This window comes from Azospirillum sp. B2RO_4, assembly GCF_051124815.1.
Classification (GTDB): Bacteria; Pseudomonadota; Alphaproteobacteria; order Azospirillales; family Azospirillaceae; genus Azospirillum.
In genome coordinates this window covers 1-57671 of record NZ_CP118487.1, presented here as the reverse complement: position 1 = coordinate 57671, position 57671 = coordinate 1, and the positions used below count along the sequence as shown (strand labels likewise).

The 57671-nt window shown below is 67.5% G+C and carries 47 protein-coding genes (1 of these 47 running past the window's edge); 13 read left to right on the top strand and 34 right to left on the bottom strand.

What is annotated here, in order from left to right; translation table 11 throughout:
- The 5 genes from malQ to treS all read right to left on the bottom strand — a co-directional run.
- Positions 1–178: the 5' portion of a 4-alpha-glucanotransferase gene (gene malQ, locus PWS46_RS18020; protein ID WP_434622709.1), read on the bottom strand. 2015 nt of this gene lie to the left of the window's left edge; the window shows 178 of its 2193 coding nt (coding positions 1–178); it begins with the start codon at positions 176–178; its stop codon lies off the left edge, out of view.
- Positions 179–285: 107 nt separating this feature from the next.
- Positions 286–1383 (bottom strand): response regulator, encoded by a 1098-nt coding sequence (locus tag PWS46_RS18015; RefSeq protein ID WP_434622706.1) that lies wholly within the window; start codon positions 1381–1383, stop codon positions 286–288.
- 154 nt (positions 1384–1537) lie between these two features.
- On the bottom strand, positions 1538–3676 hold the full coding sequence (gene glgX, locus PWS46_RS18010; RefSeq protein WP_434622704.1) for a glycogen debranching protein GlgX: 2139 nt from the start codon (positions 3674–3676) through the stop codon (positions 1538–1540).
- A 407-nt stretch (positions 3677–4083) separates the two neighbouring features.
- Complete coding sequence (glgB, locus tag PWS46_RS18005; protein ID WP_434622702.1) at positions 4084–6384, bottom strand: 1,4-alpha-glucan branching protein GlgB; 2301 nt, start codon at positions 6382–6384, stop codon at positions 4084–4086.
- 304 nt (positions 6385–6688) lie between these two features.
- Positions 6689–10024: a maltose alpha-D-glucosyltransferase gene (gene treS / locus PWS46_RS18000; RefSeq protein WP_434622700.1), complete on the bottom strand. Its 3336-nt coding sequence runs from the start codon at positions 10022–10024 to the stop codon at positions 6689–6691.
- Between the two features lie 293 nt (positions 10025–10317).
- Between treS and PWS46_RS17995 the strand changes: the two genes are divergently transcribed.
- Positions 10318–11247 carry a glycosyltransferase gene (locus tag PWS46_RS17995; RefSeq protein WP_434622698.1) on the top strand — a complete coding sequence of 310 codons (930 nt, stop codon included), beginning with the start codon at positions 10318–10320 and terminating at the stop codon, positions 11245–11247.
- Between the two features lie 111 nt (positions 11248–11358).
- Positions 11359–11697, top strand: a complete 339-nt coding sequence (locus PWS46_RS17990; RefSeq protein ID WP_434622697.1) for a hypothetical protein — start codon at positions 11359–11361, stop codon at positions 11695–11697.
- A 65-nt stretch (positions 11698–11762) separates the two neighbouring features.
- Here the strand turns inward: PWS46_RS17990 and PWS46_RS17985 are convergent, their stop codons facing one another.
- Positions 11763–13259, bottom strand: coding sequence for a PLP-dependent aminotransferase family protein (locus PWS46_RS17985; RefSeq protein WP_434622695.1), 1497 nt, complete (start codon positions 13257–13259; stop codon positions 11763–11765).
- A 121-nt stretch (positions 13260–13380) separates the two neighbouring features.
- Here PWS46_RS17985 and PWS46_RS17980 point away from each other — a divergent pair, with 121 nt between their 5' ends.
- Positions 13381–14040, top strand: coding sequence for a pyridoxamine 5'-phosphate oxidase family protein (locus tag PWS46_RS17980; protein ID WP_434622693.1), 660 nt, complete (start codon positions 13381–13383; stop codon positions 14038–14040).
- Positions 14041–14162: 122 nt separating this feature from the next.
- Here the strand turns inward: PWS46_RS17980 and PWS46_RS17975 are convergent, their stop codons facing one another.
- The 7 genes from PWS46_RS17975 to PWS46_RS17945 all read right to left on the bottom strand — a co-directional run bounded on the left by PWS46_RS17975 (position 14163) and on the right by PWS46_RS17945 (position 19344).
- On the bottom strand, positions 14163–14759 hold the full coding sequence (locus PWS46_RS17975; RefSeq protein ID WP_149200235.1) for an OmpA family protein: 597 nt from the start codon (positions 14757–14759) through the stop codon (positions 14163–14165).
- Between the two features lie 170 nt (positions 14760–14929).
- Positions 14930–15466, bottom strand: coding sequence for a gamma carbonic anhydrase family protein (locus PWS46_RS17970; RefSeq protein WP_085084238.1), 537 nt, complete (start codon positions 15464–15466; stop codon positions 14930–14932).
- 177 nt (positions 15467–15643) lie between these two features.
- Positions 15644–16708, bottom strand: a complete 1065-nt coding sequence (argC, locus tag PWS46_RS17965) for an N-acetyl-gamma-glutamyl-phosphate reductase (protein WP_434622690.1) — start codon at positions 16706–16708, stop codon at positions 15644–15646.
- Positions 16709–16841: 133 nt separating this feature from the next.
- Entirely contained in the window at positions 16842–17330 is a 489-nt protein-coding gene (gene rpsI / locus PWS46_RS17960; protein WP_109075171.1) for a 30S ribosomal protein S9, read from the bottom strand.
- 2 nt (positions 17331–17332) lie between these two features.
- Entirely contained in the window at positions 17333–17797 is a 465-nt protein-coding gene (rplM, locus tag PWS46_RS17955) for a 50S ribosomal protein L13 (protein ID WP_109075170.1), read from the bottom strand.
- 182 nt (positions 17798–17979) lie between these two features.
- Positions 17980–18486 (bottom strand): PaaI family thioesterase, encoded by a 507-nt coding sequence (locus tag PWS46_RS17950; protein WP_434622689.1) that lies wholly within the window; start codon positions 18484–18486, stop codon positions 17980–17982.
- A gap of 75 nt (positions 18487–18561) precedes the next feature.
- Positions 18562–19344 (bottom strand): glycine zipper 2TM domain-containing protein, encoded by a 783-nt coding sequence (locus PWS46_RS17945; RefSeq protein ID WP_434622687.1) that lies wholly within the window; start codon positions 19342–19344, stop codon positions 18562–18564.
- A gap of 321 nt (positions 19345–19665) precedes the next feature.
- Between PWS46_RS17945 and PWS46_RS17940 the strand changes: the two genes are divergently transcribed.
- Positions 19666–20616, top strand: coding sequence for a formylglycine-generating enzyme family protein (locus PWS46_RS17940; RefSeq protein ID WP_434622684.1), 951 nt, complete (start codon positions 19666–19668; stop codon positions 20614–20616).
- A gap of 18 nt (positions 20617–20634) precedes the next feature.
- On the opposite strand, the gene PWS46_RS17935 is transcribed toward PWS46_RS17940, so the two are convergent.
- Entirely contained in the window at positions 20635–21534 is a 900-nt protein-coding gene (locus PWS46_RS17935; protein WP_434622682.1) for a LysR family transcriptional regulator, read from the bottom strand.
- A gap of 125 nt (positions 21535–21659) precedes the next feature.
- Here PWS46_RS17935 and PWS46_RS17930 point away from each other — a divergent pair, with 125 nt between their 5' ends.
- The 3 genes from PWS46_RS17930 (at position 21660) to PWS46_RS17920 (ending at position 24174) form a co-directional block, all read left to right on the top strand.
- The gene (locus PWS46_RS17930) at positions 21660–22292 is read left to right on the top strand and encodes a glutathione S-transferase family protein (protein WP_434622680.1); all 633 of its coding nucleotides are present in this window, start codon (positions 21660–21662) and stop codon (positions 22290–22292) included.
- A gap of 32 nt (positions 22293–22324) precedes the next feature.
- Complete coding sequence (locus tag PWS46_RS17925; protein WP_434622678.1) at positions 22325–23224, top strand: pyridoxamine 5'-phosphate oxidase family protein; 900 nt, start codon at positions 22325–22327, stop codon at positions 23222–23224.
- Between the two features lie 83 nt (positions 23225–23307).
- Entirely contained in the window at positions 23308–24174 is an 867-nt protein-coding gene (locus PWS46_RS17920) for a 5'-nucleotidase, lipoprotein e(P4) family (protein WP_434622676.1), read from the top strand.
- A 24-nt stretch (positions 24175–24198) separates the two neighbouring features.
- Here the strand turns inward: PWS46_RS17920 and PWS46_RS17915 are convergent, their stop codons facing one another.
- From PWS46_RS17915 to urtA, 7 genes are all read right to left on the bottom strand, one after another.
- Positions 24199–24351 carry a hypothetical protein gene (locus tag PWS46_RS17915; protein ID WP_199230908.1) on the bottom strand — a complete coding sequence of 51 codons (153 nt, stop codon included), beginning with the start codon at positions 24349–24351 and terminating at the stop codon, positions 24199–24201.
- A gap of 189 nt (positions 24352–24540) precedes the next feature.
- Entirely contained in the window at positions 24541–24936 is a 396-nt protein-coding gene (locus PWS46_RS17910; RefSeq protein ID WP_434622674.1) for a COG4315 family predicted lipoprotein, read from the bottom strand.
- 102 nt (positions 24937–25038) lie between these two features.
- Positions 25039–25734, bottom strand: coding sequence for an urea ABC transporter ATP-binding subunit UrtE (gene urtE, locus PWS46_RS17905; RefSeq protein ID WP_109075161.1), 696 nt, complete (start codon positions 25732–25734; stop codon positions 25039–25041).
- Positions 25735–25748: 14 nt separating this feature from the next.
- Complete coding sequence (gene urtD / locus PWS46_RS17900; protein WP_085084212.1) at positions 25749–26495, bottom strand: urea ABC transporter ATP-binding protein UrtD; 747 nt, start codon at positions 26493–26495, stop codon at positions 25749–25751.
- Between the two features lie 3 nt (positions 26496–26498).
- Positions 26499–27650 carry an urea ABC transporter permease subunit UrtC gene (gene urtC / locus PWS46_RS17895; protein WP_434622671.1) on the bottom strand — a complete coding sequence of 384 codons (1152 nt, stop codon included), beginning with the start codon at positions 27648–27650 and terminating at the stop codon, positions 26499–26501.
- 4 nt (positions 27651–27654) lie between these two features.
- On the bottom strand, positions 27655–29277 hold the full coding sequence (gene urtB / locus PWS46_RS17890; RefSeq protein ID WP_434622669.1) for an urea ABC transporter permease subunit UrtB: 1623 nt from the start codon (positions 29275–29277) through the stop codon (positions 27655–27657).
- A gap of 196 nt (positions 29278–29473) precedes the next feature.
- The gene (gene urtA, locus PWS46_RS17885; protein ID WP_434622667.1) at positions 29474–30784 is read right to left on the bottom strand and encodes an urea ABC transporter substrate-binding protein; all 1311 of its coding nucleotides are present in this window, start codon (positions 30782–30784) and stop codon (positions 29474–29476) included.
- A gap of 356 nt (positions 30785–31140) precedes the next feature.
- Between urtA and PWS46_RS17880 the strand changes: the two genes are divergently transcribed.
- From PWS46_RS17880 to PWS46_RS17870, 3 genes are read left to right on the top strand one after another with little or no spacing between them, the layout of a single operon-like run.
- Complete coding sequence (locus tag PWS46_RS17880) at positions 31141–32634, top strand: L,D-transpeptidase family protein (protein WP_434622665.1); 1494 nt, start codon at positions 31141–31143, stop codon at positions 32632–32634.
- Between the two features lie 7 nt (positions 32635–32641).
- Entirely contained in the window at positions 32642–33022 is a 381-nt protein-coding gene (locus PWS46_RS17875) for a VOC family protein (protein WP_434622663.1), read from the top strand.
- A 39-nt stretch (positions 33023–33061) separates the two neighbouring features.
- Complete coding sequence (locus PWS46_RS17870) at positions 33062–33823, top strand: methyltransferase domain-containing protein (RefSeq protein ID WP_434622662.1); 762 nt, start codon at positions 33062–33064, stop codon at positions 33821–33823.
- Positions 33824–33851: 28 nt separating this feature from the next.
- Here PWS46_RS17870 and PWS46_RS17865 read toward each other — a convergent pair whose 3' ends face one another.
- The 8 genes from PWS46_RS17865 to PWS46_RS17830 form a co-directional block, all read right to left on the bottom strand.
- Positions 33852–34079, bottom strand: a complete 228-nt coding sequence (locus PWS46_RS17865; protein WP_434622660.1) for a formate dehydrogenase subunit delta — start codon at positions 34077–34079, stop codon at positions 33852–33854.
- 31 nt (positions 34080–34110) lie between these two features.
- Complete coding sequence (gene fdhD / locus PWS46_RS17860) at positions 34111–34938, bottom strand: formate dehydrogenase accessory sulfurtransferase FdhD (protein WP_434622658.1); 828 nt, start codon at positions 34936–34938, stop codon at positions 34111–34113.
- A 35-nt stretch (positions 34939–34973) separates the two neighbouring features.
- Positions 34974–37829 (bottom strand): formate dehydrogenase subunit alpha, encoded by a 2856-nt coding sequence (fdhF, locus tag PWS46_RS17855; protein ID WP_434622656.1) that lies wholly within the window; start codon positions 37827–37829, stop codon positions 34974–34976.
- A 24-nt stretch (positions 37830–37853) separates the two neighbouring features.
- Positions 37854–39434 carry a formate dehydrogenase beta subunit gene (locus PWS46_RS17850; protein WP_434622654.1) on the bottom strand — a complete coding sequence of 527 codons (1581 nt, stop codon included), beginning with the start codon at positions 39432–39434 and terminating at the stop codon, positions 37854–37856.
- Positions 39431–39937 (bottom strand): formate dehydrogenase subunit gamma, encoded by a 507-nt coding sequence (locus PWS46_RS17845; RefSeq protein ID WP_434622652.1) that lies wholly within the window; start codon positions 39935–39937, stop codon positions 39431–39433. Before PWS46_RS17845 ends, PWS46_RS17850 begins: the two co-directional genes overlap by 4 nt.
- A gap of 218 nt (positions 39938–40155) precedes the next feature.
- Positions 40156–41106 (bottom strand): LysR family transcriptional regulator, encoded by a 951-nt coding sequence (locus PWS46_RS17840; protein ID WP_434622650.1) that lies wholly within the window; start codon positions 41104–41106, stop codon positions 40156–40158.
- Positions 41107–41120: 14 nt separating this feature from the next.
- Positions 41121–42005 (bottom strand): SMP-30/gluconolactonase/LRE family protein, encoded by an 885-nt coding sequence (locus PWS46_RS17835; RefSeq protein ID WP_434622647.1) that lies wholly within the window; start codon positions 42003–42005, stop codon positions 41121–41123.
- A 151-nt stretch (positions 42006–42156) separates the two neighbouring features.
- A complete protein-coding gene (locus PWS46_RS17830) occupies positions 42157–42888 on the bottom strand; it encodes a hypothetical protein (protein ID WP_434622645.1) in 732 nt (243 codons plus the stop codon).
- Positions 42889–43173: 285 nt separating this feature from the next.
- Between PWS46_RS17830 and PWS46_RS17825 the strand changes: the two genes are divergently transcribed.
- Complete coding sequence (locus tag PWS46_RS17825; RefSeq protein ID WP_434622643.1) at positions 43174–46203, top strand: hypothetical protein; 3030 nt, start codon at positions 43174–43176, stop codon at positions 46201–46203.
- Positions 46204–46456: 253 nt separating this feature from the next.
- Here PWS46_RS17825 and PWS46_RS17820 read toward each other — a convergent pair whose 3' ends face one another.
- Positions 46457–49555, bottom strand: a complete 3099-nt coding sequence (locus tag PWS46_RS17820; protein ID WP_434622641.1) for a response regulator — start codon at positions 49553–49555, stop codon at positions 46457–46459.
- A 216-nt stretch (positions 49556–49771) separates the two neighbouring features.
- On the opposite strand from PWS46_RS17820, the gene PWS46_RS17815 reads away from it, so the two are divergent.
- Together PWS46_RS17815 and PWS46_RS17810 are read left to right on the top strand one after the other, a co-directional pair.
- The gene (locus PWS46_RS17815) at positions 49772–51676 is read left to right on the top strand and encodes an ATP-binding response regulator (RefSeq protein WP_434622639.1); all 1905 of its coding nucleotides are present in this window, start codon (positions 49772–49774) and stop codon (positions 51674–51676) included.
- 149 nt (positions 51677–51825) lie between these two features.
- Complete coding sequence (locus PWS46_RS17810; RefSeq protein ID WP_434622637.1) at positions 51826–52548, top strand: hypothetical protein; 723 nt, start codon at positions 51826–51828, stop codon at positions 52546–52548.
- Positions 52549–52685: 137 nt separating this feature from the next.
- Here the strand turns inward: PWS46_RS17810 and PWS46_RS17805 are convergent, their stop codons facing one another.
- The 4 genes from PWS46_RS17805 to PWS46_RS17790 form a co-directional block, all read right to left on the bottom strand.
- Positions 52686–54227, bottom strand: a complete 1542-nt coding sequence (locus tag PWS46_RS17805; protein ID WP_434622635.1) for an ABC transporter substrate-binding protein — start codon at positions 54225–54227, stop codon at positions 52686–52688.
- A gap of 364 nt (positions 54228–54591) precedes the next feature.
- A complete protein-coding gene (locus tag PWS46_RS17800; protein ID WP_434622633.1) occupies positions 54592–55446 on the bottom strand; it encodes a ParB/RepB/Spo0J family partition protein in 855 nt (284 codons plus the stop codon).
- Positions 55436–56458 carry an AAA family ATPase gene (locus PWS46_RS17795; protein WP_085084166.1) on the bottom strand — a complete coding sequence of 341 codons (1023 nt, stop codon included), beginning with the start codon at positions 56456–56458 and terminating at the stop codon, positions 55436–55438. The genes PWS46_RS17800 and PWS46_RS17795 overlap by 11 nt, the downstream gene beginning before the upstream one ends.
- Before the next feature lie 265 nt (positions 56459–56723).
- Complete coding sequence (locus tag PWS46_RS17790; RefSeq protein ID WP_109153386.1) at positions 56724–57671, bottom strand: replication initiator protein A; 948 nt, start codon at positions 57669–57671, stop codon at positions 56724–56726.

The following is a 57671-nucleotide window of genomic DNA, read 5'->3' as shown; positions in this document are numbered from 1 at the left end:
ACCGGCGTTCGACCGTGCGCAGGCTGTCGGCGACCTGTTCGTCCGTGGCGGCCGGCAACCCCATGGCGGCGATCAGCGCCCGCTTGGTGGCGGCCGAGGTTTCCCGCCGGTTGCCCCAGATGTCGTGATAGTGGGGTTCTAGTCCAAGCAGATCGGCCAGCCGGTCGAGATCACTCATGCAGGGTCCCCGCGGGTTGTACGGAATGAGGGTTGGGGCTTAGGGATTGGGGTCGCGGGCCGCGGCGTCAATGCCGCCCGGCGGCCTATGCCATCGGCGCTCCCCGATTATCCAGCCGACAGGGCGGCGCTCGCCGGCCCGGCCGCGGTCGGCGGCGGGGCGGCGGACGCGATGGATTCGTTCGCGGCACCGCCTGTCGCTTCGGCGGATGACGCCGCCAGCGCCGATGCCGCGGCGGCGGCCTTGGCCTGGGCGATCTGCTCCAGCCGGCTGCGATATCCGGCGACGGCGGTGGACACTTCTTGGGCCATCGCCTCGAGCGGGCGGTCGGGATCGACGGCCTGCATCAGGGCGCGGGACAGCGCCTGCAGCTGATCGCGGTCGTCGGCGGAGACGGGACCGGTTTCGGCGGCAGCGCGTACCTTGTCGGCCAGGGTCTTGATGGCGCGGGCGACCGCCTCAACCGGGGCATGGTCACCATCGTCGCCCAGCCGGCGCAGCAGATCGTCCAGAAAGCCGCCGATGCGGCCGACATGGTCGATGGACATGCGGTCGGGAACCGGCCGCGCCAGACCGGCCAGGGCGAATTCGACCAGGAAGGCGACCTGGATGCTGGCGCGCAGCCGCTTCTGGGTGGTGACGGTGGCGATCGCCTCGTTCAGCCGCATTCGGGCGCCGGACTGGGACCACTGGCCGGTCGCCTTCAGCCGCAGCGTGTTGGGGGCGTCCAGCACCGGCACCTGCGCGCCCTCGCGCGGGGATTTGCGGCGGTCGGGACCGGTGTAGTCGGCGGTGACGACGAAGCCCTTGCGTGCCTCGATCAGGCTGACGATACGCTCGCGCACCTGCTTGGGCGACACCGGCTTCATCAGCAGGTCGTCGCCGCCGGCATTGGTGACGCGGGTCAGCAGAGCCGGGGTCGGCGCCCAGGTGGTGACGATGACGCAGGCAAACGGGTTGGGCACCGCCGGTTCGTTGCGCAGGGCGCGGATGAAGCGGAATGCCTCCGAATCCTCGCCGTCGGCATCGACCAGCACCAGATCGGGCATGGCCGCGGCCAGCAGGCCGGCGGCGGCCTTCACCGAATCGAACAGCTCCACCCGGCGGAAGCCCAGCCGGATCAGCACGTCGCGGAACACGCGCGCGGTGTTGAGCTGGCTGTCGATGATCGCGGCGTCGACCTGCGAGAAATCGTAATCCGGCATCGTCCTACCCGAAGCTCCGCTGCCGCTGTGACGGGAACGCGCGGCGCAGCGTAACACGCTTTGTCTCCGCCCGTCGCGGTAGCATCTCCGACGGGGGGATGGACAGTGGGCAAAGGATCGCAGGGCGACGCGCCATCGGTTTCATGCCCGCCCCTCACATGCCCGGCTGCTCCACCAGGGTGAAGACCAGGACGGTCCGACTGTCGACCAGGGCCGAGCGTCCGGCCAGATGGATGCGTTCGTCCCCTGCCCCATCGGCGACGCGGGTGTCGAGCACGCAGCGCCAGCCCCGGCCGCCCGGCACGTCGGGCAGGGTCACGGTCAGCACGTCGGCATGGGCGTTCAGCACGATCAGCAGGACGCCGTCGGACAGCGGCTGGCCATCCGGGCCGACATGGGTGCCGGCGCGGCCGTTCAGCAGCAGGACGATGCAGCGCGCCTGGGTGTTGCGCCAATGCTCCGCCGTCTTTTCCACCCCCTGGGCGTTGTACCAGACGATGTCCTTCAGCCCGTTGGCCGCCACCTCCCGCCCATGCAGGAAGAGCGGACGGCGCAGCACCGGATGGACGCGGCGCAGCGCGATCAGCCGGCGGACGAAGGACACCAGCGTCCCGTCGCGCCTGGACCAGTCGAGCCAGGTGATGTCGTTGTCCTGGCAGTAGGCGTTGTTGTTGCCGTCCTGGCTGTGGTCCAGCTCGTCACCGGCCAGCATCATCGGCGTGCCCTGCGACAGCATCAGCGTCGCCAGCATGTTGCGCTTCTGCCGGGCCCGCAGTTCGGTCACCGCCGGATCGTCGCTCGGCCCCTCCACCCCATGGTTCCAGGAGCAGTTGGAGGAATGGCCGTCGCGGTTCTCCTCACCGTTCGCCCAATTGTGCTTGTCGTTGTAGGAGACAAGATCGTGCAGGGTGAAGCCGTCATGGGCGGTGATGAAGTTCACGCTGGCCCAGGGACGGCGCCCACGCTTCTCGAACAGGTCGGCGGAGCCGGCGATGCGCCCGGCCAGCTCCGGCAGCATGCCGTCGTCGCCGCGCCAGTAGCGGCGCACGGTGTCGCGGTAGCGGTCGTTCCATTCCGCCCAGCCCGGCGGGAAATTGCCGACCTGATAGCCGCCGGGACCGACGTCCCACGGCTCGGCGATCAGCTTGACGTCGGCCAGCACCGGGTCCTGCCGCACGGCGTCGAGGAAGCCGGAGCCGGGATCGTAGCCGTAGGGCTCCCGCGCCAGCACGGTGGCGAGGTCGAAGCGGAAGCCGTCGACATGCATCTCCGTCACCCAGTAGCGCAAGGAATCCATCACCATCTGGACCACGCGCGGGTGGCTGAAATCCAGCGTGTTGCCTGTGCCGGTGTCGTTGATGTAGTAGCGCGGGCTGTCCGGCATCAGCCGGTAGTAGCTGAGATTGTCGATGCCCTTGAAGGACAGGGTCGGCCCCAGATGGTTGCCCTCGGCGGTGTGGTTGTAGACGACGTCGAGGATGACCTCGATCCCCGCCTCGTGCAGGCGGGCGACCATCGTCTTGAACTCCGACAGGACGCCGGTGTTCATGTAGCGCGGCTCCGGCGCGAAGAAGCCGATGGTGTTGTAGCCCCAGTAGTTGGTCAGGCCGCGGGTGACGAGATGCTGCTCGTCGGCGATGGCCTGGACCGGCAGGAACTCCACCGAGGTGATGCCGAGCGCGCGCAGATACTCGATGACGGTCTGGGTCGACATCCCGGCGAAGGTGCCGCGCAGATGGGCCGGCACCTCCGGGTGGCGCATGGTGAAGCCGCGGACATGGGTCTCGTAGAGGACGGTGTCGGTCCAGGGGACGCGGCGGTGGCGGTCGTGGCCCCAGGTGAAGGCGCCGTCCACCACCCGGCATTTCGGCATGCCGCGGGCGTTGTCGCGCCGGTCGAAGGATAAGTCCTCCTTCGTCGAGCCGACGCGGTAGCCGTAATGGGCATCCGACCATTTGAAGCCGCCGAACAGCGCCCGGGCATAGGGGTCGATCAGCAGCTTGTTCGGGTTGAAGCGGTGGCCCTCCTCCGGCTCGTAGGGGCCATGAACACGGTAGCCGTAGAGCAGGCCGGGCCGGGCGTCGGGCAGGTAGCCGTGCCAGACCTCGTCGGTGTGCTCCGGCAGGGTGATCCGCTCGACCTCGCGCTGGCCGGTCTTGTCGAACAGGCAAAGCTCCACCCGTTCGGCATTGGCGGAGAAGAGCGCGAAATTGACGCCGAACCCGTCCCAGGTGGCGCCGAGCGGATGGGGCTTGCCGGGCCAGACCGGGGTGCGGGCGGGGATGGAGGGCATCAGCGGGCGGCCTGTGTGGTGATGTACTTCGACGTGATCGTCAGGGCCGCTGATCCGGCGGGTCGCCGGTTTGCAGGCCGGCGAATGGAACGTTTGGAACAGTATGAAACGGTTTTCGAAGCCTGTTCCATTGTTCCACGCCCCCGTTGCCCTGCCGTAGACGCGTACGGGCTCCGCCGGCGGCACGTCGCCTCGCGGTTTATCCGCCGGGACCGCATCGCATCGGTAATGGAGGGAAGACGGGTCCTATCGACCATCAGCCAGCGCACGCCTCACCGGTTCCCCAAAAAGACACAAGGGATCCAATAAGAAAGCCTCCCCCCGGCGTCGTCAAGGGAGGTTGGCAAAGTGGCGTGGCTGTTGCGGTGCGTGCTTCCCTCTCCCGGAACGGGAGAGGGAGTCTTTCCCTACTCTGCCTTCCGCTCCAGGATCAGCGTCGACAGCGGCGGGATGGTCAGGTCCAGCGAGTGGGTGCGGCCGTGCCAGGGCATCTCCTCGGCATAGACGCCGCCGCCGGGGTTGCCGAGGCCGCTGCCGCCGTATTTGCCGTCGTCGGTGTTGATCCGCTCCACATAGCGGCCGGGCAGCGGAACGCCGACACGGTAGCCCTGGCGCGGGACGGGCGTGAAGTTGCACACGGCGATGACGATGTGGCCGGACTCGTCGGCCTTGCGCAGGAAGGTGAAGACCGAGTTCTCGTTGTCGTTCGATTCGATCCACTCGAAGCCGGACGGGTCGCAGTCGGTCTTGTGCAGCGGCTCCAGCTCGCGGTAGACGCCGTTCAGGTCACGCACGAGGTCGCGCATGCCGCGGTGCATCGGCTGGTCCAGCAGGTGCCAGTCCAGGCTGCGCGCCTCGCTCCACTCGTTCCACTGGGCGAACTCGCCGCCCATGAACAGCAGCTTCTTGCCGGGATGAGCGAACATGAAGCCGTAATAGGCGCGCAGGTTGGCGAATTTCTGCCAGTCGTCGCCCGGCATCTTGTTGATCAGCGAGCCCTTGCCGTGGACCACCTCGTCATGGCTGAGCGGCAGCACGAAGTTCTCAGAGAACTGATAGATCAGCCCGAAGGTCATCTGGTGGTGATGGTAGCGGCGGTGGATCGGATCGTTCTGCATGTAATGCAGCGTGTCGTGCATCCACCCCATGTTCCATTTGTAGCCGAAGCCGAGACCGCCGAGATATGTGGGCTTCGACACCATCGGCCAGGAGGTCGATTCCTCCGCCACCGTCATGGCGCCCGGCTGCTGGCCATAGACCAGCTCGTTCATGCGCTTCAGGAAGGCGATGGATTCCAGGTTCTCGCGCCCGCCGAACTTGTTGGGGATCCACTCCCCTTCCTTGCGGCTGTAGTCGAGATAGAGCATGGAGGCGACGGCATCGACGCGCAGGCCGTCCAGCTTGTACTGGTCGAGCCAGAACAGAGCGTTGCCGAGCAGGAAGTTCTGCACCTCCGTCCGGCCGAAATTGTAGATCAGGGTGTTCCAGTCCTGGTGGAAGCCCTGGCGCGGGTCGGCATGCTCGTAGAGATGCGTGCCGTCGAAATCGCCCAGCCCATGCGGGTCGGTCGGGAAATGACCCGGCACCCAGTCGAGCAGAACGCCTAGGCCGGCGCGGTGACAGGCGTTGACGAAATCCTTGAAGTCCTCCGGCGAGCCGTGGCGGGCGGTCGGCGCATAGAGGCCGATGGGCTGGTAGCCCCAGGAGCCGTCGAACGGATGCTCGGTGATCGGCAGAAGCTCGATATGGGTGAAGCCCATGTCCTTGGCGTAGGGGATCAGCCGCTCCGCCAGCTCCTGATAGGTCAGGAAGCGGTTGTCCTCCTCCGGCACCCGCGCCCAGGATCCCAGATGGACCTCGTAGATCGAGATCGGCGCGGCGCGGTCGGAGGTGGCGACCTTGCGGCTCTGCCAGTCCTGGTCGCGCCATTCGTAGGGCGGCAGGCCGTGGACGACCGAGGCGGTGGCCGGACGCATCTCCGCCTGGAAGGCGTAAGGGTCGGCCTTGGCCGGCATCAGGTTGCCGTTGGGTCCGCGGATCTCGAACTTGTAGCGCTGGCCGGGACGGGCGCCGGGGACGAAGATCTCCCACACGCCGACCTCGACACGCCGGCGCATCGGCAGGCGGCGGCCGTCCCAGTTGTTGAAGTCGCCGACGACGCTGACGCTGCGGGCGCTGGGCGCCCAGACGGCGAAGGACACGCCGGCGACGCCGTCGACCTCGCGCGGGTGGGCGCCCAGCTTCTCGTAATTGCGCAGGTGGGTGCCCTCGCCCAACAGATGGACGTCCAACTCGCCCAGCATGTTGCCGAAGCGATAGGCGTCCTCGAACTCCTGGGTCGCCAGCGGGTATTGCGCGCGCAGACGGTAACCGAAGCGCTCCGTCCGGTCGGGCAGCACGGCCAGGAAGAAGCCATCCGGGTGGATGCGCTCCGCCTCGCCCGCCGGCTCGCCGGTAGCGCTGTCGATCACCCACAGCCGCTCGGCACCGGGCACGAAGGCGCGGACCTCCACCGGGCGGCCGGCGGCCTCCTGCTGCATGCCGAGCACGGCGAAGGGATCGCCATGGTCGGCCCGCGCGATGGCGTCCGCCGCCGCGCGCAGGGCCTCGGCCCGATGGTCGGTGGGGCGCTGATCGCCGTTACGGCTTTCGGGGACGCCGGTCTGCGCCTGATCCTTGCGGGTATCCGTCGTCATGTCGCTCGCCATTGGCCAAGTGCCCTTCTTCGTGGAGGCCCTGTCGTCTTCATGGACCGTTGATCGTTCACCGTCCAGCCGGATCACCGCGGCGGCCTTGCCCCCACCCTAACCCTCCCCCGCTGGGCGGGGGAGGGGACGTCCGCCGCTTCGCAAAAGGCACCCTCTCCCGCGAAGCGGGGGAGGGCTGGGGTGGGGGCAAGGTTGGCACAGTCCGCCTTCGCGGGAATGAGGGCCGACGCAGGGAACGCCTTCTCCGGAGGTGAACATACCCGCGGCGGTTTCGTCACACCATTCCCGCCGCGGATTTGCCCGCCTACCCCTTCGCGCCGGCCTCCTGCGCGTCGTCGAGCAGGCCGAGCACGCCCTTGACCGGGATGCCGATCCAGTTGGGCCGGTTCGCCGCCTCGTAACCGATCTCGTAGAAGGCCTTTTCCAGCAGGAACAGGGTCAGCAGGCCGCGCGCGGTGCCGGCAGCGGACGGCCAGGCCGGGCAGCCCTCGATCACCGAGCGGTAGCCGTCGAGGAAGGACTCGACGCTGCGGCGCTCCCAGTCGCGGGCGGCGGCCAGCGCCGGGCTGTCGCCGCTGTTGGCGCCCTCGCCGGCGCTGTCCAGCCGGAACAGAGCCGCCCAGGCGGCATAGTTGAAGGAGCGCAGCATGCCGGCCACGTCGCGCAACGGGCTGGATTTGGCGCGGCGTTCTTCCAGCGTCTTGGCCGGTTCCCCTTCGAAATCGAGGATGTACCAGTCGTTCTGCGCCCTCACGACCTGCCCCAGGTGATAGTCGCCATGGATGCGGGTCTTGACGCCGTCGGCCGGCATCGACGCCAGCGCCGACAGCCGGTCCATCGCCTCTGCCCGGCGGGACAGGAGCTGTTCGACATCGGCGCGCACGTCGGCCGGCAGGCGGTCCAGCGTTCCCGGCAGGGCGGCGAAGGCGGCCTCCGCCTGGACGCGGGCGGCATCGGCCCAGCGCGCCAGATCCTCCGACGTGATCGGCTCCGGTTCGAAGGCAGCGTTACCGGTGCTCTGCGCCAGCGCCCGGTGCAGTTCGGCGGTGCGCTGCCCCAGCGTGGTCATCATCACCAGATGCATGCCGAAGGGCTCGCCCGATTCGGCGGCGTCCTCGGTGGTGCCGGCGACGCCCAGGCGGATGTCCTCCAGCTGGCGTTCAAGCTCCTCCACCGTGCTGGCCCAGCCGTCGCCCTGGTTGCGGACGAAGGCCTGGGCCACCGCCAGCGCCGTCGGCGTGCCGTCGGCCGCGACCTGTTCCACCGTGCCCAGCAGGGCTGGCGTGTTGGCGAAGCCGACCTCGGTCAGGAAGCGGCCCATCTCGACCTCGGGATGCTCGCCCTCCACCAGACGGCGCAGCACCTTCAGCACGATCTGGCTGTCGACCAGGACGGAGGTGTTGCTCTGCTCGACGCCCAGCCGGCGCACCTCGGCCTGTTCCGACAGTTCGATGGCGCCCAGCGCCTCGGTCGGGGTGAAGCGGACGGTGTCGTCGCCGGCGGTGGCCTTCAGCGTATCGCCGCGGCGCAGCGCCTCGATCAGCGCCAGGGCGAAGCCGTCGGCCTGCACGGCGTCATAGATGGCGCCGGTCCTGGGCCCCCGCCGCACCTTGCCCAGCGTGTAGGGCAGCAGCGGCCAGCCGGTGCCGCCGGCCCCGTCCTCCCAGCTCATCGCCAGCGGCAGGAAATAGCTCTGGTCGGCGGCGGCTCCATCGAGGCCGACCTGCGCCCGGACCAGCATGAAGCCCTCGCCCGGTCCCGGAAGCTGGGTGGCGAGCGTGACGTGCGAACGGGTGATGCGGCGATCCTTGGCGGAGAACCAGCGCTGCTGCGGCAGGAAGGACTGCAGGATGTCGCGGCCCAGCTCGTCCGCCGCCTTGCCGCTGGTCAGGCTGTGCCAACCGTCGCGCACGACGACGGTCAGCAGGTCCGGCACCGGCTCCGGCGGGGTCTCGTGCCAGGTCGGCAGCTCCGCCTCGGCGGTCAGGGCGAACCAGTAGAAGCCGTAGGCCGGCAGGGTCAGCAGATAGGGAAGGTCGCCGACGGGCGGGAAGACGGTGCGGCCCAGCAGTTCGACCGGGATGCGGCCCTTCCAATTCTTCAGGTCCAGTTCCACCGCCTGGGCCGAGCGCGACAGGTTGGCGACGCAGAGCGCGATCTCCTCGCCGTTCTCCGTCTCTAGGCTGCGGACATAGGCCAGGACCTTGCGGTTGCCGGGGTAGAGCAGCGAGAAGCTGCCGCGGCCGAAGCTCTGCCGCTGCTTGCGCACCGCCACCAGCCGCTTCATCCAGTTCAGCAGCGAGGAGGGGTTGCGCGCCTGCGCCTCCACATTGACGGCCATGAAGCCGTAGATCGGGTCGAGCACCGCCGGCAGATAGAGCCGGGCCGGGTCGGCGCGCGAGAAGCCGCCGTTGCGGTCGATCGACCATTGCATCGGCGTGCGCACGCCGTCGCGGTCGCCGAGATAGATGTTGTCGCCCATGCCGATCTCGTCGCCGTAATAGAGCACCGGCGTGCCGGGCATCGACATCAGCAGGCTGTTCAGCAGTTCGATCTTGCGGCGGTCGTTCTCCAGCAGCGGGGCGAGGCGGCGGCGGATGCCGAGGTTGATCCGCATGCGCCGGTCGGCGGCGTAGAAGTTCCAGAGATAGTCGCGCTCGCTGTCGGTGACCATCTCCAGCGTCAGTTCATCATGGTTGCGCAGGAAGATGGCCCACTGGCAGTCGGCCGGGATGTCCGGGGTCTGGCGCATGATGTCGGCGATGGGATGCCGGTCCTCCATCGCCACCGCCATGTAGATGCGCGGCATCAGCGGAAAGTGGAAGGACATGTGGCATTCGTCGCCGCCCTTCTCCGGATCGCCGAAATAGGGCAGCACGTCCTCCGGCCACTGGTTGGCCTCGGCCAACAGCATGCGGTCGGGATATTCGGCATCCAGCGCGGCGCGGATCGCCTTCAGGACGTCATGGGTTTCCGGCAGATTCTCGTTGTTGGTGCCCTCGCGCTCCTTCAGGTAGGGGATGGCGTCGAGCCGCAGCCCGTCCACACCCATGTCCAGCCAGAAGCGCATGACCTTCAGCACCTCTTCCAGAACTTCGGGATTGTCGAAGTTCAGGTCGGGCTGGTGCGAATAGAAGCGGTGCCAGTAATAGGCGTTGGCGACCGGATCCCAGGTCCAGTTGGACTTTTCCGTGTCGCAGAAGATGATGCGCGTGCCCTGGTATTTCTGGTCGCTGTCGGACCAGACATAATAGTCGCGGTGGTTGGAGCCGGCCGGCGCTTCCCGCGCGCGCTGGAACCAGGGATGCTGGTCGGAGGTGTGGTTGATGACCAGCTCCGTGATCACCCGCAGGCCGCGGTTGTGGCATTCCTCCATGAAGCGCCGGAAATCGTCCAGGTTCCCGTAGGTCGGGTTGACCGAGGTGTAATCGGCGATGTCATAGCCGTCGTCGCGCAGCGGCGACGGATAGAAGGGCAGAAGCCATACCGCCGTCACTCCCAGCTCCTGGATGTAATCCAGCTTCTGGGTCAGGCCGGCGAAATCGCCGATGCCGTCATTGTCGGCGTCGAAGAACGCCTTGATGTGCAGCTGGTAAATGACGGCGTCTTTGTACCAAAGCCGGTCCTGCCGATCGATCATGGGTCGAGCACTTTCGAGAAGCGTTTGACGGAACACGTGTCGCGGGAACACGGGACGGAAACAAGCCACCCGGTCGAAGGTTTCATCCGAAGGGCCATCAGACAACCCCTGACTTCCGGATAGGCGGGACGGCAAAAGCCAGGACGTACAAAGATCAGAGGGAGACTGCCGGAGGTCCCGGGCAACCGTTCAAAAGCGCAGCAATCCGGACTGGACATAGATTGACGCCGAAGGGTTATCCAGGCAGGGTAGGTATAAGCACAACTTTACGCCTATGGCGTATCGGATAAATCATGTTGGGTTCCTTCATCGTCGTCACCGGCGGCGATAACCGCTACCATCCGCTGATCCGCGAGCTGATCGCGTCGCTGCGGGCGTTGAAGCCGGCGGCGGACTGCCCCATCGGCGTGATCGACGCCGGCCTGACGGACGGGCAGATCGCCGAGCTGAAGGCGCAAGGCGCCGCGGTGGTGACGCCGCCCTGGCCGGTCAGCATCCCCGCGCACAAGCTGCGCAACCGCATCCACCTGAAGGCCAACCTCGCCAAGCTGCACCTGCCCACATATTTCCCCGGCTACGACACGGTGATCTGGATCGACGCCGACGCCTGGGTGCAGGATTGGGAGGCGGTGGAGATGCTGCGGCGGGGGGCGGCGCTGAACCGCTTCGCCATCGTCGCCCAGTTCGGCCGCTTTTCGGAGACGGAGCTGCGGCTGGACTGGCTGTTCGGCCGCTTCGCGCGGGTGCGCTCGATCCTCTATAAGAACTCCAGCCGCGCCGGGCTGACCACCGCGGAATGCCGGGCGCTGGCGACCCGCCCGACGCTGAATGCCGGCGCCTATGCGCTGAAGTCCGACGCCCCGCATTGGGAGGCGTTCCAGCGCTGGCAGAAGCGGGTGCTGCGCAAGGGCCGGCTGTTCACGTCGGACCAGTTGGCGATGGCGGGCGCCATCTATCTGGACGGGCTGCCGGTCGAGCTTCTGCCGGAATGGTGCAACTACATCGGCCCCTGGCGCTTCGACCCGGAGCGGCGGGAACTGGTGGAGTATTACCTGCCCAACCGCCGCCTGGGCATCGTCCACATGGCCGGCGAGGACGCCATGCGCGCCGACCCGTCGGTGCTGCGCCCGGTGCTGGACATGCAGGACCGCCCGCACCAGCTGAGCCTGCGCTACCCGGCCTGGGAAGTGCCGGCGGTGGAGCGGGTGGTGGAGGCGGTTTAGCGGCGCCTTCCGACATTGCCCATTGGAAGCGGGTACAGCCTTCGGCGGCACCTGTTTTGACGAACCTCCGATTTTGCGTTATACCGCTTCCAGAAACGCGCGGAGGTTGATATGAACCTTGAATTACACAGACATCGTGCTGAGGCGGCATGGCCAGTCCTCGCAAAAGCCGCCGAACGGAACTCGCTTCTCACGTATAAGGAGCTGAGCGACGCCATTGGTGTTCACTGGCGTGTCGCGAACCTGTACCTCGGCATAATTCAGAAATACTGCAAAGAAAAAGACCTTCCTCCGTTGCAATCTATTGCGGTCAACGCAAAAACAGGGCTACCTGGAAATGGATATTCCGGCAGCTCCAACAACAAGAAGGCGCACAATACGGTGTTGGCGGACGTTTACAAGCATGATTGGTCAAATCATTTGCCTGATTTTTCGAACGTCAAATTTTAGTCAATTAAATGCATCGTGGGCGTTGTCCGTGCGTCGGAGAGCCGCTCACTCCTACAACTATTACCTCACCCGATCGCCAGCCGCGCCAGATCGCGCACCGCGCGATCGAGCGTCGCCGGGTCGTGAGCGGCGAAGCCGAGGAGGAGGCCGTTGCCGGTGGTCCCGGCGCCGGCAGCCAGATCGGCGGCGCGGTGGTAGCTAGACAGGCACGGCGTGGTCAGGCCGATGCGGGCGGCGCGCTCCGCCAGGAGATGGTCAGGGCAGTCGGGAGGCAGGCGGAGCAGGATGTGCATGCCGGCCTCCCCCGCCTCGGCGCTGGCGAAGCCGGCAAAGGCGTCGGCGATCGACCCCAGGATGGCGGTGCGCTTGGCGGCGTAGAGGGAGCGCATGGCCCGCAGGTGCGAGGCGAAATGGCCGTCGGCCAGGAAACGGTGTAGCGCCGCCTGCGGCACCACGCTGGTCCCGCCGTCGAAATGGCGGCGCGCGGCGCGCACCGGCTCCACCAGATCGGGCGGAACCACGACATAGCCGAGCCGCAGCGCCGGGAACATCACCTTGCTGAAGCTGCCGACATAGATGACGCGGCCGGCGCCGTCCAATCCCTGGAGGGCGGCCAGCGGCGGGCCGGCATAGCGGAACTCGCTGTCGTAATCATCCTCGACGATCCAGGCGTCGCGGGCCGCCGCCCAGTCGAGCAGGCGCAGGCGGCGCGCCAGGCTCATGGTCACGCCCAGGGGGAACTGGTGGGAGGGGGTGACCAGCGCCAGCCGGGCGCCGGCCCCATGGGCCATGCCGGCGGCGACGTCGATGCCCTCGCAATCCACCGGCACCGGAACCAGCCGCGCCCCGGCGCCCAGCAGGGCGGCGCGGTTGCCGGGCCAGCCGGGTTCCTCCACCCAGGCCTCGTCGCCCGGGTCGAGCAGCAGCTGCGCCATCAGTGCCAAGCCCTGCTGCGCACCGGAGACGATGACGACCTGCTCCGCCTCGCAACGCACGGCGCGGACGGCACGCAGATAGGCGGCGATCTCCGCCCGCAACGGAGCGTAGCCGAGCGGGTCCGGATCGGTCGCCAGCGTCCGTCCGCCATGGCGCCAGCAGCGGCCGAGCAATTGTGCCCACAGCTCGGCGGGAAAGGCGCCGAGGTCCGGGGTGCCGAGGGCGAAGGGCCGTCCCGCCCGGTCGCGGGCGATGGCCGGCGCCTCCGCCAGCGTCCGGCCGCGGGCGGACAGGCCGACGCCGCGCCGCGCCTCGTCACGGGCCGGAGCGCCACCGGGCGCCGCATCGGGAAGCGAGGACGCGACGAAGGTGCCGGCCCCCACCCGGCCGCTGACGTAACCTTCTGCCAGCAACGTGTCGTAGGCGGTGACCACCGTGTTGCGCGACAGCCCCCACTCGGTGGCGAGCGCCCGGCTGGGCGGCAGACGCTCGCCCGGACGCAGGCGGCCGTCCAGCACCGCCTGACGCAGCGCGCGGTAGAGTTGGCGGTGCAGCGGCTCCGCTCCATCACGGTCGAGCGCCACCGGCCCAAGGCTGGACAGAACCGGACGCGCCGGGCGGGCCATGGCGAGCCTCCCAGGAGTGTAGAGAATTGGCCCCTAAGGAATCGGCATTCCGGACCTTTCGAAGGAGCCATTCTGCCGGCCATTCTGGGCCATCGCAACAGTTCCGGCCTTGAGCACGACCATGACCAGCCTTCTCACCGATTCTCCCGCCGCCTTGGCCCAGACACCGCGCACCCGGCCGGTGCGGTTGGGCGACCGTGGCAGCCATGACGTCGCCCTGATCCATTCCATCATCGACGAGGCGCCGATCTGCCACGTCGGCTTCGTCGACGACGCCATCAAAGGCCATGGCCAGCCCTCCCCCATGGTGATCCCGACGGTTCCCTGGCGGGTGGGGGACGAGCTGATGATCCATGGCGCGTCCTCCAGCCGGATGATCCGGCGGCTGCAGGAGGGGGGCGAGGCCTGCATCACGCTGTCGCTGATCGACGGGTGGGTGCTGGCGCGCTCGGCCTTCCATCATTCCGTCAACTACCGCTCGGTCATGCTGTTCGGCCGGCCGCGGCTGGTGGCGGAGGAAGCGGAGAAGCGCGCGGCGCTCGACGCGCTGATGGAGAAGATCGAGCCCGGCCGCAGCGCCAAGGTGCGGGCACCCAATACGCAGGAGCTGAAGGCCACGTCCGTGCTGGCCTTCCCCATCGCCGAGGCGTCGGCCAAGCGGCGCTCCGGCCCGCCGGGCGACGATCCGGAGGATATGGACCACCCGGTGTGGGCGGGCGTGCTGCCCCTGCGGTTGACCGCCGGCGAGCCGGAACAGGACCCGGCGCAGGTTGGGGGCTGATAGCAGTCCGAAACGGAAAAAGGCCGCGACCGGGAAGCCCGGCGCGGCCTTTTTCTTGCGGTTTCTCGCGCTGGCGGGATGGCCGGTCCGATACCCCCGGAACGGCCCCCTGCCAACCGTCCTTAGGACGACGGAGCGTTCAGCAGGCGCGGCAGGATCTGCGCACGACGGTTGGACGGCTCGCGGACGTTCGGACCGGTCTGAACCAGCAGCTGGCTCTCGCCCTTGCCCTGGGTCGTGATGTTGGCGGCCGGGATGCCCTTGGCGACCAGGGCCTTCTTGACCGCGTCGGCACGACGCACCGACAGCTTCTGGTTGTAGGCCGGCGACCCCGAGGTGTCGGTGTGGCCGACGACGTTGATCTTGGCGCCACCGTTCTTCAGGATGGCCGACACCGCGTCACCGATCACGCGATCGGCGGCCGGGGTGATGTTCGACTTATCCCAGTCGAAGAACACCAGATATTCGCTCTGGACCGCAGCGACGGCGGCCGGAGCCGGAGCAGCGGCGGCCGGCGGGCACGGATAGCTGCCCTGGTGGATGACGTAACCGCCGTCACCGGTGCGGGCGGCGACGTTGCCCCAGCCGATGACCGGGTTGCACCACTCGGTGCCCTTGCCGACCAGGCTCGCGTCCTGGGCATTGGCGGCCGCCGACAGACCGAAAGCGACGATGGCGGCCGGGATGGCAGCCAGACCCGCGCGAACAATAGTCTTCATTGTCTTCACTCCCTTCCAGAACCCTTCCCCATCAGAGTGCCTGCGGGGGATGAACCTATCAATCGAAGCATCAGCCCACGTGCAAGCGCGGCAGCGACCTTTCCAACATGTGGTGTGCGGCGACGTTCCGACACCTCAGCCGTTCGGCCGAACCCGACCTGTACCTTGACCTATGCTCCACTTCCATAGCAGCTTTTCCGGTAGGTTTCCGCCAAATCCGTATAACGGTGGCTGAGCACAGGAAAAACCGCGAGATCCTTTTCCGTAAGCTCGCGAACCGGTCTAGCAGGGCTGCCGGCCCACAAGAATCCGGACGTCACCCGCTTTCCGGGCGTCACCAGAGCACCGGCCGCGACCATCGCCCGCGACTCGACATAGGCCCCATCCAGGATGCAGGCCTTCATGCCGATGAAGCAGCCGTCTTCCAGCGTGCAGGCGTGCAGCAACGCCATGTGGCCGACGGTGATGTCGTCGCCGATGTAGGTGCCCTGCCCTTCAGAGGCCACGTGGATCACGGTGCCGTCCTGAATGTTGGTGCGAGCGCCGATTCGGACCTCGTTGACGTCTCCACGCACGGTGCAGCCGTACCAGATGCTGCTGTTCGCCCCGATCACGACATCACCGATCACCGCCGCCGTTTCCGCGATGAACGCGGTCGGGTCGACGGTGGGCAGGATGCCGTTGAAGGCGCGGACAAGGCCGGTCATCAGGTCGTACCGAAGTCGTGCATGACGGGCGGGATTGAAACACCGTAAGGCTTAAGGCACCACCTGATTTCGCATTGACAGGCCAAAGCAAATCCCGATTGGTGCCTCTGTGCAACAGTGCGGACAGGGGGCCACAACGCCGTCACAGCCCCTGCCCGCACCGTTCGCGGTAGCCGATTACGGGAAAAGCGGCGCCTGATCGATGCCGGTCGTCTCGCCCAGCCCCATCATGACGTTCATGTTCTGGATGGCCTGCCCCGAGGCGCCCTTCACCAGATTGTCGATGACCGACACGATGATGGCGCTGCGCGGCGCACGGTCGGCGACCACGCCGATCAGATTGTGGTTGGAGGCGCGGACATGGCGCGTCGCCGGCACCACGCCGGCCGGGGTCACGCCGACGAAGGGTTCGTCGGCATAGCGGGCGGCCAGCGTCGCGCGCAGGTCGTCGGCGGTGACGCCGTCGGCCATGCGGACATAGATGGTCGCCATCATGCCGCGGTTCATCGGCACCAGATGCGGGGTGAAGGAGACGGTGACCGGACGGCCGGCGGCCAGCCGCAGTTCCTGCTCGATCTCCGGCATGTGGCGGTGGTGGCCGACGCCGTAGGCGTTGAAGCCCTCCGACACCTCGGTGAACAGGTTGGCCTGCTTGGCGTCGCGGCCGGCGCCCGACACGCCGGACTTGGCGTCGATGATGATGCCGCCCGGCTCGATCTGGTTTTCCAGCAGCAGCGGCAGCAGCGGCAGCAGCGAGCAGGTCGGGTAGCAGCCCGGATTCGCCACCACCCGCGCCTTGCGCACGCCCTGGCGGTTGAACTCGGTCAGGCCGTAGGCGACCTCCTTCTGCAGGTCGACGGCGCGATGCTCATGCCCGTACCAGGTGGCGTATTCGGCCGGATCGCTCAGGCGGAAATCGGCGGACAGGTCGACCACCTTCAGCCCGCTGGGCAGACCGGCGATCACCTCCTGCGTGGTGCCGTGCGGCAAGGCGCAGAAGATGAAGTCCAGGTTGTCCCACTTCAGCTCTTCGATCTTCACCAGATCGGGCAGGCCATAGCCGCCCAGATGCGGGAACACCTCCGCCATCGGCTTGCCGGCCTGTCGTTCGGCGGTCAGCGCGGCGATCTCCACGTTCGGGTGGCGCAGCAGCATGCGCACCAGTTCGGCGCCGGTGTAACCGGAAGCGCCCAGGATGCCGACGCGGATCTTCGAACCGCCGGAAGTGCTGATCGAGGCCATGAAAGCGTTGTCCTTCGCTTGACGGGAGGAGCGTTGAGGCTTGGGTAGGCGTGAGGGTAAAGGCAAAAAGAAAGGGGCGCCCCTTTCGGGACGCCCCTCGCTTGTACCGTAAAGCCGCGGGCCCGTGTAGGGATTAGCGCTTCGAGAACTGGAAGCTGCGGCGGGCCTTGGCGCGGCCGTACTTCTTACGCTCGACCGTACGGGCGTCGCGGGTCAGGAAGCCGGCGGCCTTCAGCGGCGGGCGCAGGGCCGGCTCGAAGTAGGTCAGCGCCTTGGAGATGCCGTGACGGACGGCACCGGCCTGGCCCGACAGACCGCCGCCGGCAACGGTGGCGACCACGTCGAACTGCTCCGAGCGCTCGGTCACGCCGAACGGCTGGGCGATCATCATGCGCAGAACCGGACGGGCGAAGTAGACCGACTGGTCGCGGCCGTTCACGGTGACCTTGCCGGAGCCCGGCTTGATCCACACGCGGGCGACGGCGTCCTTGCGCTTGCCGGTGGCATAGGCGCGGCCCTGGGCGTCCAGCTTCGGAGCGGCGAGCTCCTCGGTGACGGTCGCGGTGGCGGCGGCGCCCGTCAGTTCCTTGAGGCTGGAGAGGGTGGTGGTGACCTGAGCCATTATTACGCGCTCCGCTTATTCTTCGGGTTCAGGGCGCCGATGTCGAGGGCGACCGGCTGCTGCGCATCGTGCGGATGCGTGGCGCCCTTGTAGACCTTGAGATGGGTCATCTGCTGGCGGCCGAGCGGACCGCGCGGAACCATGCGCTCCACGGCCTTCTCGATCACGCGCTCCGGATACTTGCCGTCCAGGATCTGGCCCTTGGAGCGGCCCTTGATCCCACCCGGATAGCCGGTGTGCCAGTAGAAGATGTCGGCGTCGCGCTTGTTGCCGGTCAGCTTCACCTTCTCCGCATTGATGACGACGATGTTATCGCCGCAATCCATGTGGGGGGTGTAGGTCGGCTTGTTCTTGCCACGCAGGATGTTCGCCAGGATGCTGGCAAGCCGCCCGAGAACGAGGCCGTCGGCGTCGACGACGTACCACTTCTTCTCGATTTCGGTCGGCTTCAGATTGAAGGTCTTCATCGCCACACTCGTTTCTTCGAATACGGATCGGCTGGCCGCCGATACCGGGGCGCCGAAGCGGACGGCTTTCTACGGGTCGGAGCATGCCTCTGTCAACGGAAAAATTTCCGTTTGTTTTCAGTAGCTTGCAAGCGCGGTAATTGGATACCGCTCAGGCAAACCCATTGATCCGAAAGGATTTTTTATGAAGCCTCTTCCATGCGGTAATGTGATACCGCGACGGTGACGGGGGCGTGCGGCGGGATGGAGTAGGTTCCGGTGACGTGGGCGACCGGCTCCGGATCGCCTTCGGAGAACAGCAGGATCTCGCCATAGGCCAGCCGCTTGCCGAGCTTCAGGACGCGCGCCTCGGCGATGATGGCGACGGGCGGCGGGCGGCGCAGGAAGTTGATGGTCATGCTGGTGGTCACCGCCAGCTCGACCCGGCCGATCAGGCTCAGCACCGCTCCATAGAGCGCCACGTCGGCCAGCCCGAACATCGCCGGGCCGGTGACGGTGCCGCCGGGACGGACGAAATCGTCCTTGTAGGGCAGGCGCAGGCGAATCGTCCCGGCGCCCAGGCTTTCGACGACGATGCCGAAATTCCCGACCAGGGGAACCCCCTCGCGGATCAGCTCTTCCAGTTCCTCCCTGGTCATGGCGGGAGTGGGGGCGGGAGCGGCGTTCTGTGCGGTGTCGACGGCGGACATGGACCCTCGGCCGGTGATCTCTGTTGGACCACCGGACTGTGCGCCATCCCGGCCATTCGGACAAGTATGGTGCCGCTATTCCGCCGGCTTCGGCTCTGCGGGGGGCGGCTCTACCGGGGTGGGGTTCGCGGGCTCTGGAGCCGCCGCGGGAGCGGTATCGGTGGGGGCGGTATCGGTGGGAGCGGTCAGGCGGATCGGGCCGCCGCCGCTGGCGGGCTGCGCCGGTTCGGTGGCGGACTGCTCCGCCGGAGAGGGTGCCGCCGGAGCGGCCGGTTCGGCGGGCGGGGCGAGCGGGACCGCCTTGATGTCCGATTTCGGAGTTTCCGGCCGCAGCGCATCGGGCCTGGGTGCGTCCGCCTTGGGCGAATCGGCCTTGGCGGGCGCGGGATCGGCCGGCGTGGAATAGTCGGGGACGATGCGGGCCTGGCTGCCGGTGATGACCAGCACCTTCTGGCCGATCGGCAGCGGCTGCGGCTCCTTCTGGGTCAGCGACAGCAGATCGCCGTTCGATTTGCGGACGATGTATTCCCAGCCGGTGGTGTCGCCGGCGATGTGCTCCATCGCCGTGCCCAGCAGGCCGCCGATCGCCGTGCCGCCGACGGTGCCCAGCGCGGCGTTCATGCCGCCGGACCCCACCTGCGCCCCCAGGATGCCGCCGGCCGCCCCGCCGCTGACCGCGCCGACCGTGCCGTTGGCGCTGATCGCCACCTGACGGAATCCGACGACGACGCCCGGCTCCACCTTGTTGGCCTGCTGGACCGCGTTGGAGGCGTAAGTGTTGGGGGAATAGTCGGAGGTGCAGCCCGCAAGACCGCCGGCCGCGGCGATGAACAGGCAGAAGGAGACCGATCGGAACACGGGGGAGCCATCCGTTTTGAAACCCGCCGAGTTTCTTACGGCAAAGCCCCCCAGCTCGTCACCGGGCAAAATCCGGACACGGCCGGAAGGCTGCGTTGCAGTGCAGCGATGGCCGGCCGGGGGCTCGCCGATCACGCATACCGCTTCCGCCATAATTCAAAGGGGCGGAGCGTCGGCCACCCGTGTCCCGCACCGGCGGGGAAGTGCCACGACCGGGACACGGACGCGCGGTTGCCGGACACACGGTATCGCGGGGAAATGGTGGGCATGATCCGCACACGCATCCCCGCCGAAACCACCCCTGCAAGAGGGCTCCCCACCATGCCTGTCACCCTGCCCGGCTCCGTGGGCGCGGTGGTCGTCCTTATCCTCGTGCTGGCGGCGCTCGCCGGCTGGCGCCGGGCGGAGCCGGAGGACCTGTCCGGCTGGCGCGCCGAACGGCTGGCGACCTTCCAGCACTGGCAGGCGGGCAGTCCGACCGGCGAGATCTGGGACCATCCCGACGCCCCGGTCCTGGTGTCGCTCCCCGCCGGCAGTTATCTCCAGGGTTCGCCCGACTCGGAACGGGAGCGCTTTCCCGACGAGCCGCGGCAACACCCGGTGTCGATCCGGCACCCCGTCGCCATCGGCAAGTATCCGGTCACCCGCGGCGAGTACGCGCGGTTCATCCAGGACAGCGGCTACAAATCGCGGACGACCTGCCGCGGCTATGCCGGCGAGACGGAACTGTTGCCGCGCTGGCATTTCTCCTGGCGCCGGCCGGGCTTCGACCAGACGAACCGGGACCCGGCGGTCTGCATCAGCTGGTACGACGCCCGCGCCTATGTGGACTGGCTCAGCCGGCGGACCGGCAAGCACTACCGTCTGCCGACGGAGGCGGAGTGGGAATATGCGGCCCGCGCCGGCACCCGGACCGCCCGCTGGTGGGGCGACGATCCGGCAAAGGGGTGCGACGCGGCGAACGGCGCCGACCTGAGCGCCAAGGACCGCTTCACCGACTGGGAGGTCGCGAACTGCCGCGACGGGGCCCTGTTCACCGCGCCGGTCGGCAGCTATCGCCCCAACGGCTTCGGCCTCTACGACATGCTCGGCAATGTTTGGCAGTGGGTGGAGGACTGCGCGGCGGATGGCGGCGGGAAATGCGCGCAGCGGGTGATGCGCGGCGGGTCGTGGCACAGCAACCCGCGCTATGTCCGCTCGGCCGTCCGCCGGATCGACGGGGCGGAGATCGGCTATGCCGCCTACGGCATCCGCGTCGCCCGCGATCCCTGAGACCCCGCTCCGGCCGCTTCAGTCACGCAGGACGGCCAGCGCCGACAGCCCGTCCACCGCATGGTCGAGGAAGGCGCGGACCCGGCCGGGCATCAGCCGCGCCGTCGGCACCACGACATGGACGGGCAGCGGCGCCGGCTCGGTGTGCGGCATCAGGCGCACCAGCGTGCCGGCGGCGAGATCGTCGGCGACCTGATAGGACAGCGGCCGGGTGACGCCGCACCCGTCGCGGGCGGCCAGCAGCGCCGGTTCGATGTGGCTGACCGACAGCCGCGGGACGACCCGGACCACCCGCTCCCGCCCGTCAACCAGGAAGCGCCAGTCGGGTGGCCGGGGCCGAGCGGTCGACAGGATGATGTCGTGGTCGGCCAGATCCTCCGGCGTCGAGGGCGTCCCGCGCAGCGCAAGATAGCCGGGGCTGGCGACCAGATAACGCCGGACCTGCCCCACCCGCCGGGCGACGAGGCCCGAATCGGGCAAGGGGCCGATGCGGATCGCCACGTCCAGCTCCTCCTCGATCAGGTCGAGGTTGCCGTCGGACAGCACCAGCTCGACCCGGATGTCGGGAAAGGCCCGCATGAAGTCGAGGACCAGCGGCGTCACATGCTTGCGTCCGAACATCACCGGCGCGGTAACGCGCAGCCGCCCGCGCAGCGGCCGGTCGGTGCCGGTGGCGGCCAGCGCCTCGTCATAGTCGGCGAGAAGCCGGCGCGCCTGCTCGGCCAACCGCCGGCCGGCGTCGGTGGGCGCGAGGTTGCGGGTCGTCCGCTCGATCAGCCGCAGGCCCAGCCGCTCCTCCAGCCCGGACAGCGCGCGGGTGACCGCTGGCGCCGACCGCCGCAGCCGCTTGGCCGCGCCGGCGAGGCTGCCGGCCTCCAGGATCGCCACGAAGATCGCCAGTTCGTCCAGCCGGTCCACAATTCTTCCGATTTCTGAAACGGTCCCTTTTGATCAAAGCGCATTCCTGCCGATGCGCGCAAGTGGTTGGATATGGGCATCCGCGAAACAGTCATCGCAAAACACCACCAAAAGGGACCTGTCCGATGAGCACCACCGCCGAACCCGCCATCACGCTCTACGGCACGCCGCTGTCGGGGCACAGCCACCGGGTGGAGGCCTTTCTGAACATCCTCGGCCTGCCCTACCGCTTCGTCGAAGCCGGTGCCGAGTTGCGGCGGTCGGAGAGCTTCCTTGCCCTCAACCCCTTCGGGCAGATCCCGGTGCTGGTCGACGGCGACCTCGTGCTGCCGGACTCCGTCGCCATCCTGGTCTATCTCGCCGACCGCTACGACGCCTCCGGCCTGTGGAACCCGAAGGCGCCGGAGGACGCGGCGCGGGTGCAGCGCTGGCTGTCGGTCGCGGCGGGCGACCTGCGTTTCGGGCCGGCGCTGGCACGCATCCTGACGCTGTGGGGCGGGGCCGCGTCGCTGACCGACGCGCAGGCGGTCGCCGGGCGCGTCCTGCGCTTCATGGACGGCCATCTGGCAAACCGCGACTGGCTGGCGGCGGAGCGGCCAACCATCGCCGACATCGCCTGCTACGCCTATGTCGCCCGCGCGCCGGAGGGCCGCATCCCGCTCGATCCCTATCCGGCGGTTCGCCGCTGGCTGGAGCGGGTGGAAGCGATCCCGGCACTGACCCCGATGCCGCAAAGCGCCATTCCGCAAACCGCCTGAACGTTTTCCCTGTTGATGTCAGGAGCACGGTCATGGACCAGGACCGCATCCCCGACCCCTTCCATCCCGGCGAGCGGGAGGCGCAGGCGCGGGCCGGGTTCCGCGTGCCGTCGGCGCCGATTCGCGACCGGCTGATCCCCCAGCATCAGCAGTTTTTCCCGCTGCTGCCCTGGCTGCTGGTCGCCGCGCGTGACGAAGCCGGCGACCCGGCGGCCGGGGTGCTGACCGGCGCCCCCGGCTTCGTCTCCGCCGCCGACCCGCGCACGCTGTGGGTGCGGCCCGACCACGGTGCATGGCAGCCCTGGCCGACCGGGCCGGCGGTGGGGGAGCCGGTGGCGGCGCTGGGCATCGACCCCGCCACCCGGCGGCGCAATCGGGTGAACGGCCGGGTGGCGGCACGCGACGGGACGGCCTTCGCCATGGCGGTTGAGGAGAGCTTCGGCAATTGCCCGCAATACATCCATGTCCGCCGGGCGGAGGAGGAGGCCCCCTCCCCCGCCGGGGCCGTGGAAGCGCTGGCCGGGCTGGACGGCGAGGCCCGGCGCCTGATCGGCACGGCCGATACCGCATTCGTCGCCTCGGCCTCGTCGGCGGGGCGTGACGGCCGGCTGGACATGTCGCACCGGGGCGGGCCGGCGGGTTTCATCCGGATCGAGGGCGACCGGCTGATCGTTCCCGACTATGCCGGCAACCGTTATTTCAACACGCTGGGCAACATGCTGCTGAATCCGCGCGCCGGGCTGCTGCTGGCCGACGACGCCAGCGGCGACGTGCTGCACCTGACCGGGGCGGTCGCCATCGATTGGGAGCCCGACCCTGCCCTGCCCAACGCCCAACGGAGCTGGAGCCTGCAGGTGGAGCGCGGATGGCGGCGGAAGGCGGCGATCCCGCTGCGCTGGAAGAAACCGGAGGAGCGCACCGGGATACCGTGACGCAAGCGTCACGCGACCGTCGCCAAGCGTCCGGATCTGTGCTTCGATGACGGTTCCATGACACTTGATGGATGGGTGTGTCGATGCGCAATTCCGCCTGTTCCGGGCGCTGGTCGCTGCTGTCCGGTGCGGTTGTCCTCTCCCTTCTCGCCGGGCCGGCTCTTGCGGCCGATTCTGCTCCCCAGAACGACCTGCTGAACGCCGAGCTGTGGATGCAGCGGTCGGTCGAATACAAGGCCAATGCGCTGGCGGTCTATGCGCTGGGCCGGATCCAGCTGGACAAGGCGCTGGCCGACAAGACCTGGACCGCGGCGACCGAGCAGACCGGCAATTACCAGGAGCTGCCGCCGGCCGTGGTGCTGGACCTCGACGAGACGGCGATGGACAACTCCGCCTATCAGACCGGTCTGGTGACCAGCGGCACCGACTTCTCGCCGAAGACCTGGGACGCCTGGGTGCGGGCGGAAAAGGCGACGGCGGTGCCGGGCGCGGTGGAGTTCACCCAATATGCCGAATCGAAGGGCGTCAAGGTCTTCTACGTCACCAACCGCAGCGCCGATCAGGAGGAACCGACCCGCCGCAACGCGCAGGCGCTGGGCTTCCCGATGGGCGGGAACGTCGATACCTTCCTGATGTCGAAGGAAAAGCCGGAGTGGGGTTCGGCGAAGAGCGCGCGGCGCGCGGTCATCGCCAAGGATTACCGGATCGTCCTGCTGTTCGGCGACAATTTCGGCGACTTCACCGACGCCGCCAACGGCAGCGAAGCGGAGCGGATGAAGGCCTATGAGGCGGTGAAGGAGCATTTCGGGCGCGATTGGCTGATGCTGGCCAACCCCGGATACGGCTCGTTCGAGAGCGCGCCCTATGGGCATAATTTCAAACTGTCGGCGGACGAGAAGCGGGCCAGGAAGATCGGCGCGCTGGAACCCTGGGTGCCGCCGGCCCAGTAAGGGCGTGACGGGGGTGCGCCGGATTTAAAAGATCAGGCGCACCGCCTGCACGATCACCACCCAGGGCGCGCCGATCATCACGGTCCACACCGCCAGTCGCGGCAGGCCGCTCATCTTGCGGACCTTCGGTTCGGCGGAGGGGGTGGCTTCGAACGAGGCGGCGTTGTAGATCGACATGGCCTGCTGCTCCATGAGCAAGATGACGGTGAGGACATCTTGCGGTTTCGATCCTTAACGACCATTAAAGAGCGCCGCCTGCGAAGCCGATGTTTGCGAATTACCTCGACAGGCTAAGAATACCCCGAAATTGCGCGGGGCCGTGGGGCGGTATCACCACCACGGCACCGCGGAACGCGGAACGCGGTCTTACGGCTTCGCGACATGCCAGACATTGTTGACGCCGTCACCGGTGGCGTCGCCCGGCTTCATGTCCTTGGCCCAGGTGTAGAGCGGCTTGCCGTTGTAGGCCCACTGGTGGCTGCCGTCGTCGCGGGTGACCACGGTGTACTTGCCCATCGGCTTGGCGGAGGCGGGAGCCATCAGCGGCGGCCAGTTGGTCGCGCAAGGCCCGTTGCAGGCCGACTTGCCGGCGCTGTCCTTGTCGAAGACGTAGAGCGTCATGCCCTTCGCGTCGGTCAGGACGGGACCCATCGCGGTCTTCCCCATCATGGCGGGTTCCTTGTCCTGCGCGAAGGCGGGCGCGCCGAACAGGACGGCTCCCAGGCCGATGGCGGCGGCGGTGACACGGAGTGCGGACGTCATTGTTGCGGTTCCTCCCCAAAACCGGCCCGCCGGACGACGGACCCGATGGAGGAAGGACGCACCCGGAGGCGCGGTTATTCCGTAAGCATCATTCCGCAGGCATCACACCGTCAGGTATTTGCGCACCTCCTGCTCGTCGAGCCCGCTGCGGGGGCCGGACAGCATGACCTCGCCGCGTTCCATCACCACCCAGTCGTCGGCGAGGTCGCGGGCGAAGTCGAAATACTGCTCCACCAGCAGGATCGCCATGGTGCCCTTGTCGCGCAGGTAGGAGATGGCGCGGCCGATGTCCTTGATGATGGAGGGCTGGATGCCCTCGGTCGGCTCGTCCAGCACCAGCAGGCGCGGGCGCGTCACCAGGGCGCGGCCGATGGCGAGCTGCTGTTGCTGCCCGCCCGACAGGTCGCCGCCGCGGCGCTCCAGCATGGATTTCAGCACCGGGAACAGCTCGAACACCTCGTCGGGGATCGAGCGCTGCGAGCGCGGCAGCGGGGCGTAGCCGGTCAGCAGATTTTCCCGCACCGTCAGCAGCGGGAAGATCTCGCGCCCCTGCGGCACATAGGCGATGCCGCGCCGCGCCCGGTCGGCCGGCGCCATCTTCGTCACGTCGGCGCCGTCCCAGCCGATGGAGCCGCCGGACACCGGCTTCAGCCCGACGATGGCGCGCAGCAGGCTGGATTTGCCGACGCCGTTGCGGCCGACCAGACAGGTGACCTTGCCGATTTCAGCCTTCATGGAAACGCTGCGCAGGGCCTGGGCGGCGCCGTAATGCAGATCGAGAGAGCGAACGTCCAGCATCTTGGGATCTCCGGTCAGCGGCCGAGATAGGTGTCGATGACCTGTTGATTCGAACTCACCGCGTCCAGCGAGCCTTCGGCCAGGACGGAGCCCTCGGCCAGCACCGTCACCTTGACGCCGAGCGCGCGGACGAAGCTCATGTCATGCTCCACCACGATCACCGAATGCTTGCCGGCGATGCTGCACAGCAGTTCCGCCGTCTGTTCGGTCTCGGCATCGGTCATGCCGGCCACCGGTTCGTCGACCAACAGGAGCTTGGGGTCCTGGGCCAGCAGCATGCCGATCTCCAGCCACTGCTTCTGCCCGTGCGACAGGCTGCCGGCCTGACGGTTGCGCAGGGCCGACAGGCGGGTGATGTCGAGGATTTCCTCGATGCGGGACCGGTCGTCGCGGCTGATGGCGTAGGTCAGCGTCTTCAGCGGCCGGCGCGGCGCCTTCAGCGCCAGTTCCAGATTGTCCCACACCGTGTGCGGTTCGAAGACGGTCGGGCGCTGGAATTTGCGGCCGATGCCGAGATTGGCGATGGCCGCCTCGCGCAGGCGGGTCAGGTCGGTGTCGCCCTCGAACAGGATGGTGCCGGTGTCGGGGCGGGTCTTGCCGGTGATGACGTCCATCATCGTCGTCTTACCGGCGCCGTTGGGGCCGATGATCGCCCGCATCTCGCCCGGCATCATCACCAGCGACAGGCTGTTCAGCGCCTTGAAGCCGTCGAAGCTGACCGACACGCCGTCGAGATAGAGAAGGGTCGATTCCGCGCTCATGGGTCAGGCTCCCTTCTGGTCGGCTGTTTTGGCATTGGGAAGGGGCGAGGTCTTGTTGCGTCCGGGCAATTTGGACTTCAGCTGCGCGCCAAGCCCCAGCAGTCCCTTGGGCAGGAACAGGGTGACCGCCACAAACAGGCCGCCCAGCGCGAACAGCCACAGCTCCGGCAGGGCGCCAGTGAAATAGCTCTTGCCCATGTTGACCAGCACCGCGCCGAGGATGCCGCCGGCCAGCGTGCCGCGCCCGCCGACGGCGACCCAGATCACCGCCTCGATCGAGCTGGCCGGGGCGAATTCCGACGGGTTGATGATGCCGACCTGGGGGACGTAAAGCGCGCCTGCCACGCCGGCCATGCAGGCCGACAGGGTCCAGGCGAACAGCTTGTAGCTTTCGGTGTCGTAGCCCATGAAGCGGACGCGGCTCTCGGCGTCACGCAGCGCCACCAGCACCTTGCCCAGCTTCGACGCGATGACGCCCGACGCGATCATGTAGGAGAGCGCGAGTGCGGCCACCGTCGCCACGAACAGGGCGACGCGGGTGGTGTCGGCCTGGATGTCGTAGCCGAGGATGTCCTTGAAATCGGTCAGGCCGTTGTTCCCGCCGAAGCCCATGTCGTTGCGGAAGAAGGCCAGCAGCAGGGCGAAGGTCAGCGCCTGGGTGATGATCGACAGGTAGACGCCGGTGACGCGGCTGCGGAAGGCGAACCAGCCGAAGGCGAAGGCCAGCGCCCCCGGCACCACCAGCACCATCAAGGCGGCGAACCAGAACTGGTCGAAGCCCAGCCAGTACCACGGCAGCTCCTTCCAGTTCAGGAAGACCATGAAGTCGGGCAGGACAGGATTGCCGTAGACGCCGCGCGGGCCGATCTGCCGCATCAGGTACATGCCCATGGCATAGCCGCCGAGCGCGAAGAAGGCGGCATGGCCGAGCGACAGGATGCCGCAATAGCCCCACACCAGATCGAGCGCCAGCGCCAGCAGCGCGAAGCAGAGGTATTTGCCCAGCAGCGAGACGGTGAAGACCGACAGGTGGAAGGGCGAGTCCGCCGGCACCCACAGCGTCATCACCGGAACCGCCACCGCCAGAATGGCGAGGATCGTCAGAACGATCCCGGCCTTTCGGTCCAGCCCCATCAGGAAAAAGCGCAGCAGCATCGGTTCAGGCCTCCACCGCGCGGCCCTTCAGCGCGAACAGGCCGCGCGGACGCCGTTGGATGAACAGGATGATGAAGATCAGCACCAGGATCTTGCCCAGCACCGCACCGGCGTAAGGCTCCAGGAACTTGTTGATGGAGCCCAGCGTCAGCGCGCCGACCAGCGTGCCCCACAGGTTGCCGACGCCGCCGAACACCACGACCATGAAGCTGTCGATGATGTAGCCCTGGCCCAGGTTCGGGCTGACATTGTCGATCTGGCTGAGCGCCACACCGGCGAGACCGGCGATGCCGGAGCCGAGACCGAAGGTCAGCGCATCGACCCGCGCGGTGCGGATGCCCATGGCGTTGGCCATCGGCCGGTTCTGCGTCACCGCGCGGATCGACAGGCCGAACCAGGTGCGCTTCAGCGCGACCAGCAGGGCCGCGAAGACGGCGAAGGCGAAGATGACGATCCACAGGCGGCCGTAGGTGATGGTCAGGCCACCCAGTTCGAAGGCGCCGGACATCCAGCTCGGCGCGCCGACCTCGCGATTGGTCGGGCCGAAGATGGAACGGACAGCCTGCTGCAGCGCCAGCGACAGGCCCCAGGTGGCGAGCAGCGTTTCCAGCGGACGGCCATAGAGCCAGCGGATCACGCTGCGCTCGATGATGATGCCGACGCCGCCGGAGACGATGAAGGCGGCGGGCAGCGCCACCAGGATCGACAGGTCGAACAGGCCGGGGGCATGGGCGCGGAAGAACTCCTGCACCAGGAAGGTGGTGTAGGCGCCGATCATCACCATCTCGCCATGGGCCATGTTGATGACGCCCATCACGCCGAAGGTGACGGCCAGCCCGATGGCGGCCAGCAGCAGCACCGATCCCAGCGACAGCCCGTACCAGAGATTCTGCAGCGCGGCCCAGAAGGCCAGCTTCTGTTCCAGGGTGGAGACGGCGGCGGCGGCCGAGCGCTTGGTGACGTCGGACGCGCCGGACCCGGCGACCATGTTCAGCAGCACCAGCGCGTCGCGGTCGCCGCGGGCGGCCAGCGTGTCGGTCGCCGACTGGATTTCGGCATCGGTCATCTTCGACGCGGCCTCGCCGGTCAGCAGGATGGCGGCGCGCGCCTGCTCCATGGCGGCGCGGACGCCCTTGTCCTGCTCCTTGTCGATGGCCTTCTGCAGCGTCGGCAGCGCGTTGGCGTCGCGGCTCTTGAACACCGCATCGGCGGCGGAGCGGCGGACACCGGCATCGGGGCTCATCAGGGTGAGGGCACCCAGCGAGGCGCTGATGGCGCGACGGAGCGAATTGTTGATGCGGATCCGGGTGAGGTCCGCCGCCGCGGCCTGGCCCAGCGCCTCTCCGCTCAGCGGGTCGCTCAGGGCAAAGGCGTCGCCGGACTTGCGGGCGATCACCACGGCATTGTCGGACTTGCGGACATGGAGATCGCCGGCCTGGAGCGCCTCGATCACCGGCACGGCCGCCGTGTCGCCGGTTTCGGACAGTTGCTCCAGCGCCTTTTCGGTTCCGGAATAGCCGCCGCTGCCCAGGGCCTGGACAAGCGGACGGAGATCGGCGGCGAATGCGGCGGTCGATGTGGCGACCACCACACAGAGCGCCATCAGCCAGCGGAGAGCGCGTCGCATCGCGGGTCCTTCGGTGCGGGGGTGTCTAACAACGCGAAACGCTTGCCCCCACCCCGACCCTCCCCCGCTTCGCAAGGGAGGGAGAGATCCCCTCCACCGCGATCGGACCGACCTTCGGTCGGCCGAGAGCGGGGGAGGGTTAGGGTGGGGGCAAGCGTCGCGACCACTCAGACGATCAAGTCAGCGAACGCTACCCTCACGACCCCTTGCCGCCGCACTTGCCGGTCTTCACGTTGAAGTTGCCGCAGGACATCGGCTTGCGCCAGTCGGCGATCAGGTCCTTGCTGTCCGGCAGATAGTCCGACCACTCGTCGCCCGGGACGAGGCCCGAGGTCTTGGAGACGACGTCGAACTGGCCGTTCTCCTGCACTTCGCCGATCAGCACCGGCTTGGTGATGTGGTGGTTCGGCAGCATCGCCGAATAGCCGCCGGTCAGGTTCGGCACCGACACGCCGACCATGGCGTCGATGACCTTGTCCGGCTCGGTGGTGCCGGCCGCCTCGACCGCCTTCACCCACATGTTGAAGCCGATATAGTGGGCTTCCATCGGGTCGTTGGTGACGCGCTTGTCGTTCTTGGTGAAGGCCTTCCATTCCTTGATGAAGGCGGAATTGGCCGGGGTCTCGACCGACTGGAAGTAGTTCCAGGCGGCCAGATGGCCGAGCAGCGGCTTGGTGTCGATGCCGGCCAGCTCTTCCTCGCCGACCGAGAAGGCGACGACCGGGATGTCCTCGGCCTTCACGCCCTGGTTGCCCAGTTCCTTGTAGAAGGGAACGTTGGCGTCGCCGTTGATGGTGGAGACGACGGCGGTCTTCTTGCCGGCCGACCCGAACTTCTTGATGTCCGCCACAATCGACTGCCAGTCGGAATGACCGAACGGCGTGTAGTTGATCATGATGTCCTCGGGCTTGACGCCCTTGCCCTTCAGGTAGGCTTCGAGGATCTTGTTGGTCGTGCGCGGGTAGACGTAGTCGGTACCGGCCAGCACCCAGCGCTGGACCTTTTCCTTCTGCATCAGGTAGTCGACGGCCGGGATCGCCTGCTGGTTCGGCGCGGCGCCGGTGTAGAAGACGTTGCGGGAGGACTCCTCGCCCTCATACTGGACCGGGTAGAAGAGGATGTTGTTCAGTTCCTCGAACACCGGCAGCACCGACTTGCGGCTGACCGAGGTCCAGCAGCCGAACACGGCCGACACCTTGTCCTTGCTGATCAGCTCGCGCGCCTTCTCGGCGAACAGCGGCCAGTTGGAGGCCGGATCGACCACCACGGGCTCCAGCTTCTTGCCCAGCAGGCCGCCCTTCTTGTTCTGCTCGTCGATCAGCATCAGCATGACGTCCTTCAACGTCGTCTCGCTGATCGCCATCGTGCCGGACAGGGAATGCAGGATGCCCACCTTGATGGTGTCGTCCGCCGCCTGGGCCGGCATCGCGAAGGACGCCATCGCGCCCATGGCCAGACCGGCCAGCGCGCCGATCCCGAAGCTGGACGTCAGTTGCTTGGTCCGCATGAAGTTGCCCCCTTCCTTTGGCGCCCCGGTTGCTCCGGGGCTTCGCCACATCGTCGGGGGAAAAGCTACCGCGCATGCGAAAGGCGGTATCTACGTCAAATGACACATACGGCCAGGCTCCGGCCTTTCCGGCCCTCTATCGTTCGGAGGTTCGGAATAAAACCGGCGCCGCGGCGTCCAACAGGCGTAATCAGGGCGTGTAACGGCCATGGCCGCCCCCGAGTGACGGGGCGATGCACGGGAGCAACAGTGTGAACAGCAGAGCTGCCGACACCAAATGTCGCTTGCGGATTGCGGAAGGCTCATCGAAGGATACAGCGCTCGATCCTTTCCGTTCACGTTCCGGTCCCATCGCCATGCATGATCTCCGCCGCCCGATGTCCCGCCGCTCCGCCGCCCTCTGCCTGGTCGGCGGTCTGGTCGGCGTCGTCCTGAGCGGTCCGGCACTGGCCGCAGCGGCGAAGGAGGCGGCCCACGCCGCCAAGCCTTCGCTGGTCGCCGGCTGGGCCGCGGCACTGGAACAGCGCGCGCTGGAAATCCAGAACGCGCCCAAGGCGCCGGCCACCCGCGTCGGCTATGGCGCGGTCGTGAAGCTGGGCGACGGCGGCATGGTCGAGGGCGTCGCCCCGGCGATGGACGTGCCCCCCGCCGACGTGCAGGCGCAGGCCCCGACCCTGCCCGGCCTCGCCCCGGTCGAGCCGGCGCCGCCGGTGGTGATCTCCGTGCGCTCGCCGCTGGCCGACCGCGTCGGCCGGGTCGCCCGCCGCCTGATCGAACTGGGCTATCTGCCCGCCGACAAATGGACCGACAGCTTCAACGAGGATGTCGATGTCGCCGTGCGCGCCTTCCAGATGGCGGAGGGCCTGCAGCCCGACGGCAAGGTGGGCGAGGTGACGCGCCAGGCGCTGGACCGCACCCCGGCGCAGACCGTGGCACTTCTGCGCCGCGCCGCCGCGGCGATGCGGGCGCAGCAGGCCTCCATCCCCGACACCACGGTTCTGGTCAACCTGCCCGGCCAGTCCGTCACCCTCGTCGAGCATGGCCGCCCCGCCTTCACCATGCGGGCGGTGGTCGGCCGGCCGTCGCGCAAGACGCCGCTGCTGCAGGACAGGATCACCAGCGTCACCATCAACCCGACCTGGACCGTCCCCCCGACGGTGCTGAGCGAGGACAAGCTGCCGGCCCTGCGCAAGAAGGGCACCACCGGCATCAAGAACGCCGCCGTCTATCTCGACGGCTCGGAAGTGGCCAACACACAGTCGGTCAACTGGTGGTCGGTCGATCCCGGCCGCGTGCGAATCGTGCAGAAGCCGGGTGACGACAACGCGCTGGGCCGCTTCCGCTTCAACCTGACCAACGGCGACGGCATCTTCCTGCACGGCACCAACGACCCGAAGCTGTTCAGCCGCGACCTGCGCGCCGCCAGTTCCGGCTGCGTGCGGCTGGAGGATGCCCGGATGATGGCGGAGACGCTGCTGAGCGCGGCCAAGGTGACGCCGGCCGTCATCAGCCAGCAGCTCGACACTGGGGAAACCAAGACCATCCGGCTGCCGAACGCCATCCCCGTGCGCTTCGTCTACTGGAACGCGTCGGTCGACACCGCCGGCGTGGTGCGCGTCCACCCCGACATCTACGAGGATCCGCCCACGCTGGCGACGCCCTCCGGCCAGTCGGGCGCGGCGATGTCGGCCAATCCGGCGGCGGCGGGCCCGGTGACGCCGGTCTCGACGCCGCGCCCGCTGTCGAAGCCGGCGCCGCTGCCGGTCCCGGCCGCCCATGCGCCGACGCCGCTGTCCTCCGCCTCCACCCCGGCGCCGGCCAAGTCGATCCCCGCGCCGACCGGCATGTGAGGCTGCGATGCGGATCGCCCGGATCGACCATGTCGTGCTGACGGTCGCCTCCATCGAGGCGACCTGCGCCTTCTACCGCGACGTGCTGGGCATGGAGGTCGTCACCTTCGCCGGCGGCCGCCGCGCCCTGTCCTTCGGCGCGCAGAAGATCAACCTGCACGAGGTCGGGCGGGAGTTCGAACCGAAGGCCGCCCGGCCCACCGCCGGCAGCGGCGACTTCTGCCTGATCGCCGACACGCCGCTGGAGGAGGTGATCGCCCATCTCCAGGCCAAGGGCATCGCCATAGAAGAAGGCCCGGTGAGCCGCACGGGCGCCACCGGGCCGATCCGTTCCGTCTATTTCCGCGACCCCGACGACAATCTGGTCGAGATCGCCAATTACGTCTGAGGGTCCGCTTCGAGGCACACTGGAAGGATGGAGATCCACATGTCGGTGCATCACTCTTCCAGAGGCTACGAGACGGGGGCCGCGACCTATGTCAAAGGCCGTCCCGGCTACCCGCCTGAAGCCGCCGCGTGGCTGCGTGAAATCCTGGGTGTCGGCCCCGGACGGAGGGTCCTGGAAGTCGGCGCCGGCACAGGCAAATTCATCGCGGTGCTGAAGGAATGCGGCGGCGAAATCACCGCCGTCGAGCCGGTCGCCGGCATGCGCGAACAGTTGGTCCAGGGCTTTCCCGACATCACCGTCATGGCGGGCAATGCGGAGTCCATTCCCCTGCCGGACGGCTCCGTCGATGCCGTAGTCTGCGCGCAGGCCTTTCATTGGTTCGCCACCGCCGACGCTTTGCAGGAAATGCGGCGCGTCCTGGCGCCGGGCGGCACGTTGGGGCTGATCTGGAACGTGCGCGACGAGAGCGTGCCCTGGGTGGCGGCGCTCACAGCCATCACCGACCCCTGGGAAGGCGATACCCCGCGCTATCGGACAGGAAGCTGGCGCTGGGTCTTTCCCGCACCGGGCTTCGAGCCGATCGACGAGCGCCATGTCCGGCATGCCCATGTCGGAAGTGCGGAGGACGTCATCGTCAAGCGCACGCTCTCGGTCAGCTTCATTGCTGCTTTGCCGCCGGAACGGCAGGGAGACGTCGAGCGCGCAACCCGCGCGCTGATCGCCCGGACACCCGAACTGGCGGATCGCGCCGAGATCGCCTTCCCCTACGAAACGGTCATGTTTGCCTTCCGCAGGGTCTGACGAACCCCGGCCGCGACCGCGCTTCGCCTCAGCGGGCCTGCAGCATCCCGACCGCGCCGCGCGCGACCTCGTGCAGGTCGGCTTCGCCGCCAGCCTGGACATGGGCGAACAGGCCGGCGCGCATGCGCGGATCCCAGAATTTGCGGATGTGGGTCGCCGTCTCGGTCACCGCCTCTTCCCGCGGGTAGGTGGCGAAGTGGACGGCGATCTGGTTCGCCATCCGGACCAGATCCTTGGCATGGTTCGTGTGGCTCATCGGTGTCTCCATTGACGAAGCGGTGTTGGGTTCAGCGGAACAGGATGACGGTGTCGCGGCGCGACAGCGCACCCAGGGTCAGGTTGGCATTGCGCGCCAGCTCCAGCGCCAGCGCCGTCGGCGCCGAAATGGTCGCCAGCAGCGGGATGCCCACCGCGGCGGTCTTCTGCACCAGCTCGAAGCTGCAGCGGCTGGTCATCACCACGAAGCCGGTCGCGGGGTCGGCACCCGACCGGACGACGGCGCCGATCAGCTTGTCCAGCGCGTTGTGTCGACCGACATCCTCGCGGGCCAGCCGGATGGTACCGTCCGGCGCGCACCAGGCGGCGGCGTGGACCGAGCGGTTGGCCCGGTTCATCGGCTGGTGATCCGGCAGGGCGCGGAAGGCGGCGGCCACGGCGGCCGGGTCGACTTCCAGCGAGGTTTCGATCTTGCGGGGCTCCCGAACGGCGTGGACAAGACTGTCCACGCCGCACAGGCCACAGCCGCTCCGCCCCTCCATGGAGCGGCTGCGCAGGCTTCCGCGCAGGAGACGCAACGGGTCGACCGTCAGGTTGACGACGAAGCCCAGCGGCGTTTCCCGCACGGAGATTTTCTCGATATCGGCGGCGGCCCCGACGATCTCCTCGGCAAGGCTGAAGCCCAGCGCGAAGTCTTCCAGATCGGCGGGGGTCGCCATCATCACGGCATGGGAGCGGCCGTTGTATTCGAAGGCGACCGCAGTTTCCTCCGGCACCTGCCACTCGACGTCCGCACCCTCCTCCACCCCGACACCGGCGGCAAAGCCGGTGCCGGTGACGGCGATGGAGCACATGGACATATCGTCGGGACGGATGGTACCAGAGGTCATCGCGGTCATGCTTCCCACTCCTCAGGCCGTTATTCGGCGGCGCATTACTCGGCAGCGATGACGTTGGCGGCGGCGATGCGCTTGCGCTCGACGTCGTTCTTCGCGTAGTCGACCTGCCAGTCCGACGGCTGGTTGCTGCGGGCGACCTGCACCGCCGTCACCTTGTATTCGGGGCAGTTGGTCGCCCAGTCCGAATTCTCGGTGGTAATGACGTTGGCGCCGGTCACCGGGTGGTGGAAGGTGGTGTAGACGACGCCGGCCGGCATGCGGTCGGAGATGACGGCGCGCAGCGTGGTGGCCCCCATGCGGCTGGCGAGCGACACCATGTCGCCGTCCTTGACGCCCCGGATCTCGGCATCCACCGCGTTGATCTCCAGCACGTCCTCCGGATGCCAGGCCACGTTGGCGGTGCGCCGGGTCTGCGCGCCGACATTGTAGTGGGCGAGGATGCGGCCGGTGGTCAGCACCAGCGGGTACATCCGCGTCGTCCGCTCGTCGGTCGGCACATATTCGGTGATCATGAAGCGGCCGAGACCGCGGGCGAAGGTCTCGCCATGCATGATCGCCATGCCGGTGTCGTCGTCCTCGAACCCGGTGCAGGGCCACTGCACGCTGCCGACGCGATCGAGCTTCTCGAAGCTGACGCCGCGGAAGGTCGGGGTCAGCCGGGCGATCTCGTCCATGATCTCCGACGTGGTCTCGTAGTGCATCGGATAGCCCATGGCCGTCGCCAGCGCGCAGGCCACCCAATGCTCGTCCTTGCCGACCTTCGACGGCATCGCCTTGCGGACGCGGTTGATGCGGCGCTCGGCGTTGGTGAAGGTGCCGTCCTTCTCCAGGAAGGAGGTGCCGGGGAAGAAGACGTGGGCGAAGGCCGCCGTCTCGTTCAGGAACAGGTCCTGGACGATGACGATGTCCAGCGATTCCAGCGCCGAGGTGACGTGGTTGGTGTTGGGATCGGACTGGACGATGTCCTCGCCCTGGACGAACAGGCCGCGGAAGCTGCCGTCATGGGCGCTGTCGAACATGTTGGGGATGCGCAGGCCCGGTTCCGGATCCAGCGTGACGCCCCAGGCGGCCTCGAACTCCTGGCGGACGAGATCGTCCGAGACATGGCGGTAGCCCGGCAGCTCGTGCGGGAAGGAGCCCATGTCGCAGGAGCCCTGCACATTGTTCTGGCCGCGCAGCGGGTTCACGCCGACGCCCTCGCGGCCGATGTTGCCGGTCGCCATCGCGAGGTTGGCGATCGCCATCACCGTGCTGGAGCCCTGGCTGTGCTCGGTCACGCCCAGGCCGTAATAGATCGCGGCGTTGCCGCCGGTGGCGTAGAGGCGGGCGGCGGCGCGGACCTGATCGGCCGGGACGCCGGTGCGCGATTCCAGATATTCCGGCGAGTTGCGGTGTTCGGCGATGAACGCCTCCCACTTCGCGAACTCCTTCGGATCGCAGCGCTCCTCGACGAAGGCGCGGTTGACCAGCCCTTCTGTGACGATGACGTGGGCGATGGCGTTGACCACGGCGACGTTGGTGCCGGGCTGGAGCTGCAGATGGTGTTCGGCCTGAACGTGCGGGCTGCGCACCAGATCGATGCGGCGCGGATCGATGACGATCAGCTTGGCCCCGGCGCGCAGGCGCTTCTTCATGCGCGAGCCGAACACCGGATGGCCGTCGGTCGGGTTGGCGCCGATGACCAGGATGACGTCTGACTTGTCGACGCTGCGGAAATCCTGGGTGCCGGCCGAGGTGCCGAAGGTCTGCGACAGGCCGTAGCCGGTCGGCGAATGGCAGACGCGGGCACAGGTGTCGATGTTGTTGGTGCCGAAGGCGGCCCGGATCATCTTCTGGACGACATAGACCTCTTCATTCGTGCAGCGCGACGAGGTGATGCCGCCGATGGAGCCGCGGCCATACTTGGCCTGCACCGCCTTCAGACGCTCAGCGGCGTAGGCGATCGCCTCCTCCCACGACACTTCGCGCCACGGGTCGGTGATCTTCTCGCGCACCATGGGCTTCATGATGCGGTCCTTGTGGGTGGCGTAGCCCCAGGCGAAACGGCCCTTGACGCAGCTATGGCCCTCATTGGCGCCGCCATTCTTCCACGGGGTCATGCGGACCACCGTGGTGCCCTGCATCTCCGCCTTGAAGGAGCAGCCGACGCCGCAATAGGCGCAGGTGGTGATGACGCTGTGTTCGGGCTGGCCGTACTCGATGATCGACTTTTCGGTGAGGGTCGCGGTCGGGCAGGCCTGGACGCAGGCGCCGCAGGACACGCACTCGCTGTCCATGAAGCTTTCCTTGGCGCCCGCCGACACCGACGACGCGAAGCCGCGGCTGTCGATGGTCAGCGCGAAGGTGCCCTGGGTCTCCTGGCAGGCACGGACGCAGCGCGAGCAGACGATGCACTTCGACGCGTCGAAGGTGAAGTAGGGGTTGCTCTCGTCCTTCGCGGCGGCGCGGTGGTTTTCGCCGTCGAAACCGTACCGCACGTTGCGCAGGCCGACGGCGCCCGCCATGTCCTGCAGCTCGCAATCACCGTTGGCGGCGCAGGTCAGGCAGTCGAGCGGATGGTCGGAGATGTACAGCTCCATCACGCCGCGGCGCAGCTTCGCCAGCTTGTCGGTCTGGGTGTGGACCTTCATGCCGGGGGCGACCGGGGTGGTGCAGGAGGCCGGGGTGCCGCGGCGCCCCTCGATCTCCACCGCGCAGAGGCGGCAGGAACCGAAGGGTTCCAGGCTGTCGGTGGCGCACAGTTTGGGCACGGTGATGCCGGCGTCCATCGCGGCTCGCATCACGGAGGTGCCTTCGGGAACGGTGATGGCGCGGCCGTCGATCTCCAGCGTCACCAGGGTCTCGGAGACGCGGGCCGGGGTGCCGTAGTCGGTCTCGTGGATGAGGGTCATCTCGGGTGCTCCTGGGGTCGCTCGTTATTCGGCGGCGATGTGGGTGACGCGGACGGCCGGGGCTTTCTTGCGGAAGTCCTCCGGGAAGTGCTTCACGGCGCTGCGCACCGGATAGGGCGTCATGCCGCCCATGGCGCAGAGCGAGCCGTCCACCATCACGTCGCAGAGGTCGGCGAGCAGTTCGAGATTCGCGTCGACATTCTTGCCGGCGATGATCTTGTCCAGCGTCTCCATGCCGCGGGTCGAGCCGATGCGGCAGGGGGTGCATTTGCCGCATGATTCCGCCACGCAGAACTCCATGGCGAAGCGGGCCTGCTGGGCCATGTCGACGCTGTCGTCGAAGACGACGATGCCGCCATGGCCGACCATCGCCTCCTGCGCCGCGAAGGCCTCGTAATCCTTGGGCAGGTCGAACTGCGAGGGCGGGAGGTAGGCGCCGAGCGGGCCGCCGACCTGCACGGCGCGGATCGGCCGGCCGGTGATGGTGCCGCCGCCATATTCGTAGAGCAGCTCGTGCAGGGTGATGCCGAAGGCCTTCTCGACGATGCCGCCGTTCTTGATATTGCCGGCGAGCTGGAAGGGCAGCGTGCCGCGCGACCGGCCGACGCCGAAGTCGCGGTAATACTCGCCGCCCTTGTCGAGGATGATCGGCACCGAGCAGAGCGACAGCACGTTGTTGACCACCGTCGGCTTGCCGAACAGACCTTCCAGCGCCGGCAGCGGCGGCTTGGCGCGCACCATGCCGCGCTTGCCCTCCAGGCTTTCCAGCATCGCGGTCTCTTCGCCGCAGATGTAGGCGCCGGCGCCGACGCGGACGTCGAGATGGAAGGTACGGTCGGTGCCGTGGATGTTGTCGCCGAGCCAGCCCTCGTCATAGGCGAGCTTGATGGCGTGGCGCAGGATCGCCGTGGCGTGGGGGTATTCCGAGCGCATGTAGACATAGCCGGAGGTGGCGCCCACCGCGATGGCGGCGATGGTCATGCCCTCGATCAGGCAGAAGGGGTCGCCTTCGATGATCATGCGGTCGGCGAAGGTGCCGCTGTCGCCCTCGTCGGCGTTGCAGCAGACGAACTTCTCGTCCGCCTTGGCCTGCATCACCGTGTTCCACTTGATGCCGGTGGGGAAGCCTGCGCCGCCACGGCCGCGCAGGCCGCTGTCGGTCACCACCTTGACGATTTCCGCCTGGGACATCGCCAGCGCGTTCTCAAGGCCCCGGAAGCCGCCATGGGCGCGGTAGTCCTCGACCGACAGCGGGTCGATGATGCCGCAACGGGCGAAGGTCAGCCGCTCTTGATTCTTGAAGTAGGGGATTTCCTCGGTCAGGCCGTGGCCGAGCGCATGGGTGCCGCCGGTCAGGAAGCCGGCGTCGAACAGGCCGGGCACGTCGGCGGGGGTGACCGGGCCGTAGGCGACGCGGCCGTCCGGGGTTTCCACCTCGACCAGCGGTTCCAGATAGAGCATGCCGCGCGAGCCGTTGCGGACGATGCGCAGCGGCAGCTCGCGCTTGGCGGCCTCGGCCCGGATGGCGGCGGCGACCGCGTCGGCGCCGACCGACAGGGCGGCGGAATCGCGCGGGACGAAGACGGTGATCAGATGGCCGCTCATTGCGCGTGACCCTTCTGGCTGTCCTTGTGGCTGAGGGCGCGGGGGATCTGCTGGTGAGCGGTCGGGTTGGTCCGCGTCTCGTCCGCCAGCTCGTCGAAACGGTCGGGCGAGACCCGGCCGTGCAGGTTCTCGTCGATCATGACGGCGGGCGACAGGGCGCAGTTGCCGAGGCAGAAGACCGGTTCCAGGGTGAAGGCGCCGTCGGCGGTGGTGCCGTGGAAATCGACCTGCAGACGCTTCTTGATGTGGTCGACCAGCGCGTTGGCGCCCATCGACTGGCAGGCTTCGGCCCGGCAGACCTTGATGATGTGGCGGCCGGGCTTTTCGCGGCGGAATTCGTGATAGAAGGACACCACGCCATGCACGTCGGCGCGCGAGAGGTTCAGCTCCGTCGCCAGCAGGGGGATGGCCTGTTCGTCGATATAGCCGAACTCTTCCTGCAGCGCGTGAAGGATCGGCAGCAGGGCGCCGCGCAGATGCCGATTGTCTTCGACAATCGTCATGGCGCGCTCAGCGCTCCACGGATGGCTTGCGTTCACGGGTGTCCCTCCTTGCGATCGTCCGCGCCGGTCTTGAGGTCGGCGTCGTTCTGGCTTGGCACTGTTGGCTTTTTCCAGGCGTCTCTCGTCGCCCGGCACCGTCAGAGTGTCGGAGGATACGGTATGCCAGCAAATTGTATTTTCCGATGGGCTGATAGCTTTTGGCTATCAAGAACGGCCCGTCAGCGGATCGCCACCCGCCAGGGCATCATCGCCTCGGCCACGCTGATCGCCATGCGCTGGGCGATGTCGGCGTCGGCGGCGGCGACGGCCAGCGCCCGGGCCAGCGGCGGCGGCGGGTCGCGGTCGGCGTAGGCGAGGCCGACGACATGGCTCAGCTCCGGATCGACCAGCGGCAGGGCGACGATGTCGGGATGCGGCGGGACGAAGGTCAGCAGCTGGCCGGGGACGATGCTGGCGCAGGTGCCGGCGCGGACGATGGTGTAGAGGGTGACGATGGAGTTGGTCTCCGTCGCCGCCTGCACCGTCCGCCCGGTCATGCGAAAGGCGGTATCGGCGATGCGGCGGTTCTGCATGTCCGGGGTCAGCAGGCAGAGCCGCAATTCGGCCGCCTTCTCCCACGGCACGGCGCCCTGGGCGATCAGCTCCTCGCCCAAGTCGTCGCGCCGCGCCAGCAGGTGATAGCGTTCGGTGTAGAGCGGCAGGGTGCGGACGTTGTTCAGCGGTTCGTTGTCGAGATAGGTGATGGCGGCGTCGAGTTCGAATTCGTCGAGGCCGCGCTGGATCTCGCGCGAACTGAGCGAGACGATGCTGGAGCGGATGTGCGGGTATCGGCTGGCGAAGGGCGCCAGCACATGCGGAACCGCCGGCAGGGCGGTCGGGATGGCGCCGAGCCGCAGATGGCCGGTGACGCCCTGGGCCAGGGCAAGCAGCTCGTGCCGCAGGTTGTCGCGCTCGCCGACGATGCGGCGGGCGTATTCCAGCACCTTCATCCCCTCCGGCGTGAAGCCTTCAAACTTCTGGCCGCGCTCGACGATGGGGACCTGAAGCTCCTCCTCCAGCTGGCGGATGGCGTTGGAGAGGGTCGGCTGCGAGACGTGGCAGCTCTCCGCCGCGCGGCCGAAGTGCTTTTCGCGGGATAATGCCAGCAGATAGACGAACTTGCGGAACATCGCCGCCCCCTGGGTCAGGCCGCCGGGTCGAAGGGCGGCACCGGCAGGCCCGGCACCTCCACCGGCATGGCGAACAGGCCGCCGGATTGCGGGAATCGCTCCAGCTCCTCGGCCGGGCGGCCGGCGCTGGCGGTGGTGACGTAGAGGGTGCGCAGGTCGGGACCGCCGAAGGCGACCATGGTCGGGCAGCGCGCCGGCAGCGGGTGTTCCGACAGCAGGCGGCCATCGGGGGAGAAGCGCGCGACCCGCCCGCCCTCATACAGCGCCGTCCAATAGCAGCCCTCCGCATCCACCGCCGCCCCGTCCGGCCGGCCGCGGTCGCCCTCCTTCGGCTCCAGCCGGATGAAGATTTCGCCGTGGGAGATCGCGCCGGTGGCCGGGTCGTAGCGGTAACGGCGGACGGTGAAGGTCGGCGTGTCGGCGTGGTAGAGCGTCCGCCCGTCCGGGCTGAAGGCCAGCCCGTTGGAGGTCAGCAGCCCGCCGGCCAGCACCGCCAGCCCGCGCCGGTCATAGCGGTAGAGATGCGCCTTGCCGCCGGCCTTCGGCTCGTCCAGCGTGCCGGCGAGATAGCGGCCGGCGGGATCGGTCCTGCCGTCGTTGAAGCGGCTGGCGCCCTGGTCCTCCGGATTGGCGGCGAGACAGGCGACCACTCCCCCCTCCCCGTCCAGCTGCCACAGGCCGGAGCGCAGGCCGGCGATGAAGCCGCCGCCCTTGCGCGGGGCGACGCAGCCGATCTCCTCCGGCAATTGGGTGACGCGGTTGGCGCCGGTGGCGGGATCGAAGCGGTTCAGCGCCCGGCCCTTGATGTCGACCCAATAGAGCGCCTGTTCGTCCACCGACCAGACCGGCCCCTCCCCCAGCTTGGCACGGGCGTCGAGCACGCAGGTGAAGGCGGTCATCGCGTGATCCTCAGTGTTCCAACGGACCCGCAGGGTCGGACAGATCGGCCGCCCGATCAAGAGCGCCTGTGCGGGCGCCGGTGACGGGCCGGCGGAGGATGGAACAGCGTGGAACAGGATCCGGCGGATGTTCCATCGGCCGCCGGGGCCGTTACCGGCACGGGGCGACGGGACCGGCGGCGCGGCGGCTGACCGGGCCGGGGGTGAGGTTGGGGTAAGGCTCATGCCGGTTGACGGTCCAGGGGAAGACGCCCGTCGGCCCCTCGCCCTCCGGCCGGGCCAGGATGGCGGCGACGGCGCGCGGGTCGGGCGGCATGCGCTCGCGCAAGGCGCCGGGGAGGTCGTCGTCCAGTTCGGGGACGGTGACGGCGGGGGGATCTTCAGGTTTTGGGGCAGGCTTGGGGGCGGGTTCGGCCGCGTCCTTGGGGGCGGGCCGGGGGTCGGGGTGCGGGGCTTGCCGCTTGGGTGCGGCCATGTCGAGGCCGGCGAAGAGGCCGAGCCGTTCGGCCAGCCAGCGCACCGTCGCCGGATCGCCGGAGGAGACCAGCCGCTCGATCTGCTCGGCGACCAGGATGCGCAGCGAGGACAGGCGCAGTTCGGCCTCGCGGTTCAACGCCTGCCGCTCCCACCACACCCTGTGACGGAAATCCTTGGACCCGTAATAGGCCCGCCACAGGGTGGTGCGGCTGCAGCCCATGGCGCGGGAGACATGGAGGAAGCTGCTGCCGCGCGCCAGCATGCCGGCGGCCATGATCCATTGCTCCTCGTGGAACTGCGACCCTGGAACCAGCGAGCCTCCGGACGGCACCGGCGGATCCTCCGCCCAGCAGGGGAAACGGTCACCGAGAGCGTTGGGGGCGAGGGTGCGGCTGTCGAGGGGCATGGGGCGGCTCCGCGAATGAGTGGGCATTGCGGAGAGGGTATGGGATTTTGGTCCTGTGGTGGGGAGGTTTTGGGAAAAGGGGGCGGACGGGAGGTGGGCGGCTGCGCGGAGGATGTCTTTACCTCCTAAGCTGCCTTCATATTCATACCTTTGGCTCTCCGAATCGGCCACCTTGCGCCATGCGCTCAAATCAAGGCGACTGGGTAGACGATCAGCGGATCAGTGGCAAAGCCACCCAATTCACTGTGCGGCGGCACACTCACGTCCCATCGGGAGGGACGATTGATGTTCTTGATAGAAATTTATGAAATGGGCTCATACACAAGTGGAAGGGTAGCGTTCCAAACCGCGTTAACACTCCATTTGTCAAACGCCACGGGTGAGCCTCGGTCGATGAACAAATTGAAGCTTGCAGGAATGATTCGCTTCCAACTCGGCGAAATGCGAGCGCGCAATGCTCATCACGAATTCGAGCATCTCTCCCGACATCTCGCGCGAGCCAAGGTGTACAGCAATATCCTGCCGGCCACTGGCCCTGTCGGAGCCGGCGGCGATGAAGGCCGCGACTTTGAGACCTACAGGAGCTCGGTTGTGTTTCCGGTGAGCGCAATCCCAGACCAGCTTAGCTCAAGTATGCGGCGCATTGCCTTCGGTTGCACCCTCCAGTCCAAGATAGCAGCCAAGATCAAGTCGGATATTACAACCATTATCGCATCAGGTGGAGTTGAGGAGGTCGTTTACTTTTGCGAGGCTAACGTGCCAATTGCGAGGCGTTACGAACTCGTGAGATGGGCGTTCTCAGAGCATAATGTGGAGCTTCAAATTTTCGATGGCACTGCTATTTCGGAGATGCTTGCCGAGCCCGAAGTATTTTGGATCGCACAGGAATACTTACGCCTTCCAGCAGAGCTTATGCCAGTAGTGCCAGAGGGAAAGGACTGGTATCAGGATCATTACAAACGCTGGCGGGAAAAGGAGCCGAGTGCGCTCAGCATATCGGATTTCCTTGAAGTGAAATTTTGTCTCAGACACGCAACATTTGCGGTTGACGCTCGTCCTCACCTTCTCCACTGGCTAAGCCTCATGGAAGCGTTTCGAACCGAACCAGCGACACGCCAGACCGCAAGAGCGGCAGGTTACGAGATTGCAGTCGCAAACCTACGTGGAAAGAACAATCTAACCCCAGCCAAATTTCTTTTGGATGACTACTTTTCAGATCTTGAGGAATGGCTCGCTTCTTCTGACCTGCGGGATGCAAGTACACTGGTCACCTACGCTTTTGGAGGTTGGACGGTAGGTCACTTTGAGTGTGATCTCGCTGAAATTCTGGATTGGCGCAGTCGGATCGCCCACATTCTAGATCACGAGATTAAAGCGGCTTGGGGACCTGGCCGACGAGCAGCACTGCTTCGAACCCGAGGCTATTTGGCGATGGTACCGGTAGACGCTCAGACAATACCGGCTCTCGAGGCTGGTTTCCATGATTGGAGCCGGATGCTTGATGAGGCCGAACATGCTCCACTGTTTCCGGTCGAGGAATTCACCGACGTTCTGAATAAATTGGCACCAATGCTGGACAAGCATCCGCAATATGGACCTTTAGTTGAGCGGGCTGAGGATCTAATCGCCAAACGGGCTGGGCCGGCAGCAGCAGCGGAGAAGAGCTTTGACCGTGCGATTGCCAGCTATGAAAGAGATGACCTTCTGAGTGCGATACGAGACCTGCACCGCATCCAACAGCGCTGGTTTACTGATGATCGACTCGACGGTTTTCAGCGGGCAACGTTTCTCCTTTCTCGTTCTTATATCGAGATTGGCCTTGCTTATGCCGCCAAATATATTGCACTCGCTGGCTCCTATCTCGCGAAGTACAGCGATAAACCGAACGTCGCGACGCATCTTCCCCGCATGCTCATGCTGGTTGCGGACGCTGATGACGGTGCCGGCAATTCCCTGTCCTTCATGCAAATGCTTCTCATAGCCATCGGAGCACACTGCCTGCATAATCCGGATCCATTCGATCAGGAGCGCTACCCTGAACTCCGCACCCAACTTGGCCAAGTGGCGGCGCTTCGTGGTATTGCTGCACGTCTTGGGACTTCACACAAGGATCTGATTGACAAGTTGCTGAGCGACTGGCCCGAGGCCCTCCGAAATTCAGTAACCGCAGGGTCAGACCACAAGGATGGCTTCTGGCTCAATGGCAGCAGCGATGAAGTTTGGGAGGATATCGAGCAAGCTTTCATCGGCCGCCCGTTCGGAGAACTAGGAGTAGAGCGTCGTATCGAATGGCGCGCCCTTGGGATCAGGTGGATCGCAACATTTCCGAACCGATATGATGAGACCGCAATCGCTGAAGAGTTTGTTGCACAACTTCAGATCGTGCAGGCTGCCTTCGCCGGTGTGGACCTTCTCCTCCTCCCGACTACGGTTCGAATGGCTCTGAGCCTAGATACGGATGAGGGCAGGGTCAGCATCGCCGATGCCGAGTGTGGTAGCGGTTCGGAGGGGATCACAATATCCATCCGACTTGCGGCAGTCGATCTAGAGACGGTCTGCCCTGAGGAGGCAACACCCTCACTGGTTCGAGTAGCTGCAGAGATCATCGGGAAGTGCTCAGCACTTCCCGATGAAGCTCTTCAAGAAGCCATGAAACCAGCACTTATTGAAGTTATAAGCCGTGTTTTTCTCGGGCGGCCTTATCGCGAAATTTACCGCGAGACGATGATACCGGACCTGTTCCGGGAAGCCGATCGCCAGAGCGTCGGGCCGATTGCTGCCGAGCGTTCCTTTGATTTTCGGGAACATTCTCTTCTCGCTGCTCCCATAGGGCCAGGATACGGATATTCGAAGGAAATTTCTCTTCAAAGTGTTCGCAAGCGCTATCAAATAATGGGACAATCCATCCGCTACACGTTAGAGCGCCTACTCGCTGCCCCTCAGAGCCAAATGTTGCTCCGAGATTGGCACAGTGAGGGCCTCCGCGACTGGGAAATCCTTGCGATCATTGCTAATGCGGCTGCCAATTTACGCTTTCCCTTGGTTGAGAAGGAACAACTCACGGCCAAGTACATCAGGCAGAGGCGAAGTGTGTTCGATCAGAGGGAAGCAGCTGAGGATGCGCTCAAGCCCGCGCTCTTCACTGACGAAGTCCTAACGGTCAACCGTTATGCTTTCCATGCGGCGCTGGCCAGCGGTTGGGGCTTGCAAAGCTGCGATGCGATCAAAGACCCGGCTGCACTCGAAAAGTTCCTTATCGAAAGATACGGCCTCAGGTCTGACGATGTGGAGCATGATAAGATCTTCATTTTCTAGAAGACAACATAGGTAATTTCTTTTATTTGCGCTGCCTCTTTATACATTTGATATGGGCGGCGTGCGGGCTGCGCCATGAAGCTCTGCGGCCAAATTGTGTTTACGTTTTCAGGGCAGATGTCACGACACTGCGGGACTGCATACGGTCATACGCGTTGAGTTTCCGCTAATGAGGCATGGCTAAGGACCGCCGTTGGGGCAAATCGAACTCGCCGAAGCTGCCAATTGACAACTTTCGTCCCCACCCCCACCCCTACCCCATCGCCTCCACCGCCCTCCGCGACGCGACGCAGCGGGTGACTTCGGTCAGCAGTTGCACGCGGTCGATCGGCTTCGGCACATGGCAGTCCATGCCGGCCTCGTAGCATTGGGCGATGTCGTCCGGGAAGGTGTTGGCGGTCAGCGCCACGATGGCGACGCGGGACTCCGGGCCGGGCATGGCGCGGATGGCGCGCGTCGCCTCCAGGCCGTCCATCACCGGCATGTTGATGTCCATCAGGATGGCGTCGAACCGCTCGCGGCCAACCGCCTCCACCGCCTGGGCGCCGTCCGCCACCGCCGCGACGCTGTGGCCGGCCTGCCTCAGCAGGGTGACGGCCAGAAGGCGGTTCATCTCCACATCCTCCACCACCAGGATGCGCAGGGACTCCGTCGCCGGGGCGGCCGGGGTCGCGGGGGACGGCGCGGGCGAGGCGGGCTCGGCGGACGGCGGGGGGGACGGGTCGGCGGCGGGGGGCGGGGGCGGCTCCGCTCCCGACACGGACGGCAAGGCCGGCGGATGCTCCGGGGCCGGGGCGGAGGACGGGAGGGCGGCGGGCGGGGGCGGCGGGCGCAGGCGGTCCAGGCGCTCGCGCAGCTCCGCCGGGTCATAGGGCTTGGCGATCAGGTCGTAGCCGCCCAGCGCCACGTCGTCGGCCACCACCGCATGGGCGGCGAAGCCGGAGGCCAGCAGGACGGGCAGGTCGGGGCGCAGGCGCCGCGCCTCGCGCGCCAGTTCCGCCCCGTTCATGCCCGGCGGCATCACGATGTCGCTGAACAGCAGGTCCAGCGGCTCCGGACCGCGCAGCACCAGCAGGGCCTCGCCGGCCCCCGACGCGGCGGTCACCCGGTGGCCCCAGCTGCGCAGCAGGGCGCAGCCGTGTTCGCGGATGTTGTGGTCGTCTTCCACCATCAGGATCGACAGGGTGGAGCGGGGGGCGGGAAGCCGGGCGTCGCCGGGGTGGGGGGCGGTCTCGCCGGCCATGCGGTCGGGCGGGAAGCGGATGGTGACGGTGGTGCCCTGCCCCACCCGGCTGGCCAGCGACAGCGTGCCGCCATGCAGCTCCACCAGACGGCGGGTCAGCGGCAGGCCGAGACCGGCGCCCTCGGTCTGGCGGTTCTCCGGGCTGGCGACGCGGGTGTAGGCCAGCAGGACGCGGCCCAGATCCTGTTCGGGGATGCCGACGCCGTTGTCGCTCACCTCCAGCAGCAGGCCGCCGTCGGGGGCCGGGGCGGCGGTCAGCGACACCGTGCCGCCGGAGGGGGTGTATTTCACCGCGTTCGACAGCAGGTTCAACAGGATCTGGCGGATGCGCCGCTCGTCGCCGCGCATGTGGCGGGCGGAGGGCTCCACACTTGCCGAGAGGGCGATGCCGGCGCGGGCGGCGCGCGGAGTCAGCAGGCGGATGGCGAAGGTGGCGGCGGCGTCGAGGTCGACCGGATCGTCGTCGAGGGTCAGCTGGCCGGATTCGGCGCGGACATGGTCCAGGATCTCGTTGATCAGCTCCAGCAGATGCTGGCCGCTGTCGCGGATGTTGACGGCGAAGTCGCGGTAATGGGCGGTGCCGACCGGCCCCTCCGACTCGCGCGCGATCAGGTCGGCGAAGCCGATGACGGCGTTCATCGGCGTGCGCAGCTCGTGGCTCAGGCTCGCCAGGAACTCGGTCTTGCTGCGGCTGGCCGATTCCGCGGCGTGGCGGGCGTCCTGCAGCTCCGCCTCCATGATCTTGCGGGCGGTGACGTCGCGCTCGACGCTGACGTAATCCTGCGGGGCGCCCCAGTCGTCGGTGACCAGCCGCACCGCCGCCTCGATCCACACCCAGCGGCCGTCGGCATGGCGCAGGCGATAGGTGGTCTTCAGGGTCGGGCGGTCGGGGGTCAGGCGGGCGAGGCCGGCGGCAAGGGCGTCGCGGTCGTCGGGGTGGACGCGCTCGACCAGCGGGCGGCCGATCAGCTCGGCCGGCGGGCTGCCCAGGCTGTCGCGCGTCGCCTCCGAACAGAAACGCCGCACCCCGTCCAGGCCGATGCGGCCGATGATGTCGGTGACGCTGCGGGCCAGCAGGCGATAGCGCGCCTCGCTGGAGCGGATGGCGCGTTCGGCCTCGTGCCGGCGGGTGATGTCGCGGGCGCCGACCGACAGCATGACGATGGCGCCGCTCTCGTCGCGGATCGGCACCTGCGACACCTCCCACCAGCGGGTGACGCCGTTGTGGGTGTGCTGCTCCTCGAAGCGGGTGGGGGCGCCGGCGTCGATGCAGGATTGCAGGTCGGCCATCGCCTTGGCGGCGAGGTCCGGCGGCAGCAGGCGGTCGAGCGGCTGGCCCTCCGCCTGCGCGGCGCGGTCGCCCATCAGGCGCTGGGCGGCGGCGTTGGCGCAGTGCAGGGTGAAGCTGCCGTCGGGGTTGACGCGCAGGATAACGAGGCTGTCGGCGGAGCTGTCGAAGACGGCGCGGAACAGGGCGGCGCTCTCGGTCAGCGCGCCTTCGTCGGCGACGCGGCGGTGCTCCCGCGCCAGCATGGTGCCGAGCAGGCCGATGCCCAGCGTGGTGAAGGCGATCAGCGGCAGCGCCGCCTCCTCCATCACCCGCATGGCGAGGTCGAGGTCGGGCAGCAGCAGGAAGGCCAGCAGGGTCAGCGGCGTGATCGCCAGACCGAACAGCGACAAAAGGCCGAAGCCGTAGGCGCCCTTTCCATCGCGGCCCTGCCCGGCGGCGCGGCGCTCCATCGGCTTTGCCAGCAGCGGTGCCGCCAGGGCGGTCAGCAGAATGCCGAGGACGCCGGTCAGCGCGCCGACGCCGCCCAGCCACAGCCGCACCGCGCCGGCGATGGCGGCCGACAGCAGCGCCGCCGGCAGGCCGCCGAACAGGCCGGCCAGACCGATCATCGCGTTGCGCAGGTCGATCAGCACCCCGCCCGCCACCGGGTAGGCGTCCAGCATCGAGATGGCGGCGGCGGCGCCGAACAGCAGGCCGGAGAGCAGCGCGAAAGGCCGGCGCCGGGCGCCGAAGCGCCGCAGCACATGGCGGTAGGCCAGCAGGACCAGCGCCAGCAGGCCGATGCCGTGCATCAGGGCGATGACGATGCCTGTTCCCATTGTTCCGCCCTCCCCCACTCCCCTACGCGAACTTTTACACAGGCAATCAAACAAGAAGAAGAAACGATTCGAAACAGTCATACCGCCTTTTTTCCTACTACTACCGATGATGGCGGCTTGACCGGCGGCGATACGTGGCTGTCGTGTTTGCCCGGCGGTTCGGCTAGGATGTCCCGGCGAGTTGTTCGTGGTCGTCCTGTTCTCGGTGGCTTCGGCATGTTCTTGAAGATCTTCTCACGGAGCCTGGTCGCCCGAACGACGGCATCGGCGGTGTTGCTGGTGTCGGTGCTGGTCGCCGTGCCGATGGTCGTGCTGATCCAGGCCGATGTGCGGAACACCCGGGCCGAGCTGGCCATCCGGGCGGAGATGGCGACCCGCATCGTGCTGGACGACGTGGCGAACGCGCTGTGGGACCTCGACCCCGAAGAAGCGGCGACGGCGCTGAGCCCGCTGCGCTCGATCGACAGCTTCGCCGAGGCGGTGATCATGGGCACGCACGGCGAGCGCTTCGCCGTCTACCGCAAGCCGGGCGCCACCATTGGGACGGAAGATGCCGCCACCGTGGCGGCGGTGCCGCTGATCCATCAGGACCGCAGCGGCGGCGCCCGCAACATCGGCACCCTGCTGGTCAGGCTGGACACCGGGCCGACCGACGACGCCATCCGCCATCATGTGCTGGTGCTGAGCGGGATCGGCATCGCCGCGCTGCTGCTGGTGGTGCTGGGCGTGATCTGGGCGACGCGCGGCGTGACGCTGCCCATCGCCGGCATGACCCGCGCCATGGACGATCTGGCGGCCGGCAATGTGACGGTGACCGTGCCGGTGCGCCACCGCGACGACGAGATCGGACGGATGGCGCGGGCGCTCGGCACCTTCCGCCAGAACGCCATCGACCTGCGCGCCGCCAAGGAGCGGGCGGAGCAGGCGGTCGCGTCGAAGGCCAAGTTCATGGCCGCCGCCAGCCACGACCTGCGCCAGCCCGCCCAGTCGCTGCTGATGCTGACCGCCATGCTGCGCGCCACCGCCCCCACCCCGAAGGTGGCGGACTCCGCGCGCAAGATCGAACAGGTGGTGATGACGCTGAAGCAGCTGCTGGACGAGTTGCTGGAGGTGTCGCGGCTGGACGCCGGCGGCGTCACCGCCAACAAGGCGGTGCATGAGGTCGCCGACCTGTTCGAGGCGCTGGATTCGCAGTACGGCCCGGTCGCCCGCAACAAGGGGCTGGCCTTCGCCGTGCCGCAGCACCGCGCGGCGGTACTGACCGACCGGGTGCTGCTGTTGCGGCTGTTGGGCAACCTGATCGACAACGCGATCCGCTACACGAATTCCGGGCAGGTGCAGGTCGCCTGCCTGGAATCGGGCGGCTGCCTGATCGTCGAGGTGCGGGACACCGGCATCGGCATTCCCGCCGACCGGCTCGACGCCATCTGGGAGGAGTTCCACCAGATCGGCAACCCGGAGCGCAACCGGGACAACGGCATCGGACTCGGCCTGTCGATCGTCCAGCGGCTGGCCACGGTGCTGGACCACCCGGTCAAGGTGCGCTCCACGCCGGGGAAGGGGTCGGTCTTCTCGGTCACCGTGCCGCTGGCGCCGGTGGAGTCCGCCCTGTCCCCTGCCCCTGCCCCTGCACCCTTCCCAGCCCCCGCTCCTGCCGAGCGTGCGGCGGTCGCGACGCTGGCCGATGCGCCGGCGAAGGACGGCGAGATCGCGATCCTGGTGATCGACGACGACCAGTTCGTGCTGTCGGCCATTTCGATGTTCCTCACCACGGCGGGACATCGCGTCGTCGGCGCCTCCACGGTCGCGCAAGGCCTGCGCGCGGTGGAGGACGGCACCGTCCGTCCCGATGCGGTGATCGCCGATTACCACCTGTCGGCCAGCGAGAACGGCCTGGACTTCATCGAGACGGTGTGGCGGCGGCTGGGGCTGCGCATCCCGGCGGTGCTGATCTCCGGCCGGCTGGACGGCGCGGTGACGGCGCGCGCGGCGGCGATGGGCGTCACCGTGGCCGCCAAGCCGATCATGCCGGACCGGCTGTCGGTTCTGGTGGAGCAGATGACGGCCGGACGGCCGGCGGCGGCACTTCCGCTCGACACCGCCTCTCCGCATAAGACCTGACCAATTGCGGACATCGTCCGGGCAGCGGATATTTAGTACCAAAATTATCTCACATATCCGGCTGTGCTGTGTCACAACAATCGGGCTGTGCCCGAGGACGGTCCCGCAACCCTGTCCGAGGGCGATAAGAAGCAACCTCGGAGGATTCCATGCGCGGCGCCACCACGACCGACACCACCCGTGCCCGTGACATCATCGCCGGCTTCGACTTCGGCTATGTGGTCGAACGCGCCGTCGCCGCAGGCATGACCCGCAGCACGTCCGGGATCGCCCTGGCCCAGCTGAAGGCCTTCCTGCTGGCCTGCGCCGAGCATCCCGACCGCGACATCGTCCCGCAGTCCGCCGCCTGCGACGATCTGTGGCACGAGTTCATCGTCGCCGACACCCGCGCCTATTTCCGCTTCTGCGAGGCGGTCTATGGCGAATATCTGCATCACAACGGAGTCACCGTTCCGGCCGAGCGCATGGCCGCCGCCCGTACCGACAGCGCCCGCCTGTTCGACGGCGCGGATTGCCTGCGGGAAGCGAAGGCTGCGGATTGTCTGCGTGAGGCGAAGACGGCGGATTGTCTGCGCGAGGCCGCGAAGGCCGATTGTCTCCGTGAGGCCAAGCCGGCGGACTGCCTGCGCGAGGCTGCAAAGGCGGACTGCCTGCGCGAAACGAAGACCGCCGACTGCCTGCGCGAGGCCGCAAAAGCGGACTGCCTGCGCGAAGCAAAGACCGCCGACTGCCTGCGCGAGGCTGCAAAGGCGGACTGCCTGCGCGAAGCGAAGACCGCCGACTGCCTGCGCGAGGCTGCGAAGGCGGACTGTCTCCGTGAGGCCAAGCCGGCCGACTGTCTCCGCGAAGCGCGGTCGCAGGGCGCCGTCTGACCCGTCACCGGCTTCAGCGAAAAGCCCCTGTCCGTTGCCGGACAGGGGCTTTTTTCATGCTGTCACCCTGCCCTGCCCCGGGCCCTGCCCCGGGCCCTGCCCCGGGCCCTGCCCCGGGCCCTGCCCCCCTCGCCGCCTCAGCCGAAGTTCAGGCCGCCGAACGGGGTGATGAAATTCTCGCTCAACACATTGCCGCGTAGCGCGACATAGTCCGGCACCACCAGCGGAATCACCGGCAGGTCGTTCATCACCAGACGTTCGGCGTCCTTGTAGACCTCGGCACGGCGGCCGGGATCGGGGATGGCCATCGCCTGCTCGATCAGAGCATCGAACTGCGCATTCGACCAGCCGACCGGGTTGAAGCGGCTGCGGCTGCTGAACAGCTCGTCCAGGAAGTTCATCGGATCGGGGTAGGTGGCGGTCCAGCCGAACAGGAAGGAATCATAGTCGCGCCGACGGGATCGCGAGATGAACTCAGGGCGCGGAGAAACCACAAGCTTCGCCGGGATGCCGGCATTGTTCCATTGCGAGACGTAATAGACGAACTCTCGCCGGTATTCCGGAATAACCCCGACCTGGAAGGGCTCGATGCCGCGGCCTTCCGGATAGCCCGCCTCTTCCAGCAGTTGCTTCGCCAGCGTCGGGTCGTAGGCCAGTGGCTGGAGCTTTTCGTTCGACAGCAGCGCCGGCGGCACGATGCCGTTGTGGACGGTCGCCACGCCGCGGAAAAACCGTTCCGCCATCGCCGCGCGGTCGATCAGCAGCGACATCGCGCGGCGCACCCGCAGATCGGCGAAGGCCTTCACCCGGCGGGGATCGAGCGCGACCACCCGCATCTGCATGCGCGGCACATTGGACAGCCAGCGTTTGAAGCCGGGATCGTCCATCACCCCGCGCAGGGCGTCGGTGTCGACGAAGGTGAAATCGATCTGGCTGTCGTTGAACAGGGTGATGCCGTCATTGCCGATGCCGGTGGCGAGGAAGGACACCCGCTCGAACGGCACCGCACCGCCGCGCCAGCCCGGATTGGCCTCCACATCCATGCGGATGCCGTCGTTCGACTGCAGCAGCCGATAGGGGCCGGTTCCGGCCGACATGGTGCGGAACCAGTCGGGGCCGGCCTTTTCCACCGCCTCCACATCGACGATGTTCAGCCGGGCGAAGGGGAAGACGGCGCAGGGTTCGTCGCAGACCACCTCCAGCGTCCGGTCGTCGACCACGGTGATGCCCGACAGTTCGGTCGTTGTCTTCGCCCGCAGTTCGCGAAAGCCCCGCACCTTGGACAGGGCGAGCACCGCGAAGTTGGCGCCGTCGCCGGCGAGCGCCGCCTCGAAGCTGCGCTTGACGTCGGCGGCGGTCAGCGGCCGGCCGGTGTGGAAGGTGACGTTGTCACGAATGGTCAGCCGCCAGCGGCGGGCATCCTCCGACCCCTCCCAGGCGGTGGCGAGGCCTGGAAGGATGCGGCCCTCCGGATCGACCGTGGTCAGGCTTTCATACATGGAGCCGAGGACCTGACGCGCGACCAGATCATTGACGGTCAGCGGGTTGATCGCGCCGGGCAGCGACTTCAGCCCGATCCGCAGGGCAGGGGCGGCGGCCGTCGCCGGACGCGGCAGCGCGCCGGCCAGACCGGCCGCGCCGAGCAATCCAATGAATTGTCGTCTCTGCACGACCGGCATGGCTGATCCGTAACGTCGATGGTCTCGTCACTGATCCTTACCACGGGGCAGGGCAGGCGGTCACGCTGGGTGAGCGCCAGAGGCTTTCGCGATCGAAAGCAACCTTCGGATGCGGAGCATCACAAAGACAACCGCAGCGGGCTTTCGCGATCGAAAGTCTTGGCAGATGCGGCTCGATGATCGACCGAGAGTCCGCAAGTTTTCGAGACGTCCCTTGGCCGTCATTCCCGCGGAGGCGGGAATCCAGTCATTTCAGCCGCCCGATTGCGGAGTTTCCTGGATCCCCGCCTTCGCGGGGATGACGGTCGATGAGGGACTTGCTTGGCGTCGAAAGCAATCAAACTTCAGCAGAACCGACGAACTCTCAAGCGTTCAGCAGGGCGTCGATGCGGTCGCGCAGGGACTGCAGCCGTTCGCGGTGTTCGCGTTGCAGGGCCTGGGCGACGGTGTCGATGGCGGCGAGGTCCTTGTCCATCCGGTTGATCGCCTTGCCCAGCACCCGCAGCGGCTCCGCCGTGCTGGACGCAGCCGGACGGGCCGCCCGCACCGCACCGACCGTCAAGCCGCCGGTGCGCGCCGTCTGCCACAGCCGGCGCAGCTCCGCCTCGTCCTCGACGAAGGCCAGTTCGACCAGGGCGGAGCGCGACACCGCGTCGGGGTTGGCGCGGTAGTCGGCCAGGATGTCGTCGGGCAGGCGCAGCACCTTCAGGCGCTTCGACACCTCGGCTTCCGAACAGCCGACGGCCGCCGCCACCTCCGTCTGGGTGTAGCCGTGCGCCTCGATCAGCTGCGACAAGCCGCGGGCGAGGTCGATGGCGTCGAGATCCACGCGCTGGACATTCTCGATCAGCGCGATCTCTTCGGGCCGGCCCTTGGTGATGATGGCGGCGATGGTGCCGCGGCCGAGCAGCCGGTGGGCGCGCAGCCGCCGTTCGCCGGCGACCAGCCGATAGCGGCCCTTTTCCGCGCCTTCCTGGACCAGCACGGGTTGCTGCAACCCGTGGCGGGCGATGGAGTCGGCCAGCGAGCGCAGGGAGTCGTCGTCGAACACCGTGCGCGGCTGGCCGGGGTTGGTCTCCACGGCGTCCAGATCGACCTCGACCAGCCGGGGCAGCACGCCGCTCAGCCCGAACATGCGGTCGGTCTCGGCGGCGAAGCCGGCCTCCTTGGCCTGGAGCACGGTGGCGGCGGTCTGCCGGGTCAGCTTCTTAGGCGGCATCGACGGTCTCCTGCAGGCGGCCCATGGCGGTCAGCAGAGCGGAGGCGATGGCGGCGTAGCTCTCCACGCCCGGGGCGCCGATGTCGGCATCCAGCGTGATGACGTTGGCGCCGGCCGCCTGGGCGTAGATGGTGGCGCGCGGCACCGGCGGGAACACGCGGCGGCTGTCGCCCCACAGGCGCTGGATGTCGTCGAGCGACGAGCGGTCCTGGGTCTGGCGCGGGTTGACCATGGTCGGCAGGATGCCCAGCACCTCCAGCCGCGGATTCAGCCGGCGCTGGATCTTGGCGACGGTGTCGAGGAAGGCGCTGACGCCGAGGATGGCGTGGGGTTCGGCCTGACAGGGCACCAGCACGTAATCGGCGGCAGTGAGCGCGTTGATGGTCACGGCACCGAGATTGGGGGCGCAGTCGATGACGATCACGTCATAACGCTCGCGCACGCCGTCCAGCATTTCGGCCAGCGCGGTCTGGGCGTTGGTCAGGTTGCCCGGCAGCTCGGTGTCGGCACTGGCCAGCGCGATGCTGGAGGGAACGACGTCCAACCCCTCGACACTGGTGGGGAGGATCACCGCGTCGAGCGGGGTCTTGCCCATCAGCGCGTGGTAGAGGACCTTGCCCGCCTCGGTCAGCGCCACAACGTCGGTCTGCGGCACGCCGACATGGACGGTGGCGTTGCCCTGCGGATCGGCATCGACCAGCAGAACGCGGTTGCCGGCGCGCGCCAGGATGAAGGCGAGATTGATGGAGGTCGCGGTCTTGGCGGTGCCGCCCTTCTGCAGGCCGACGGCGACGGTCGTGCCGCGGCGGGGCAGGGCGCTTTCGGGCCGTTCCAGATCCAGCAGCAGAAGCCGGCCCAGCAGGTCGCGGGGCAGGGCTTCCTTGCCGGTTTCCCATTTGCTGAGCCGCTGCTTGTCGTATTTGCGGCCGGTCAACTCGTTGACATAAGCCGCCATCTGCGTCTGGGTCAGGCCGCGCCGTTCCCGCAACGCCTTCAACTGTTCCCCTGTCACGCCCCGTCCTCCTGCCCCGGCACCGGTTGGCAGCGACCCTAGCAAGTTGTCGCGACTCCGGCAACGGGTGTCTACCAAATGGGTGGGGCGGCCATGCTTGGCAGATCGGAGCGCATCCATGGAAGCCAGTCATTCCCGCGAAGGCGGGAATCCAGCCGACTCAGCGGCTGATTTGCGGAAGCCTGGATCCCCGCCTTCGCGGGGATGACGGAGGTTCATGCAATGGCACCAAGGCTTCCATGCGGCAACCCGAACCTACAGGAGGTCAGACCGTTTCGTCGTATTCCACCTTGGGAACGTCGATCCAGTTTTCCGGTTGGCCCTGGTCCTTCTTCCAGAACAGGACCGGCAACTCGGCGTTCAGCACGCGCCCCTGAACGGCGCCGCGCGCCTTCATGGTTTCCTTGTATTCCGCCGTCTCGACGATGCGGACACCATAGCCGGGGATGCGGTCGGCGGCCAGCACGGGGCCGAGCGCGTTCTTGAACTTGCGCAGGTCGTTGTCGGAGCCGACGCGCTTGCGCAGCGGCTCCAGCGCCATCCAGAAGGCATGGCCGCGGGCGAGGTGGGCGCGGGCGATCTCGTAGAGGCGCTTTTCCACCGGCTTCAGCGCGAAATACTGGTCGTCGTAGCTCAGCAGATTGTGGCCCAGCGCCGCGCGGGTGACCCAGCCCGACAGCGTCAGCTTCAGCCCGCGCACCGCCCGTTCGCCGTCCTTCTTGCGCTGGTAAAGCAGCTTGTAGTCGGAAATCCACGAGAAGGCGCCGCTCTCGCCCTCCCCGCCGGTTTCCAGGTTGGTCTTGATCTGGGTGCCCTGCAGCCGCTCCAGCGCCCCTTCGATCTTGTCGTAGGCGCTGCCGCCGGCGGTCTTGCCGACGATGCGCTGGAGATCGCTGGTGGTGAAGTGAAGTTCGCCCAGCTTGGACGGGCCCTTGCCCGATTCCATCTTCTCGCGCAGCAGCGAGATGGCGTAGAGCAGCACCGCCTTGTCCCAGATCGTCGCAACGCCGACATTCTTCGGCGCCCGCACCTCGATCCGCACCTTGCCGTCATCATAGGTCGGCAGCGATTCCGCCTTGTCCTTCGACAGGCCAAACAGGCTGTAGACCATCATGTGACGGTCGTTCTGGACATCGCCGGTCAGCGGGGAATCGAGCCGCAGAGCCAATTGCAGCGGCCGGTCGAGCAGCTCGGCGTTGGTGGTCTGGGTCAT

What these genes read in the sequence shown, in the direction of transcription:
- urtC (WP_434622671.1), bottom strand. Translation starts at nt 27,650, where the DNA reads ATGCTGCTGCGCTTTTTCCTGATGGGGCTGGACCGAAAGGCCGGGATC.
- PWS46_RS17970 (WP_085084238.1), bottom strand. Translation starts at nt 15,466, where the DNA reads ATGACCGGCCTTGTCCGCGCCTTCAACGGCATCCTGCCCACCGTCGAC.
- argC (WP_434622690.1), bottom strand. Translation starts at nt 16,708, where the DNA reads ATGGCCTCGATCAGCACTTCCGGCGGTTCGAAGATCCGCGTCGGCATC.
- PWS46_RS17830 (WP_434622645.1), bottom strand. Translation starts at nt 42,888, where the DNA reads ATGCCCCTCGACAGCCGCACCCTCGCCCCCAACGCTCTCGGTGACCGT.
- PWS46_RS17790 (WP_109153386.1), bottom strand. Translation starts at nt 57,671, where the DNA reads ATGACCCAGACCACCAACGCCGAGCTGCTCGACCGGCCGCTGCAATTG.
- PWS46_RS17995 (WP_434622698.1), top strand. Translation starts at nt 10,318, where the DNA reads ATGTTGGGTTCCTTCATCGTCGTCACCGGCGGCGATAACCGCTACCAT.
- PWS46_RS17915 (WP_199230908.1), bottom strand. Translation starts at nt 24,351, where the DNA reads ATGTCGATCTACAACGCCGCCTCGTTCGAAGCCACCCCCTCCGCCGAA.
- PWS46_RS17910 (WP_434622674.1), bottom strand. Translation starts at nt 24,936, where the DNA reads ATGACGTCCGCACTCCGTGTCACCGCCGCCGCCATCGGCCTGGGAGCC.
- PWS46_RS17850 (WP_434622654.1), bottom strand. Translation starts at nt 39,434, where the DNA reads ATGAGCGGCCATCTGATCACCGTCTTCGTCCCGCGCGATTCCGCCGCC.
- PWS46_RS17865 (WP_434622660.1), bottom strand. Translation starts at nt 34,079, where the DNA reads ATGAGCCACACGAACCATGCCAAGGATCTGGTCCGGATGGCGAACCAG.
- PWS46_RS17800 (WP_434622633.1), bottom strand. Translation starts at nt 55,446, where the DNA reads ATGCCGCCTAAGAAGCTGACCCGGCAGACCGCCGCCACCGTGCTCCAG.
- PWS46_RS17940 (WP_434622684.1), top strand. Translation starts at nt 19,666, where the DNA reads ATGCCTGTCACCCTGCCCGGCTCCGTGGGCGCGGTGGTCGTCCTTATC.
- rplM (WP_109075170.1), bottom strand. Translation starts at nt 17,797, where the DNA reads ATGAAGACCTTCAATCTGAAGCCGACCGAAATCGAGAAGAAGTGGTAC.
- fdhF (WP_434622656.1), bottom strand. Translation starts at nt 37,829, where the DNA reads ATGACCCTCATCCACGAGACCGACTACGGCACCCCGGCCCGCGTCTCC.
- PWS46_RS17840 (WP_434622650.1), bottom strand. Translation starts at nt 41,106, where the DNA reads ATGTTCCGCAAGTTCGTCTATCTGCTGGCATTATCCCGCGAAAAGCAC.
- urtB (WP_434622669.1), bottom strand. Translation starts at nt 29,277, where the DNA reads ATGCGACGCGCTCTCCGCTGGCTGATGGCGCTCTGTGTGGTGGTCGCC.
- PWS46_RS17815 (WP_434622639.1), top strand. Translation starts at nt 49,772, where the DNA reads ATGTTCTTGAAGATCTTCTCACGGAGCCTGGTCGCCCGAACGACGGCA.
- PWS46_RS17845 (WP_434622652.1), bottom strand. Translation starts at nt 39,937, where the DNA reads ATGACGATTGTCGAAGACAATCGGCATCTGCGCGGCGCCCTGCTGCCG.
- urtD (WP_085084212.1), bottom strand. Translation starts at nt 26,495, where the DNA reads ATGAGCGCGGAATCGACCCTTCTCTATCTCGACGGCGTGTCGGTCAGC.
- PWS46_RS17985 (WP_434622695.1), bottom strand. Translation starts at nt 13,259, where the DNA reads ATGGCCCGCCCGGCGCGTCCGGTTCTGTCCAGCCTTGGGCCGGTGGCG.
- PWS46_RS17990 (WP_434622697.1), top strand. Translation starts at nt 11,359, where the DNA reads ATGAACCTTGAATTACACAGACATCGTGCTGAGGCGGCATGGCCAGTC.
- urtE (WP_109075161.1), bottom strand. Translation starts at nt 25,734, where the DNA reads ATGCTGGACGTTCGCTCTCTCGATCTGCATTACGGCGCCGCCCAGGCC.
- PWS46_RS17950 (WP_434622689.1), bottom strand. Translation starts at nt 18,486, where the DNA reads ATGTCCGCCGTCGACACCGCACAGAACGCCGCTCCCGCCCCCACTCCC.
- PWS46_RS17810 (WP_434622637.1), top strand. Translation starts at nt 51,826, where the DNA reads ATGCGCGGCGCCACCACGACCGACACCACCCGTGCCCGTGACATCATC.
- PWS46_RS17835 (WP_434622647.1), bottom strand. Translation starts at nt 42,005, where the DNA reads ATGACCGCCTTCACCTGCGTGCTCGACGCCCGTGCCAAGCTGGGGGAG.
- PWS46_RS17820 (WP_434622641.1), bottom strand. Translation starts at nt 49,555, where the DNA reads ATGGGAACAGGCATCGTCATCGCCCTGATGCACGGCATCGGCCTGCTG.
- PWS46_RS17975 (WP_149200235.1), bottom strand. Translation starts at nt 14,759, where the DNA reads ATGAAGACTATTGTTCGCGCGGGTCTGGCTGCCATCCCGGCCGCCATC.
- treS (WP_434622700.1), bottom strand. Translation starts at nt 10,024, where the DNA reads ATGATCGATCGGCAGGACCGGCTTTGGTACAAAGACGCCGTCATTTAC.
- PWS46_RS17930 (WP_434622680.1), top strand. Translation starts at nt 21,660, where the DNA reads ATGAGCACCACCGCCGAACCCGCCATCACGCTCTACGGCACGCCGCTG.
- glgX (WP_434622704.1), bottom strand. Translation starts at nt 3,676, where the DNA reads ATGCCCTCCATCCCCGCCCGCACCCCGGTCTGGCCCGGCAAGCCCCAT.
- PWS46_RS17805 (WP_434622635.1), bottom strand. Translation starts at nt 54,227, where the DNA reads ATGCCGGTCGTGCAGAGACGACAATTCATTGGATTGCTCGGCGCGGCC.
- PWS46_RS17980 (WP_434622693.1), top strand. Translation starts at nt 13,381, where the DNA reads ATGACCAGCCTTCTCACCGATTCTCCCGCCGCCTTGGCCCAGACACCG.
- fdhD (WP_434622658.1), bottom strand. Translation starts at nt 34,938, where the DNA reads ATGACCGCGATGACCTCTGGTACCATCCGTCCCGACGATATGTCCATG.
- PWS46_RS17875 (WP_434622663.1), top strand. Translation starts at nt 32,642, where the DNA reads ATGCGGATCGCCCGGATCGACCATGTCGTGCTGACGGTCGCCTCCATC.
- PWS46_RS18015 (WP_434622706.1), bottom strand. Translation starts at nt 1,383, where the DNA reads ATGCCGGATTACGATTTCTCGCAGGTCGACGCCGCGATCATCGACAGC.
- urtA (WP_434622667.1), bottom strand. Translation starts at nt 30,784, where the DNA reads ATGCGGACCAAGCAACTGACGTCCAGCTTCGGGATCGGCGCGCTGGCC.
- glgB (WP_434622702.1), bottom strand. Translation starts at nt 6,384, where the DNA reads ATGGCGAGCGACATGACGACGGATACCCGCAAGGATCAGGCGCAGACC.
- rpsI (WP_109075171.1), bottom strand. Translation starts at nt 17,330, where the DNA reads ATGGCTCAGGTCACCACCACCCTCTCCAGCCTCAAGGAACTGACGGGC.
- PWS46_RS17920 (WP_434622676.1), top strand. Translation starts at nt 23,308, where the DNA reads ATGCGCAATTCCGCCTGTTCCGGGCGCTGGTCGCTGCTGTCCGGTGCG.
- PWS46_RS17880 (WP_434622665.1), top strand. Translation starts at nt 31,141, where the DNA reads ATGCATGATCTCCGCCGCCCGATGTCCCGCCGCTCCGCCGCCCTCTGC.
- PWS46_RS17870 (WP_434622662.1), top strand. Translation starts at nt 33,062, where the DNA reads ATGTCGGTGCATCACTCTTCCAGAGGCTACGAGACGGGGGCCGCGACC.
- PWS46_RS17825 (WP_434622643.1), top strand. Translation starts at nt 43,174, where the DNA reads ATGTTCTTGATAGAAATTTATGAAATGGGCTCATACACAAGTGGAAGG.
- PWS46_RS17925 (WP_434622678.1), top strand. Translation starts at nt 22,325, where the DNA reads ATGGACCAGGACCGCATCCCCGACCCCTTCCATCCCGGCGAGCGGGAG.